Origin of the sequence: Cupriavidus yeoncheonensis, from assembly GCF_905397275.1 — a bacterium.
In the GTDB taxonomy this organism is placed as follows: domain Bacteria; phylum Pseudomonadota; class Gammaproteobacteria; order Burkholderiales; family Burkholderiaceae; genus Cupriavidus; species Cupriavidus yeoncheonensis.
On record NZ_CAJPUY010000017.1, the window covers coordinates 113,384 to 165,248 of the forward strand.

Below are 51,865 nucleotides of genomic sequence, written 5' to 3' on the forward strand. Positions count from 1 at the left end.
CCATGCACGCGCTGATGATGTACGCCTTCCAGGCGGCGGGCATTCGTCCGCCGATTGCCCAGGAAGCGGTGCAGGTGCCCACCATCCTCGCGCTGGTGGAAAGCGGCCTGGGCGTCGCGCTCGTGCCGGCCGCCACCGCCCGGCTGGGCGGCGAAGGCATCCGCCACATCGCGCTGACCGGATTGCCCGAGCGGATGGACTTCGGCATCGCCCTGGCAACGCTGCCCGATCCGAACAACGCCACCACGCGGAACTTCATCGCGCTGGCGCAGGAGGCGACACGGGAGGTAGCGCAATAGCGCCATAGCGCGATAGCTCGGCAGGGGCGGAAGGAAGAGGCGCATCGCCGCTTGCCGGGGAAGCCGCCGAGGGGTCCGAGTCCGACTGATGGCGGCCACTCGATACCCCTCCCCACGCCATCAGGCCATCAGATCGGCTTCTCCAACTGCCTGGCCTGCTTCTCCTTGAAGCGCAGGCCATACCATTGGCCAATCTGCTTCTTCGTCACGTAGCCCTTCTTCTTGCGATCGATTTCATCGAAGTGGGAGTAGACGTCGGGCATGCCCGCTTGCGCCTCGTCGCGCGTCAGCTTGCCGTCGTGATTGGCATCGGCTGCCGCGAACTTCTCCGCATACATCTGCTTGGCCTCTTTCGCGGTCATCGGAGCCGGCGGCGCGCCGGCTGCCGATGCCGGCGCCTGGGCACCGGCCAGGCTGGCGGACAGCAAGCCGAGCAGGGCCACGGCTACAGCGAGCGGATGCTGCATCTTGTTCGTCTTCAAGGTTGTCCTCCTCGTCTTGTTGGAAAGTCCATTCTCGGCTGGCGATCCCGCTGAAGGCAACCGGCGTCACGGGGGGGCGGGGAAAACCATGGCGGGACTTAAGGTTCATCGCCGGTTGAATCCACAGCCATGAAGCGTCGTTGGTCCGCACGATCACTCGGTTGTTCGAACGTCGGCTCCAGCCAAGCTTACGGACTTTCCCTGGCCTCCGATTCGAGTCCACCTCCGAACGAACATGGTGGAGTTCGAACCCCGCTTGCCCCACCAACTTTCCCGTTTTCTCCCCAGTCAGACCGCGCGCATCGCCAGCGCGTAATACGACGCGCCGTCCTCGCTGCGCTCCAGCATCGCGCGGACCGTCACCGCCAGCCCGCTTCCGTCCTCCCGTCGGAGTTCGGCGCCGAACTCCGCCAGCGGCCGGGCGCGCGTCATCCTGCGCAGGCGCGCCCCGGCATCGGCAAAACGTCCGGCAAACCCGCCGCCCAGCAGAGCTCCGACATCGCAGCCGACCATCTCCACCAGTGCCGCGTTGACCGACTCGCAGCGCAAGTCCCCGTCCAGCAATGCCATGCCTTCCGACGTCAACTCGAACACCGCCCGGAACCGCGCCTGCTGGTCGCGCAGCGACTGCTCGGCGAGCTTGCGCGCGGTGTTGTCCATGCTGATGCCGACAATCTTGACGAAGCGCCCGTCCAGTTCACGCACCGGCGTTGCGCGGGACGAAATCCAGCGGATGCTGCCGTCGGGCTGGTACAGGCGGAAGTCGAACTCGTGCGCCTTGCCTGTGCGCAGCGATTCCTCATAGGCGGCGTTCATCATGGGAACGTCATCGGCATGCACATGCTTCCAGAAGCTCTCGTTGCTGACGATGCGCCAGCCGTACACGGCTTCGACGTTGGACGAGTAGGTAACGCCGTCCGTGATCAGGTTCCATTCCCACGTGACGATGCGCGCGCCCTCCTGCGCCAGCTTCATGCGCGCCTCGCTCTCCATGATCTCGGCCGTGTAGCGGCGGCGCATGTCGGTCATGGGGATTGCCACCGCGTTCGATGTTTCCGCCTCTTGCCGCGCTTGTTCGCCGTAGCGCAGCCAGATCCAGTTGACGCCAAGGAACGCCGCCAGCTTGCGGAGCTTCTCGTAGTCGATCTCACCGCCCTTCGTCCATTTGTGGACGGCCGGGCGCGACACGTCGAGCGCGTTCGCAACCGCCTGCAGCGTGAGTTTCTTGTGTTCGAGCAGTTCCTTGAGGCGGAATGCAAAGCTGTTTTCTGTCATGTCCTGGATTCCCCGGTGGCATCCCCGAGATGCCGTATGAAAAACTCGACGCAGGCGCGCAGCCGTGCGGAGCCGGAAAGGCGCGAAGGATACACCGCCCAGATATCCGCGTCCTGGCGGTAGTCTGGCAGTACCTGCACCAGGCGGCCGGCCTTGAGGTCAGCTTCGACGTCCCACATCGAGCGCAGCATGACGCCATGCCCGGCCAGCGCCCAGCCCGTGACAATCTCCCCGTGGTTGGACGACAGGCGCCCGCCGACCTTGACGTTGCGGTCGCCCTCCGGCCCGGTCATGCGCCAGATGCCGAAGGGATGGTCGCGCTCCTTGGTGACGAGGCAGTCGTGCTCCGTCAGCGCGTCGAGCGTCTGCGGCACGCCGCGCGCCGCGAGATACGATGGTGCCGCGCACAGCACCCGCCAGTTGCGCGCCAGCCGGCGGGCGATCAGGTGCGGAGCGATGTCGTTGCCGATGCGGATGTCGAGGTCGATCCCCTCAGCCACGAGGTCGACCAGCTTGTCGAACACGTCGAAGCGGACTTCCAGGCCGGGGTACTGCTCGCACAGCGTCGAGATCAGCGGCGCGACATGTCGCCTGCCGAAGCCCACGCTGCTGCCGATCCGCACCAGCCCGCGCGGCGCGCCGCCGCCAGCGGAGACGTCGTCCATCAACTGGCCGATCTCGTCGAGCATGTGGCGCGCCCAGCGGCACACGCGGTCGCCGTTTTCCGTCAGCGACACCTGGCGCGTGCTCCGGTGCAGCAGTTGCGCGCCCATCGCCTGCTCCAGCGCCTTGACGCGCTTGCTGACATAGGCCGGCGAGCTGCCCAGTTCCTCCGCAGCGGCGACGAAGCTGGCGCGCTGGGCGACCAGGCAGAACACCCGCAGGTCTTCCAGTGGGGGCAGATTGTTCACGATTCGTGTTTCCTGTATCCACGGTTGCGCGGATGATCCGCGCGGGGTTTCCCGGCATCCTCGATCGCGTCCTGACCACCAGATACGAGCGAGACACCGCCATGACCAAACCTTTTCGCATCGCTGCCATCGCCGGCGACGGCATCGGCAACGAAGTCCTCCCAGAAGGGCTGCGCGTCGTCGAAGCCGCCGCGCGCAAGTTCAACCTGCCCATCGAAGTGCGTCACTTCGAATGGGCCAACTGCGACTACTACCTCCGCCACGGCAAGATGATGCCGGACGACTGGAAGGAACAGCTCGACGGCTTCGACGCCATCTACTTCGGCGCCGTGGGCTGGCCCGACAAGGTGCCCGACCACGTCTCGCTGTGGGGCTCGCTGCTCAGGTTCCGCCGCGAGTTCGACCAGTACGTCAACTTGCGCCCGGTGCGCCTGCTGCCTGGCGTGCCCTGCCCGCTGGCCAACAGGAAGCCCGGCGACATCGACTTCTACGTGGTCCGCGAGAACACCGAGGGCGAGTACAGCTCGGTCGGCGGGCGCATGTACGAGGGCACCGAGCGCGAGATCGTGATGCAGCAATCGATCTTCAGCCGCCACGGCACCGACCGTATCCTGAAGTACGCCTTCGAACTGGCACAATCCCGCCCCCGAAAAAAGCTGACCTCGGCCACCAAGTCCAACGGCATTGCCATCAGCATGCCCTGGTGGGACGAGCGCACCGCCGCGGTGGGAGCACAGTATCCCGAGGTCAAATGGGACAGCCAGCACATCGACATCCTCTGCGCCCGCTTCGTGCTCCAGCCCGAGCGCTTCGACGTGGTGGTCGCGTCCAACCTGTTTGGCGACCTCCTCTCCGACCTCGGCCCGGCCTGCACCGGCACCATCGGCCTGGCGGGCTCGGCCAACCTGAATCCGGAACGCCAGTTCCCCTCGCTGTTCGAACCGGTGCACGGCTCGGCGCCGGACATCTTCGGCAAGCAGATCGCCAACCCCATCGGCATGATCTGGTCGGGCGCGATGATGCTGGATTTCCTCGGCGGTGCAGCAGGACGCCAGGCGCATGACGCCATCCTCGCCGCCGTCGAGACCGTGCTGCGGGAAGGCCCGCTGACGCCGGACGCCGGCGGCAAGGCCGGCACGAGCGACGTGGGCAAGGCCATCGCCGACGCCATCTGACGCCAGATGCGCGGGAGGACGTGACGCAGAATTCGCGCGACACGCCCGCCCCGCCTGGCGCGCGGAGGCCCATCCGGCACACACATAATTTTTTTCAGCGCGGAGCTTGTGCATCCCCGGGATTTTGCATAGAGTTTGTGTAAACCAATAGTTACTGTAAACCATGGGTTTACAAAAAGCAAAATAAAAACGCGGACCCAACCGCGCCGGTTAGACAAGTTCCACCACAAAGCACCAATGCGCCAAGACGCATCGGAGGAGATCCACTTGAAAACGTCCACGTCCCGCCGCGACGGATTCCTGACCGTCTGCACGCTCACCGCCGTGCTGGTCACCGTCATCGCCATGGTCCGCTGGCCCGCCGAAGCGGCCGCCACTGCCTCCCAACTCTTCGACTGGTCCACGCGCTCCTTCGGGTCGCTGGTCCAGATCTTCGTCTTCGGCTGTGTCATCGCCTGCCTGGCGCTGGCCTTCAGCAAGTACGGCAACGTGCGCCTGGGCGAAGGCAAGCCCGAGTACTCCACATTGTCGTGGGTCTTCATGTTCATCTGCGCAGGCATGGGGTCGTCGACCATGTACTGGGGTGTGATGGAGTGGGTCTACTACTACCAGTCGCCCGGCCTCAACGTGCCCACCGGCACGCGCGAGGCGCTGGAATACTCCATCAGCTACTCGTTCTTCCACTGGGGCCTGAGCGCCTGGGCGGTGTATGCCCTGCCCTCGCTGGCCATGGCGTACCACTTCCATGTGCGCAAGAACAAGGGGCTGAACCTGGCGTCCATCATCGAGGCCATCACGGGCTTCCGCGCCACCGGACCGGTCGGCCGGCTGGTGGACCTGATCTTCCTGCTGACGATGTTCGGGGCGCTGACCGTCTCGATCGCGCTGACCGCGTCGACCTTCACGCGCGGCCTGTCCGGCCTGTTCGGCGTGCCGGATTCGTTCGTCACGCAGTTGATCGTGATCGTCGGCGTGTCGGTGCTGTTCTCCGCGAGCGCCTATATCGGCATCGACGGCGGCATGCAGCGTCTGAGCCATATGGTCTGCTGGGGCGCGCTGCTGCTGGCCGCCGTCGTGTTCGCCATCGGGCCGACCCTGTTCTCCGGCAACAACATCGTCAATGGCCTGGGCCTGATGCTGCAGAACTACGTCCACATGAGCCTGTTCACCGACCCCACCGGCGACGGCGCCTTCAGCCGCGGCTGGACGGTGTTCTACTGGCTGTGGTGGGTGTCGTACTCGCCGGGCGTGGCGATGTTCGTGGCGCGCGTGTCGAAGGGACGCAAGATCAAGGAAGTCATCTACGCCTTGCTGCTGGGCGGCAGCTTCGGATGCTGGTTCTTCTTCGGCGCGCTGGAAAGCTACAGCATGCACCAGTTCATGTCGGGCGCCATCGACGTGCCGCGCATCCTGAAGGAGCACGGCGGCGAAACTGCGGTGGAAATGCTGCTGAGCGCGCTGCCGGCCGGCAAGGTGTTCCTGGCCGTGTACCTGGCGATCATGATCGTCTTCCTCGCCGCCCACGTCGACGCCGTGGCCTACGCGGTGGCGGCCACCACCACGCGCAACCTGGAAGAAGGACAGGACCCGTCGCCGACCAGCCGCGTGTTCTGGTGCGTGATGCTGACGCTGGTGCCGCTGGCGATGCTGTTCGTCAAGGCGTCGCTGGAGACCATGAAGACCGCAGTGGTGCTGACCGCCATCCCGTTCCTGGTCATTCTTGGCGTCAAGCTGTTCGGACTGTTCCGCTGGCTGCTGCAGGACCACGCCGACACGCCGGCGCACCTGATCGAGACGGCTCGGCCTGAAAGCGAGAACCGCGCCGTGACCACCGACCGCGAGGCCGTCGCCGCCAACGTCTGATGGATTGATGGGCAGGGTGGCGCCTCCGCCGCCCTTCCCTTCCCGACAACTGCCCACACCTTGCCCGCCCCCTCGGGCTTTTTCTTCCGCCTTGTTGTTAAACAATATTTAACGCTTAACTGCAAATTAACCAAAGGAAACCGAATCATGGAGAAGACCCTGGACAACGCCGCCGTCAAGCTGCCCGCCGACTTCTGCGCCGACGACGAGAACGCCTGGACCCTGCCCGCCTCGTATTACACGAAGGAAGCCGTCTTCGAGTACGAGAAGGAAAAGATCTTCGCCAATAGCTGGATCTGCGTGGCCCACCGCAGCGAACTGGCCGAGTCAAACGACTACGTGACCCGCGAAATCATCGGCGAAAGCATCGTCGTACTGCGCGACCGCGAAGGCGTGCTGCGCGCCTTCTACAACGTCTGCCCGCACCGCGGCCACCAACTGCTGCAAGGCAGCGGCCGCGCGAAGAACGTCATCACCTGCCCGTACCACGCCTGGACCTTCAAGCTCGATGGTGAACTGGCGCTTGCACGCAACTGCGACAACGTCCCCAACTTCGACAAGAGCAAGTCCAGCCTGGTCCCGGTCAAGGTCGAGGAATACGCCGGCTTCGTCTTCGTCAACATGAACCCGGACGCCGGCAGCGTCGAGGAACAACTCCCCGGCCTGGAAGCCCGCATGCGCGCGGCCTGCCCGGTGATCGACGAACTCCACCTCGGCGCCCGCTTCGTCACCGAGACGCCGGCCAACTGGAAGTCCATCGTCGACAACTACATGGAGTGCTACCACTGCGGCCCGGCGCACCCCGGCTTCTCGGACTCGGTGCAGGTCGACAAGTACACCCACACGCTGCACGGCAACTGGACGCTGCAGTTCGGCCACGCCAAGTCGTCGGAAAAATCTTTCAAGCTGGACGAGTCGGTAAAGGATCCGAGCTTCAGCGGCTTCTGGGCCTGGCCTTGCACGATGTTCAACGTGCCGCCGGGTGCCAACTTCATGACGGTGATCTACGAGTTCCCGGCCAGCGCCGAAGTCACGCTCCAGCACTACGAGATCTACTTCCTGAACAAGGAACTGACCGAGGACCAGAAGAAGCTGGTCGAGTGGTATCGCGACGTGTTCCGCCCGGAAGACCTGCGCCTCGTCGAAAGCGTGCAGAAGGGCCTGAAGTCACGCGGCTACCGCGGCCAGGGCCGGATCATGGTCGACCGCCAGCGCAGCGGCATCAGCGAGCACGGCATCGTGCATTTCCACCGCAAGGTGGCGAAGGAATACGAGGGCGCCTGAGCCCCGTCCCACCGAAACGGAGACCAGACAAATGCAACTGAAGGACAACGCCCTCTTCCGCCAGCAGGCCCTGATCGGCGCCGAATGGACCGACGCCCCCGACGCCGCCACCGTAGCCGTGTCCGACCCCGCCACGGGCGAGCAGGTCGGCACCGTGCCGCTGATGCGCGAGGCCGGCGCCGTGGCCGCCATCGAGGCCGCCAACGCCGCCCTGCCCGCCTGGAAAGCCCGCACCGCCAAGGAGCGTGCCGCGCTGCTGCGCAAGTGGTTCGACCTCATCATCGAGAACGAGGACGACCTCGCCGCCATCATGACCCGCGAGCAAGGCAAGCCCCTGGCCGAAGCGCGCGGCGAGGTGCGCTACGCCGCCTCGTTCATCGAGTGGTTCGGCGAGGAAGCCAAGCGCCTCTACGGCGACGTGATTCCCTCCCCGGCCGCCGACAAGCGGCTGGTCGTTGTGCGCGAGCCAATCGGCGTCTGCGCGGCCATCACGCCGTGGAACTTCCCGGCAGCGATGATCGCCCGCAAGGCCGCGCCCGCGCTGGCGGCAGGCTGCACGATGGTGGTCAAGCCCGCCAACGAGACGCCGTTCAGCGCGCTGGCGCTGGCCGAGCTGGCGCTGCGCGCCGGCATCCCGGCGGGTGTGCTGAACATCGTCACCGGCGACGCGGCGGCCATCGGCAGCCAGTTCACCGGCCATCCGCTGGTGCGCAAGCTGTCGTTCACCGGCTCCACGCCGGTCGGTCGCCTGCTGATGCAGCAGTGCGCCGGCACGGTCAAGAAGGTATCGCTGGAACTGGGCGGCAACGCGCCGTTCATCGTGTTCGAGGATGCCGATATCGACGCGGCGGTCGAGAGCGCCATCCAGGCCAAGTACCGCAACGCCGGCCAGACCTGCGTCTGCGTCAACCGCCTCTATATCCACGACGCCGTGTACGACCAGTTCGTCGAGCGCTACGTGAAGAAGGTGGCCGGACTGCGCGTGGGCAACGGCTTCACGGCCGGCAGCGAGATCGGCCCGCTGATCACGGAGAAGGCGGTCGCCAAGGTCGGTGAACTGGTGGCGGATGCCGTGAGCAAGGGCGCTCGCATCGCCATTGGCGGCGGCGTGCATGAGGCCGGTGCGCAGTTCTTCGCGCCGACGGTGCTGGCGGATGTCACCCCCGGCATGCGCGTGCTGGACGAGGAAATCTTCGGGCCGGTCTCGCCGATCGTCCGCTTCACCTCGGAAGCCGACGTCGTCCGCATGGCCAACGACACCATCTACGGCCTGGCCGCCTACTTCTTCAGCCGCGACATCGGCCGCGTCTGGCGCGTGGCGGAGCAGCTGGAGTACGGCATCGTCGGCATCAACACGGGCCTGTTCTCGAACGAGGTGGCGCCGTTCGGCGGCGTGAAGCAGTCGGGACTGGGTCGCGAAGGCTCGAAGTACGGCATCGAGGACTACCTCGAGATGAAATACCTCTGCATGGCGCTGTAACGCGCGGCAGCACACCCGGAAGACAGCAGCATGGGCAATACCTACCAGACCCTCCAGGTGCGGGTTTCGCGCATCGAGCACGTGACCCCGCTGATCAAGCGCTTCACCATGGAAGCGATGGACGGCAGCGATCTGCCGCCTTTCACCGGTGGCAGCCACGTCATCGTGCGGATGCGCGACGGCGAGCGCCAGTACAGCAACGCCTACTCGCTGATGAGCTCGCCCGACGCGCTCGGCAGCTACCAGATTGGCGTGCGGCGCGAAGAGAAGTCGAAAGGCGGCTCGGCGTTCCTGCACGACAAGGTGTCCGAGGGCGACGCACTCACCATCACCACGCCGAACAACCTGTTCGCGCTGGATGATGGCGCGCATCACCACGTACTGATCGCTGGCGGTATCGGCATCACGCCGTTCATGTCGCAAATGCACGAACTGCGCAAGCGTGGGGCCTCGCACGAGTTGCACTACGCATTCCGCGCGGACGAGCACGGCGCGTTCCGCGACGAGCTGGCGGCGCTCACGCAAGCGACTTCCGGGGGCCACGTCAGCTTCTATGTCGACAGCAAGGGCCAGAAGCTCGACCTGGCCGGCCTGCTGGGCGGCATGCAGGCCGGCGCGCATGTCTATGTCTGCGGCCCGGCCCCGCTGATCGATGCCGTGCGCACGGCCGCGCAGGCTGTTGGCCTCGATCCGTCGCGCGTGCACTGGGAACAGTTCGCCGCGCCGGAACAGGCGGGCGACGCCTTCACCGTGATGCTGGCGAAATCCGGCAAGACGGTGGAAGTGGCTGCCGGCGAGTCAATCCTGAAGGCCATCGAGCGCGACAGCACCGTCCCGGTCGAATGCCTGTGCCGCGAAGGCGTGTGCGGCACCTGCGAGACCCGCATCCTCGAAGGCGAAGCCGTCCACTTCGACCAGTACCTGAGCGACAAGGAGAAGGCGTCGCAGAAGACGATGATGATCTGCGTGTCGCGGGCGAAGGGCGGCAAGCTCGTGCTCGACCTGTAAGTCACAAGAAAGGCCGGCGCACGGAACGCCGGCCGTCATCCCTCCCGAGGAGACCACATGAGGAAACCGGCCAGCCTTTGGCTGCTGGCGGGCACGCTGCTGCCTGCCGCTTTACCTTCCACATCGCACGCACAGTCGAACGTGATGCTCTACGGCGTCGTCAGCACCGCTGTGCGCTACACGTCGAACATCGACGGCCGCCATAACGACCAGACCGAACTTGTTTCCAGCGGCATCGGCGGCAGCCGCTGGGGCCTGAAAGGCAACGAAGACCTCGGCGGCGGCAACAAGGCCGTTCTCCTGCTGGAAAACGGCTTCGGCACCGACGATGGCAAGACCGCCTACAACGCCCTGTTCGGCCGCCAGGCCTACGTCGGCCTCTCCGGCGACTGGGGCGCCCTGACCTTCGGACGCCAGTACAACGCCCTGAACAATATCGGCTGGGCCTTCGACCCGCTCGACCAGAGCTGGGGCAACTTCTGGTCGGACCCGCTCTACACCGGCGGCGACATCTTCTTCCAGGGCTACCGCATCAACAACAGCATGGTCTACAAGAAGACGGTAGGCCCGGTGAGCATCCAGCTCGACTACGGCTTCGGCGAACAGCCAGGCAGCACCGCGCGCGGGGCAACGTTCGGCGGCGGCGTGATGTTCCAGCAGGGACCGCTGGCCATCGGCGTGGCCTATGACCAGCAACGCCCGGGCACCGGCGACAACACGCTGCACAATTACTCGGTCGGCGCGTCCTATGTCATCGGCAACGCCACGGGCTACGTCGGCTACATGGGCCGCCGCGAGACCAACCCGGACGCGCGCTTCGGCATCGCTTTTGTCGGCCTCGGCTACCAGGTCACGCCGTCCCTCCACCTGTCGGGCGCGTACTACCGCTACAACCAGAGTGGCAACGTAACGACGCAGTTCCAGTCCACGCCCATTCCGCTCGGCAGCGGCAATGCCGACGCTGTATCGGCCGTCGCGGACTATGCCCTGTCGAAGCGCACCAGCCTGTTCCTGGAGGCCGACGCCACCTTCGCGCGCGGCGGCACGGTCGGGCGGGAGACGGAGTACTGGGGCGGGAGGCCGGTAACAGATGTCCATAGCACGACCCGAGTGGGCGTGATGGCCGGCATTCGCCACCTGTTCTGAGGCCCCCGCGCACACCGCATCATTCCCCGCGCAAGCGGGGCCTCGATACTCAAAGGACAAGAACACCAAAACGAATCGGGACCCGTCCCGACGAAGCGGCTCCCACTTCCAGCCGATCGCGCTCATCCAATCAGAGGCCGATGACCTTGGCTATTGCGAGAACGCCTGCGGCAAAAGGTCAGGTTGCATTACCCGCAAAAGGCAGTATCCTTGCGACTATCACCCCCGGAACCAATCACTCTTGCGTCACTTCGCCAGCCGGCAACCCTGGTTCGCCGGCCTGCTCCTTGTCCTTTTCCTGACAGCCCAACTGGCAGCGGCCGCGTACGCCTGTACCGGTAGCCGCTATCAGATGGAAGGCGGCGGCACGATGGCGGCGATGACCGAATCCTGTGCCGACATGGCGGACGGGGATAATGACCAGCGGGCTGACCAAGGCGCACTCTGCCTGGCGCACTGCCAGGCAGATTCCAAGAGCGCTGACCATCTTTCGCCACAGCTTCCGGCATTCCTGCCGGTGTTGATGAGCGTCGTGGAGCCCACGCGTGTGGTTCTTGCCGAGGTCCGCGTCGCACTGCGAGCCGAGGTGGAGGCGCGTGGCCCGCCACCGCTGAACATCCTTCACTGCAGTTTTCAAACATAGCCTCCGGATCGACGTCCATTCGGTGCTGCCCCGCTAGATTCGGGTAGCTGTCGTCGTTCATGGAGGTTTTATGCTTTCTCTATGTCGCCTGGCGCTGGCGCTGCTGAGCGCGCCTGCCTTCGGCCTGACGGTGTCGCCTGCCGCGGCTTCGCAACCCGCTCCTTCTCTTTCCCTCGAGGAAACCGTCGCGCTCGCAACGACCCACGCCGGCGATGCCGAATCGTCGCGTGGCGCCGTCGAGGCGGCCGTGCAAATGGCGGTTTCCGCCGGCCAGTTGCCGGACCCGGTGCTCAAGCTGGGTCTCAACAATGTCCCCGTGACCGGGCCAGACCAGTTCTCGCTCACCCGGGACTTCATGACCATGCGGTCGATCAGCGTGATGCAGGAATTCACGCGCTCGGACAAGCGCCGCGCCAAGGCGGCGCGCTTTGAAGCCGAGGCAACTGCCGCCGACGCGCAGCGCGCGGTCGGACTGGCCAACGTGCAGCGCAATGCGGTCGGCGCCTGGCTCGATCGGTGGTACGCCGAGCAGACCGGTACCCTGCTCGGCCATCATGGCCACCCTCTGGACCTGGCGCTTCAGGCGGCGACCGCCGCCTATCGCAGCGGGCGCGGCACGCGCGCGGATGTCCTGGCAATGGAACTGGAAATCCAGAAGCTGCATGACCGCCTCGACGAGAACCGGACCGCCGCGGCAACCGCCATGCTCGGTCTGGAGCGCTGGGTCGGACCTGCGGCCAAGCGCCCCCTGTCAGGGCGCCCGCCGCTGGAGGTACCCCAGGGCGTCCGGCAACTGGCGAATGGCGAAGTCGAGGCGGTGCCTGAGATCACGGCTGCGCAGCGCGAAGTGGCCCTGGCGGAGTCGGAGATCCAGGTGGCACGGGAAGCCGGAAGGCCGGATGTGACCGTCGAGCTGATGTACAGCCAGCGTGGTTCGGCATATTCCAACATGGGATCGCTGAACGTCAGTTTCCCGGTGCCCTGGGACCGCGGCAATCGCCAGGACCGCGACGTCGCATCCAGGCTGGCACAGGCCAGCGAGGCGCGTGCCAAGTCCGAAATCATCCGGCGCAATACCCAGGCCATGGTGGGCGCCAAGCTTGCCGAGCTGCAGCGCAACCTGGAGCGGCTCAAACGTTACGACGAGAAGACCTTGCCGCTCGCGAACGCGCAGGCGGATGCCGCGCTCACGGCCTATCGGGCCAATACCGGATCGTTGCTGGCCGTCGCCGAGGCAAACCATCGCGCCATCGACACCGCAGTGGAGCGACTAACGCTGGAGGCAAAGACGGCAAAGCTGTGGGCCGATTTGACCTTCCTGGTCCCGCTGCCTACCGCGCAGACCGAGCCGGCCACCAAGGAACTCAAATGAAGAAATCAGTCATTGCAGCGGCGGCAGGCCTCGTACTCGTCGGCGCCGCAATCTATGGAGCCTATCATCTTGGCGTCACGCGCGGCGCAAAATCGGTACAGTCGGTGCAGTCGGTGCAGTCGGTGCAGTCGGTGCAGTCGGTGCAGTCGGCGCAGTCGCCGCAATCATCGCCCTTGCCCGGCGCGGAGTCCGCGCTCAGAGCCGGTGACACCGATCCGAAGACCGGCAAGAAGATCCTGTACTGGCACGATCCCATGGTGCCCGGCCAGCGCTTCGACAAGCCGGGCAAGTCACCGTTCATGGATATGCAGCTCGTGCCGGTCTACGCGGACGGGGACGGCGCAGGCGGCGGCATTACGGTCGACAGTCATGTCGCACAGAATCTCGGCATCCGCACGGCCGAGGTCAAGGCGAGCCGGATGAGCGCAGTGCTCGAAGCCCCCGGCAATGTTGCCATCGACGAGCGCAGTGTCCAGGTGATTCAGGCGCGAACCAATGGCTTTGTCCAGCATGTCGCGGTCAAGGCGACCCTCGACCCGGTTCGGCGCGGCCAGGCACTGGTGACGCTGTACTCGCCCGACTGGGTGGCCGCGCAAGAGGAATATCTCGCCGTGTCCCGCATGGCCGCGGGTGGGCAATCCGACCTGCGCAGCGCGGCCAAGGCCCGCATGCTGCAGGTTGGCATGACCCCGGGCCAGGTCAGCGCCGTCGAGTCTTCCGGCAAGCTCCAGCCCAGTCTTGGCATCGTGAGTTCAGTCGATGGCCTCGTGACCGAGGTTGCGGTTCGGGAGGGCATGACTGTCTCCCCCGGCATGACCCTGTTCCGGCTGGCCGACCTGAGCCAGGTCTGGGTGATTGCCGAAGTACCGGAGGGACAGGCCCGTGCCATCGCTCCGGGCCTGGCTGTCAAAGTGTTGCCAACTGGCGCAAGCGAGACACTCGTTGGCAAGGTCGATACCGTGCTGCCCGATGTCAATCCAGCCACACGAACCATCAAGGTGCGCATTGTCCTGCCCAACCAGGGCAGACACCTGTTGCCGGGCATGTTCGCGACCGTCCGGTTTGACAGCGGTGATCAGAAGGAAGCGCTGGTGATCCCGTTGGAGTCCGTCATCCGCACTGGCCAGCGCAGCATTGTCATGGTGGACGCCGGCAAGGCAGGCTTTGTAGCGACGGAAGTCAAAACCGGGCGCGAGGCCGCGGGCATGGTCGAGGTGCTGGCCGGACTGCAGGCCGGCCAGAAGGTGGTCACTTCCGGACAGTTCCTCATCGATTCGGAAGCCAGTCTGCGCGGCACAGCAGAACGCATGAGTGCCCTCCCGGCGGCCTCCGCGCCGGCGGCGACCGCGCCCGAGCACGAGGGCGTCGGACGCATCGAGGCAGTGAATGGCACCGAGGGCCTGACCATCTCGCACGGACCGATCCCCTCTGCACAGTGGGGCGCGATGACCATGGATTTCGCCGCGCCGCCTGCCGGCCTGCCTAAAGGGCTCAAGGCCGGTGACCGCATCCGCTTCCGCTTCCACCTGAACAGTGACGGTATGGCGATCCTGTCCTCGGTCGAGCCGGCCGGCACCACGCAGGGGGCCAAGCCATGATCGCCCGGCTCATTCTCGCGTCCATCCGCAACCGCTTCCTGGTCCTGCTGGCCACCGTCATGCTGACCGCATGGGGACTGTGGGCAGTACGCAGTACACCGCTCGACGCGTTGCCGGACCTGTCGGATGTGCAGGTGATCATCCGCACGCCGTTTCCCGGGCAGGCGCCGCAGATTGTCGAGAACCAGGTCACCTATCCGCTGACCACCACCATGCTGTCGGTGCCCGGCGCCAGGACCGTGCGTGGCTATTCGTTCTTCGGCGACTCGTTCGTCTACGTGCTGTTCGAGGATGGTACTGACCTCTACTGGGCGCGATCCCGGGTGCTGGAATATCTGAACCAGGTGCAGTCCCGCCTGCCCGCCGCCGCCAGGCCCGCACTGGGTCCTGACGCCACCGGAGTTGGCTGGATCTACGAATACGCACTGGTGGACAAGACCGGCCAGCACGATCTCAGCCAACTGCGCACGCTGCAGGACTGGTTCCTGCGCTTCGAGCTGAAATCGCTGCCCAATGTTGCTGAGGTCGCCTCGCTCGGCGGGATGGTGAAGCAGTTCCAGGTCGTCCTGATGCCTGACCGGCTGCGGGCCTACAACCTCTCGCAGGCCAAGGTGCTCGCGGCACTCAAGGGCGCCAACCAGGAAACCGGCGGCTCCGTGCTGGAACTGGGCGAGGCGGAGTACATGGTCCGGGCCAGCGGCTACCTAAAGACGCTCGATGATTTCCGGCAGATTCCGCTGGTCACCAGCGAAGCGGGCATCCCGGTGCGGCTGGGCGATGTCGCCACGGTCCAGCTCGGTCCCGAGATGCGGCGCGGCATCGCCGAGCTCGACGGTCAGGGAGAGGTTGCCGGCGGTGTCATCGTGATGCGCTCGGGCAAGAACGCGCTGGAAACCATCGAGGCGGTCAAGGCCAGGCTCGCCACGCTGCAAAAGAGCCTGCCGGCAGGCGTCCAGATCGTCACCACCTACGACCGCTCCGCGCTGATCAACCGGGCGGTTGAGAACCTGACGCACAAGCTGATCGAGGAGTTCATCGTCGTCGCGCTGGTCTGCCTGGTCTTCCTGTTCCACCTGCGCTCCGCCCTGGTGGCCATTGTCTCGCTGCCGCTCGGTGTACTGGCCGCTTTCCTGGTCATGCGATACCAGGGCGTCAATGCCAACATCATGTCGCTGGGCGGCATCGCCATTGCCATCGGCGCTATGGTCGATGCCGCAGTCGTCATGATCGAGAACGCGCACAAGCATATCGAGCATTGGCATGCCGACAATCCTGGCCGGGATCTCAGCGGGCACGAGCGCTGGAGCGTGATCGGCGAGTCGGCGGCCGAGGTGGGACCCGCACTGTTCTTCTCGCTGCTGATCATCACGCTGTCGTTCATCCCGGTGTTCACGCTCGAGGCGCAGGAGGGCCGGCTGTTTTCGCCACTGGCCTTTACCAAGACCTATTCAATGGCCGCGGCCGCGGGGCTTTCCGTCACCCTGGTGCCAGTACTGATGGGCTACATGATCCGCGGCAGGATCCCGACGGAGCAGTCCAACCCGCTCAGCCGATGGCTGATTCGCGCCTATCAGCCGGTGTTGAGCAGGGTGCTCGCTTACCCGAAGACCACACTGGCGATTGCGGCGATTCTGCTGGTCGCGACCGCCTGGCCGGTCATGCGAACTGGCGGCGAGTTCATGCCGCCCCTCGATGAGGGAGATCTGCTGTACATGCCGTCGGCGCTGCCGGGGCTATCCGCCGGCAAAGCGGCGCAGTTGTTGCAGCAGACCGACCGTCTGATCAAGACCGTTCCCGAGGTAGCCACCGTATTCGGCAAGGCGGGCCGCGCCGATACGGCCACCGATCCGGCGCCCATCGAGATGTTCGAGACCACCATCCAGTTCAAGCCGCGCGAGCAGTGGCGAGCCGGCATGACCACCGACAAGCTGGTGGAGGAACTCGACCGGGTGGTGAAGGTGCCCGGCCTGTCCAATATCTGGGTGCCGCCCATTCGCAACCGGATCGACATGCTCGCCACGGGCATCAAGAGCCCGGTCGGCATCAAGGTGGCGGGCACGGACCTGAATGAGATCGACCGGCTGGCCACCCGCATCGAACAAGCCGTCAAGACGGTGCCGGGCGTCACCTCGGCACTGGCAGAACGCCTGACTGGCGGGCGCTACGTCGACGTCGACATCGACCGCATGGCGGCCGGTCGGTACGGGCTTAACATCGAGGACGTCCAGGGCATCGTATCGTCGGCGATTGGCGGCGAGAACGTCGGCGAAGTGGTCGACGGGTTGGCGCGCTTTCCTATCAACGTCCGCTACCCGCGAGACTACCGCGATTCGGTGGAGCAACTGCGCGGCCTCCCCATTGTCACGGACAGGGGCCAGCAGATCACGCTTTCCGATGTGGCGCGCATCAAGGTAGTACAGGGTCCGCCGATGCTGCGCAGCGAGAACGCTCGCTTGTCCGGTTGGGTCTACGTGGATATTCGCGGGCGCGACCTACGTTCGGCCGTCCGGGACATGCAGGCCGTGGTGGCCAAGGCCGTACCCATGCCGGCGGGCTATTCCCTCAGTTGGTCGGGGCAGTTCGAGTATCTGGAACGGGCCACCGCGAAACTGAAGGTGGTGGTGCCGTTCACCCTGCTGATCATCTTTGTGCTGCTCTACCTGGTATTCGGCCGACTGGATGAAGCGCTGCTCATCATGGGCACGCTGCCGCTGGCGCTCATTGGCGGATTCTGGCTGCTTTACTTGCTGGGCTACAACCTGTCGGTAGCCGGCATCGTTGGCTTTATCGCCCTTGCCGGCGTGGCGGCCGAGTTCGGCGTCATCATGCTGCTCTACCTGAAGCAAGCCTGGGGCGAGCGCGAGGACCGTGGTGAGACCAGCCTGTCCGCCCTGCTGGAAGCCATCCAGGAAGGTGCGGTGCTGCGTGTCCGTCCCAAGGCCATGACAGTCGCGGTGATTCTCGCCGGCCTGATTCCCATCATGTGGTCGCATGGCACGGGCTCGGAGGTCATGCAGCGCATTGCCGCTCCCATGGTCGGCGGCATGGTGACCGCGCCCTTGCTCTCCCTGTTTGTCGTGCCGGCGGCATATCTGCTGATACGTCGACGCCAGACAAGATCCATTCCGATTCCCCCCCAACCCTCACTTCAGGAGGAAGCACAATGAAAGCCCTCAAGACTCTCGCACTTATGCTTGCACTCGTCGCCGCGCCGGCCGCTTTCGCGGCCGGCGCGATGGAGGGCATGGACATGAAGCCCTCTGCCACCTCGCAAGCCTCGCAGCAGGCGCCGCATCCCGTAGCCGCCGAAATCAGGAAGATTGATCCGCAGGCCGGCAAGGTCACCCTCAAGCACGGCCCGATCGAGAATCTCGGCATGTCTGCCATGACCATGGCCTTTCCGGTCAAGGACCGCGATTCGCTGAAGAACTTCAAGGAAGGCGAATCGGTTTTCGTTACTTTCGACAAGGTCGATGGCAAGCCGACCGTCGTGGACATGCGCCGCAAATAAGTCCGATCAAACTCACCCTGGCCGCTTTGAGTCAGACTGTCGGCTTCGCCCAACAAAGCGGCCATTCGACCGACGAGGCGAACGTTCCCCCCCTCAGCGGCTGAAGCGGAAATTGGCTCGGCCGGGGCGCCAATCCGATCCTGGTGTTCATCACTCAACCGCCCGGCCGTGGCGAGCCCTGGTGAACGGTCATCCACGCCGCTGAACGACTGCAACTCCGCCCTGAACAGCCTTCTCGGGCGGCCGCACGCCATTGGTGATGTATTGCAGCATCGCCTTGAAGGACGCCCAACTCCAACGCCTTCGCGTCATCGGCCCCGAACTGGCCGAGCCACTGCTCCATTAGCCTGAAGCGCGCTCGGGGTCAGATCTGCCGCTTCCGGCAAGTTCCGGATCGGCCGGGCTCAGGCCGGCAGCAACTTCCATTGCGGCCAGTCGCAACACGGTCGGCGCACCATCCATAAGCGCGCCCATCTGGCGGCCGATGCGGCGATAGTGATCAGATCTGACGTGCGCCTGAGCAGCCGCCTCGTCGGCATAGCGCTCGACAAACACGTATTCACGTGCTCCCTCCGAACGCCACAGGTCATACGACACGCACCCGGCTTCCGTGCGCGACTCGACGACCAGGCTGGCCGCCAGCGTTTCGAACTCGGCCTCCTGGCCTTCCTTCACCTTGATCTTCGCTATGATTCCACGCATTTCCTTGTCCCCCTGATTATTCCCAAACGTCTAGCCACGCGACAACATGCCCTGAAGTCGCGTCGCGACAATCTCCTCCGCCTGGCGCATGATCCTGTCGATCAGGTCTCCTATCCGGGGAATATCCTGGATGAGCCCGGCGACCATGCCGCAGGACCAGGCGCCTGCGTCGAGGTTGCCGTCCTGCATCACGCGCGGATACACACCGCCGACCTCTTCGACGATGTCCGAGAAGGTGATGTCCGCCCCCAGGCGCCTTTCCTTCTCCAGCAGGCGCTCGACCCCCGCATTGTTCAGCACGCGCTCGGTATTGCGCAGCGGGCGCATGACGAGCCGCGTATCGAGTTCCGTTGCCGCAACGATGGCCTGCTTGACCTTTCGATGTACCGGCGCCTCTTCCGTCGCGACGAAGCGGGTTCCCATGTTGATGCCGGCCGCGCCCATCGCCAGCGCGGCGACCAGCGAGCGGCCGTCCGCCATCCCGCCCGACGCGACAAAGGGCACCCTGAGTTCGTCCGCGGCACGGGGTAGCAGGATGAAGTTTGGGACGTCGTCCTCGCCCGGATGTCCGCCGCATTCGAAGCCGTCGACGCTGACCGCATCGCAGCCGATGCTCTCGGCCTTCAGCGCATGCCGCACCGACGTGCATTTGTGGATGACCCGGATGCCCGCCTCGTGCAGCGCCGGCAGCCATTGCTGGGGATTGTTGCCGGCCGTCTCGACAATGCGCACCCCGCCATCGACGATCGCCCGCACATAGCCCGCGTAGTCCGGCGGATTGCGCGACGGCAGAAAGGTGAGATTGACGCCGAACGGCTTGTCGGTCATTTCCCGGCATCGCCCGATCTCACGGGCCAGGGCGTCCGGACTTGGCTGCGTCAGCGCCGTAATGATGCCCAGGCCGCCCGCATTCGACACCGCGGCGGCCAGTTCCGCGAACCCGACGTAGTGCATGCCACCCTGAATGATGGGATGCTCGATGCCGAACAACTCAGTGATCTGCGTCTTCATCGACGAAGCTCCTTGTGAAAAGATATTGATTGGTCAGAACTGGTCGGCCGGCAGCGCCATCAGGCAGGCTGCGCCCGTCTCCACACGCTGCCGCAAGGTCGGGACCAGCGGCAGTTCACGCGCGAACCAGAAGCGGGCGAGTTCCAGCTTGCGGCGCAGGAAAGTCCCGTTCTCCGCGCCGGGCAACAGGCCAAGCGCGACGTCCGACATCCGCAGCCACATCCAGGCGCAGGCGACGATACCCATCATGGCCAGGAAATCGTTGGAGGCGGCGCCGGCGTCGTAGGGGTTGCGCGACGGGTCAGCCAGCCACTTCGCGCAGGCACGGATATCCTGCGCGGCTTGCCGCAGCAAGTCAGCGTGCGCGCGCAACGGCTCGCGCCGTGCCGCCTCCCGTGCGGTGGCATCGACCATGTCGAGAAACCCGCCCAGCGCCCGGCCGCCGCCCGCAGGCAGCTTGCGCAGCACGAGATCCAGCGCCTGCACGCCGTTGGCTCCCTCATAGAGCTGGAAGATGCGACAGTCGCGCACGAGCTGCTCGACGCCGTTGTCGCGGATATAGCCGTGCCCGCCCATCAATTGCATGGCGTCGTTGGCCGACTCGAAGGAGCGGTCGCTGAAGAATGCCTTGACGACCGGCGTCAGCAGGCTGCCGATCGCGCTCCGGTCGGCGCGCAGCGCTTCGTCGGGTTCGCCGAGCAGCGCCGTCACGTGAAGCGCGAGGGCACGGGCGGCTTCGAGGAAGGACGCCTGCTTCAGCAGCAACCGGCGTACGTCCGGGTGAACCACGATCGGGTCAGCCGTGCCGCCTGTGCGATCCTCCACCTTGGCGGCCCGGCCGGCCAGCCGCTCGCGGGCGTAGTCGGCCGCATGACCGTAGGCGCGGCTTGCCGACGACAGTGCCTGCAACCCTGTGCCGAGGCGCGCCGAATTCATCATGTCGAACATGCCGCTCATGCCAGCCGACGACTTGCGATGCGTGCCGCCCGGCTGGCTCGATTCCCGCAGAGGGTAGGCCAGCGCATGCTCGAATGACAACGTGCAGGTCGCGCTACCCTTCAGGCCCATCTTGTGCTCGATCCCGGCCACGACGACGCCGTTCGATCCGCCCAGCTCGCCGCTGTCGGGGTCCACCAGCCGCTTCGGTACCAGGAAAAGCCGGACCGTCGACAGGTCGTCGCTGATGCGTCCATCCTCGCCCGGGACCTTCGCCAGGACGAGATGGATGACGTTCTCGGTCAGATCCTGGTCGCCACCGGAAATGAAAATCTTGGTGCCGCTGAGGCGCCAGCTACCGTCAGGCTGCGACACGGCACGCGTCTTCATCAGCCGCAGGTCGGTCCCGCAATGCGGTTCGGTCAGGCACATCGTGCCGGCCCAGCGCCCCGCCACCATCGCCGGGACGACGTGCTCCAGCATCCACGGCTCGCCGGTGCGGCGGACCGTCGCATGCGCGCCATTGGTCAGCGCCGCATAGAGGCCGAGCGAATTGCACGCCGACGCCGAGAACTCGCGCACGGCCTGGCCGATCCCCTCCGGCAGGCCGGCGCCGCCAGACGCCTCCGGGACCGAGACGCGGTTCCAGCCGGCCTCGCACAACGCGGCGTATCCAGCCGGGTACCCGGACGGCGTCCTGACCGCGCCGTTGTCGAAGTGGCAGCCTTCTTCGTCCCCGGGGCCGTCAAGGGGTGCCCAGACCTTCTCGAAAAAGCGCGCGGCCTGTTCGAGCACCTGCCGTGTGTCGTCCCGCGCCATGGCACCCAACGCGTGTGGCACGGTGGGCGCGATCACGTCGTGCAAGAGAAAGACGTAGTCGTCGACGGGCGCCTTGTAGTTTGTAGACACGGTAATTCCTTTTTGATGAATGCGATCGATGGCCGGACGTTGGCCGCTCAGGCGTCACCCCGGCGACAGCCGATGTCGCGGACGAACTTTGCCAGGGCAGCGCTGGCGAACAGCCGCTTGCGGGCTGTTCTGCGGTCGATGGGTCGGCTCATGTGTCAGGCCCCTTCGATCAGTCGAACCGCATAGGGAACAGTGAAGGAGCGCAGCGCGCCGTCCAGGGCCGCATCGTCGGCGCCAAGCGTCGGCACGCGGATCTCCACGAAGAAGCCGCTGCTGCCCCGGTCGGCGGCCTTCACCTCTGCGCTTCGGCCGATGCCGTCGAGCGCGGCGCGGAACATTCGCTCGATGGCATCGACGCGCAGCAGGTTCTTCTGGATCTTGCCGACCGACGTCTTCGGCATTTCCGGCAGCACGAAGCAGTGCCTTGGAATGGCCGCGCGTTCCGGCATGTGTTCGGCGGCGTACCGCAGGACGCTGTCCGCCGAGGCGCTCGCTCCCGGCTTCAGCACCACATAGGCGACCGGTACCTCGCCGGCATGCGCATCGGGCGCGCCGACCACGGCGGCATCCTGGACCGCCGGATGGCCGAACAGCACCTCCTCCACCATTTTCGGATCGATGTTGTGTCCGCCGCGGATGATCAGGTCCTTGGCGCGGCCAGTGATCCACAGCCAGCCGTCCGCGTCGAGGTAGCCGAGATCGCCGGTGTCCAGCCAATCGCCGTCGAACCGGCACGCAGCCTGCTCCTGGCCCAGGTAGCCGGGGAAGACCGAAGGCCCGCGCACGATCACGAGGCCCGGCTCGCCCGGCGCGCAGTCCCGGGCCACGCTCCCGGTGCCGTCCGGCTGCACCACGCGGACCCGCTGGTACGGCAGCCGCACGCCCGAACTGCCAACCTTGACCTGCTCGACCAGGGGCGTGATGCAGGTGACCGCCGTGGTTTCGGTCATGCCCCAGCTTTCACGGATACGGACGCCGGTCATACGATGGAAGGCGTCGGCGACGGTAGTCGACAGGGGCGCGGTCGACGAGGCGACGTAGGTCAGCGTCGAGATGTCAGCGCCATCCAGCGGAATCGACAGCACCTGGTTCACCAGCGTCGGCACGAGGATCAGCATGTTGGCCCGAAAAGCCTCGACGATGCGCCAGAGGTTCGGCAGCACGGACGGATGGCGGAACCCGGTCGACGTCATCAACACGACTGTCGCCCCCTTCACCAGCGGGCTGAAACAGCCGACCACCGCGCCGGCGACGTGGAAAACCGGGACACCGAGCACTTGCACCTCGGTCGAGTCGAGTCCCAACAGGTGCCTTGACGCCCACACCCAGAACACCTGGTTGCGGTGCAGGTTGCGTGCCAGCTTCGGGGCGCCGGTCGTGCCGCCAGTGTGGAAGAGCGAGGCGGTGTCGTCGGACGAGAAGATCCGCCCGGAGACCAGGCGGTCGGAGGGATAGCGTTCGACGGCTTCGGCGAAATCGATGACGGGCACGCCAGCGACCTCAGCCGGCCCCGCTCCGCCGACACGAATCACCGCCGCCAGCGATGGGAGGCCACGCGCCACGGCCTCGGCCTTGGCCCAGATCTCGGCGTGCTCGTCGCCACCAAACGCGACCAGTATTCTGGTGCCGGCCGAGCGGAACATCTGGACGAGGATGTCCGGCTCCAGCATCGGGTTGGCCGGATTGACGATCCCGGCGGCCTGAGCCCCCCACAGGACGAACTGCGATTCGGGAATCGCCGGCATCAGCACCGAGACGACATCGTCCTTGCCGACGCCGAGGTCGTCCAGCAGATTCGCGGTCTGGTGGACCTTGTCGCGCAACTCGGCATAGGTCACCTGCCGCGCGGTCTCGCGGGGACGGGCACCGTCGGTGAAGTAGTGGATGGCCACCTTCGACGGGTCGATGGCGCAGCCGTCCATCAGCATTTCGTAAGTGGAGGCAGGCAGTTTGCGCTCGGCAAGCGGGACGCGCTCGAAACGGGCAACGTCGGCTTCGCTCAACAGGAGGTCGGGGGTCCAGTAGCCTGGCATCGGGGCGTTCATTTATGTTGTCTCCGGATTTTGTATTTCTTTGGGCGGACTGCACCCCAGGGGCGCAGTACCGCCTCCGCGCGATGACGTTCGTCGCACGGCGCTGGTTGGTGTCGGCAATCGACGGGGAAGGCGACTAGAAGTACAGCTTGGCCAGCGACTCCGCGACGCATACCGGCCTGGCCGATCCTTCCGTCTCGAACGTGACGGTCCACGTCACCTTGACGCCGCCCTGCCCTTCGTCAGCCACGTGCTCCAGGACGGCGCGCACGCGTACCTTCGCGCCGACCGGCACGGGGCCGGTAAAGCGGACGCGGTTCAGGCCGTAATTGACGCGCGCACGCACGCCCTCGAAGCCAGTGATCTGCGCCATCAGCATCGGCAGCAGCGACAGCGTCAGGAATCCATGTGCGACCGGACCGCCGAACGGCGACTCCCGCCTCGCCCGCTCGGGATCGACATGAATCCACTGGCGGTCGCCAGTTGCCTCGGCAAACAGATTGACCTCCTGCTGCGTCACCAGATGCCAGTCGCTCGGACCCGCCTCCTTGCCCTGGAACGCCTTGAGTGCTTCGATCGACGTGAAGGTCTGCATAGTGGCTCCCGTATCGGCGGTCATGGAGGTCAGCCGGTCGCCTCAGCGCCCCTGGAACCGCGCCTCGCGGCGCTCGACGAAGGACTGGATGCCTTCCTTGAAGTCTTCCGTGGCGAAGACCTGCTCGCTCACCTGCGGGATGACGTCGATGGCCGCCTTCTCGCCGTGCTCGATGTAAGTCAGCGCCGCCGCCTTGGTCGCGCGCAGGCCGATGGGGGCGACCTTGCAGATCAGCCGGGCGAGCTCCATCGCGCGCTCGCGGTGCCTGCCATAGGGATGGACCTCCTGGACGAAGCCGCAGCGATACGCCTCCTCTGCCGAGAACTCGTCGCACAGAAACAGGTGGTACATCGCGTTGCCCCAACCGGTGCGCGTCAGGTAGCGGAAGTGAGCGCCGCCGAGCGGGGCGATGCCGCGCTTCGACTCAAGCTGGCAGAAGCGCGCGGTATCGGCCGCAATCACGATGTCGGAGGCGAGCATCTGCTCGATGCCGATGGTATAGGTGATGCCGTGGACGACCGAGATCAGCGGCTTGCGGCAGCGCTTCTTGAGGCCGAACGGGTCAACCTGGTCGTCCGGAATCGGCTTGGCCGTGGCATTCGGGCCGAAGAACTTCGGCATATCGAGGCCGGCCGTGGTGTGTTCGCCTGCCGGGTCCAGCACCGCCACCCACAGGTTGTCGTCGTTGTCGAACTCGGTCAGCCGCTGCGAGAGCTGCTGCATCAGTTCCGGCGTGATGGCGTTCTTCTTGGCGACGTTGTCCAGCGAAATAATCGCGATATGGTCCTCGATCGTCATGCGGACTTCGGGCGTGCCTGCTGCGTTGCTCATGGTGTGCTCCTCTTGCATCGGAATGGTTTGGATTCGGATCGAACGTCGTCAGACCGCGGTCAGGCCGCCGTCGACGGCGAGGATCTGGCCGGTGATGTGCTTGCCCGCGTCGCTCGCGAACAGCAGCGCCGCGCCCTTGAGGTCGTCGTCGTCACCAATGCGCTGCAGGGGCGCCCGCTCCGACAGCTTCTCGACGCCCACTTTCTCGATCGTCCCCCTGGTCATCTTTGACGGAAAGAATCCCGGCGCGATGGCATTGACGGTGACGCCATGCGGGCCCCATTCGCCGGCCAGCGCGCGCGTAAAGTTGACGATGGCGCCTTTGCTGGTGTTGTAGGCAATGGTCGGCTGGGCCTTGGGACCGTTGCCCTTGAGGCCGGCGATCGAGGCGAGGTTGATCACGCGTCCGAAGCGGTTGGGAAGCATCGACAGCCGCCCGATCTTCTGCGTCAGCAGGAAGATGGAGCGCACGTTCAGGTTCATGACCTTGTCCCAGGCGGTCAGCGGGTGATCGACGGTGGTCGCGCCCCACGTGGCGCCGGCGTTGTTGACGAGGATGTCGACCTTGCCAAGGCGTTCCATCGCTTCATTGGCGAGGCGTTCCACGTCGTCCTCCACGGCGTTGTCAGCCGCGATCCAGCTTGCGTCGACGCCCAGGCCGGCCAGATGCGCCTGCGCGGATTGAAGCGCGTCCGCCTTGCGCGCCGAAATCACCACGCGGGCGCCCTGCGTGCCGAGCGCCTCGGCGATCTGCAGGCCCAGCCCGCTGGACCCTCCGGTGATGAGGGCCGTGCGGCCCTTCAGGTCGAAAAGACTTGCCACAGCAGTCATTGCCGTCTCCTTGTTGATGGGTGGAACTCGTTACAGCACTTCGAACTGCGTGGCGGCACCTTGCCCGCCAGCGGTCCGGACCGGCGCCCGTTGCAGGAAGCGCCGGAAGATTTCCTGTGCCTCGGGCGACCGCCGCAGGGTGTCGAACACGACCGTCTCGCGCTGGAGACTGTCCCTGACCAGCGCCGCGGTCGCCTCGCGCACCAGTCCGCGCGTCGCCATCAGCGCCTGGCGCGGCTTGGTGGCGAGGCATCTGGCGACCGACAGCGCCTCCGCCGCGACCGTCTCCAGCGGCAGCACGCGATTGATGAGCCCCGCCCGATGGGCTTCGGCGGCGGGGATGGTGGCGGCCAGCAGCAGCCATTCGGTCGCCTTGTTGCGGCCCACCACCTGCTGCAGCAGCAGCGTGGAGGCGAATTCCGGGCACAGCCCTAGGTCGACGAACGGAAAGCGGATGCGGGCATCGTCGGAGGCGACGACGTAGTCGCAATGCAGCAGCACGGTCGCCCCGATGCCGACTGCATGCCCGCAGACGCAGGCCACCATCGGCTTGCGCAGTGCGATGACCGCGCGCAGGAACGTCGCGGCGGGCGCCTCCGGGTGTTCGGTGGCCTGCCCATTGACGAACAGGCCGAGGTCGTTGCCGCTGGTGAAGTTGCCGCCCTCGCCATGGAGCAGCACGACGCGGACGTCGTCGCGACGGTCCGCCTCGGCGAGCGCGTCGGCGAGCGCCGAATACATCTGCGCGGTGAGCGCGTTCTTCTTCGCCGGCCGGTTCATCGCCACGACCAGCACGCCGTTGTCCAGGTGCAGCAACACGTCTGCCGTCATCGTTCTCTCCTTCGTTCCGACTCGTGTGGAGTCGTGCCGTTGAAGAGAGTTTGGACGTCCGGCGCGAATCCGGCTGTCGGAACCGGCTCTGCGCCTTGTCAGCGTTTTCTGAAGCTGAGGGTCGCGCTCAGTCGATCAACCGATGTTCGACGGCATAGCGCGCCAGCTCGGCGTTGCTGGCGACGCCGATCTTTTTCAGCACGCGTGAGCGATAGGTGCTCACGGTCTTCACGCTCAGGAACATCTGCCGGCCGATCTCGGTCAGGCGGACCCCGCGCACGATCAGCAGCATGATCTCGTACTCGCGCGACGACAGTAGCCGGTGCGGCGCCGCGTCGCCGACCCGATCGAAGCCGTCGAGCAGGCAGCTGGCGACGGCGGGCGTCATGTAGCGCTTGCCCTTCGACACATTGCGGATCGAATCGACCAGTTCGATCGCGTCCATGTCCTTGGTGACATAGCCGGACGCGCCGGCCTGGAAGGCGCGCAGTGCGTACTGCTCGGCCGGGTACATGCGCAGCACGACCACCGGCATCGCGGGGCGCTCGGCGCGCAGCGAGGGCAGCATCTCCAGGCCGCCGCGGCCCGGCATGCTGACATCGAGCAGCGCCACGTCGAAGTGCTGCTCGCGCAGGCGGCCAAGGGCTTCGCTCGCATCGCCGGCTTCGGCCACGACATCGAAGCCGTCCTGCTCGGCAAGCAAGCGTTTGAGGCCCTGGCGAAAGATGGTGTGGTCGTCGATCAGCAGCAGGCGAATCATCTTTGTCCTCCGTCGATGGGAATGCCTGGGTTGGCGTACTTGTTGGTGTCCTGGTCGAGGACGGCGGACGTGACCGGCACGCCGAGCCGCAGGCACGCGCCGCAGCGGGGTCCGGTGTCGAGAACGAGCGTGCCGTCGAGCTCGCGTGCGCGTTCCCGCATGCCCAGCAGGCCGAGATGGCCGTCAGCCGCAACGTGATCGAGGTCGAAGCCGAGGCCATTGTCCGAGATTTCCAGCACCAGGCGATCGGCCGCCCAGTCAAGGCTCACGGTGACTTCGGTGGCTTTCGAATGCCTTGCGACGTTGGTGAGCGCTTCCTGGAAGATCCGGTAAATGCCGATCTCACGGTTGCGTTCCATGCTTCGCGCGGTGCCCGTGGTGCGATAGCGCGTGGCGATGCCGTAGCGCCGCTCAAAGCGGTCGAGGTCGAGGCACAGCGTGTCTTGCAGGCCCAGGTGGTCGAGCGCGCCCGGGCGAAGCCCTTCGGAAATGACGCGCACGGTTTCGATGGTCTCCTGCGTGAGCTGGAGGGTCTGGGCTGCGGTCAGCGCCAGCGTGGCGAGCGCCGGCGCCACCGCGCCACCTTGCCGCGCCCGTGGCGCACGACCGCGGTCCAGCGCCTCGATGCCCCGCGACAGCCGCGACAGGTCAAACTTGATCGCCGTCAGCATCCCGCCGATCACGTCGTGCAGCTCGCGCGCCACGCGGTGGCGCTCGTTCTCGCGGACGTTGTTGGCGCTTGCGATCAGTTCCTGCAGACGTTCGCTAGCCTCGACCAGCTCGGCGCGTTGCCGCTCGCGCTCGGTAGTGTCGATGCTGAGCCCGACGATCGCGGGGCGGCCGCGGAAGATCACGCGCGTGCCATGGATCTCGAAGGAGCCTGGGTTGCGGGATGAGGTCCGGCGAATGACGAACAGCTCGGAAGCGCCAACGCCGCTGATCTGGCGCTCGTACCGGGCCATCAGCGCCTCGCGCTGCGAAGGGTTGGCCACGTCGCGAAGCCGGGCGCCGAGCAACTTCTCGCGCCTGAGACCACACATGCGCGCGAAGGTCTCGTTGACATAGCGGAAGCGGCCGTCCTGCAGGATGTAGATGCCGGCGATGGACTGCTCGACGATTCCCTTGAAGGGAACCTCGTAGTCGTTCAGGTCAACGTTCATCTCGTCCAGCTCGGCCATGGCGGCTACTTGCCATTGTGAATGATGATTGTCATGCTGGAGAATGACGGGCACAATGCAGAAAGTCAAGAAAAACCACGGGATCTGACGATGGGCCACTCACAAGCGGACAAAGCGCAAAGCAGAGAGCGCATCCTGGAACAGGCCGCGGAGCAGATTCGGGATGGCGGGCTCGAGTCCGTCAGCGTCGGCAAGCTGATGCGCAGCGCCAACCTGACGCACGGCGGCTTCTATGGGCATTTCGCATCGCGCTCCGACCTGCTGCTGCACGCGCTCGAACGCGCGCTCGATGCCGGGAGTGCGGCGTTCGATGCGAGGAACGGGAAGGGATCGGTCGAGTACAGCGCGACGGTACGCAGCTACCTGAGCCGCAAGCACCGCGACGCGCGCACGACCGGATGCGCGATCGCCGCGCTGGCGGGCGACGTGGCGCGCGCCGACGAGGCGGCGCGCGAGGCGATGTCGGCCCACATCGAACGGTTCATCGGCCGGGTGGACACCGCGCTGGGCGGAGACGATCCGGACAAGGCCGTGTTCGCGGTCAGCGCCATGATCGGGGCTCTGGTGGTGTCTCGGGTGATGGCCGACGAAAAGCGCGCCGACGCAGTGCTGGCCGCTGCGAAGCGGGAGTTGCTCGCTATCCAGCAGAAGGAATGAGCCACGCCGCCGCGATCAAGACCGTCCACAGGTCACCGGGGTTGCTCATGGACAATGGTTAGCGTAGCGACCCTGGCTCCTGCCTCGCGTACTTCGAGGTCATGCTGGCACAAGGGGCCAAGCTGTCGATGCCGCACCGGCGAAACCGTCAGGGCTTCCCGCACCCCGGTACTCGGCCCAAAGTCCAGGAAATAGCGGATGGTGAGCCATGCCGGACCGAATGCCGCTTCTCGCCGAGAGTACTGGTCGCATAGCCGGGCCACCGCCAGGCACTGCGCGAAGGTGTCGTCTTGCCCTGTCGCAAACGGCAGCATTCCGTTACGCCATGGCATGTAGCTGTTTGACGGTAGCTCGCCATCCAGGACAATATGCGCGCTGCCAACGATAGCCCCCGCCTGCCTGAGCTCGGCCAGCCACCGCTGCTGCCGACCGTCCCCATGCTTCAGACATGCATCGACGTCGCATCCGCCCTTATGCAATGGCCTGCCAACGTGGGCCGTCAGCGAGACTGGGCTGAGTGCACCGCACGTCGAAGTCATTACAGACCCTAGCAGTAATTCCGCCACACCCGGCTGTCCGAGGGTCGCGCGTGGCGCCTGCCCTCGTTGTGCGATTCGCGAAGTTTCCCTAGACGCTCGTGGACCGGACGACGTGCAATCCATTTCTCCCTCCTGCACTGTTGCAGGCGCCGCCAAGGCGCCTGCTGGACTTCACTATAGCGAGGCGCTATCTGGAAGAGCGATGTCGGGAGAAATAGGGAAAAATCTGACACGGATTCGTCGTCAATGCGTATTCGACAACGACACGGGCATGAGGACGGGCAAGCAGCGCCGGGCGTTGCAAGCCTCGACAGCGTGGGATTGACAGCGCCCTGGGTATGATGCGCCCCGGGAACGACGGACGGTTTCGGGCGGAACACCTCACGAACAGCGCGAAGAAAGCGAAGACCGTTGTACCTTGAAAGCGGTCGTTAGCCGGATGAGAGGGCGAACGGCAGAGAGGGGTCGGCTACGGTCCTTCCTCCTCAGGGACCGAACGGCGGTTCAACGGTGCCGAAACTGGCACCGCAAATCCAGACGTTGGATCAGGTCGCCGAGATAGGATCACGGTTACGGCCACTGGCTGAACGCAATCAGTGCGGCCGCACCGCGGCCTCGGACACATACGTCATCACAGTAGTCGACCACCGCGTCCGGTGCGAAGTTGCCTTCGACCACGGCATCACGATCCGCAAGCGCGTCTGCATCACCTATTCCCAGGCCCACCGCCGCGCCAATCGCGATGCCGACGCCGACCACCGCCACCGCCCCTAACAGCCGACTACGCTTCATCGCCGTCTCCGTCCGCCTATCTTGAGGCTTGTGACGGGATAGTAGTCACTGAAGGAGGCGGCCACTTCGTCAATGCGGACTAAGTGGAATCCCGTACAGGATGTTCTTCAGGAGGGGCGCCCGGTATTCAAAAAATCCGCCACATCTCGCGGCAACCCTATGCTTTTGCTGGAATTTTCAGCACTTCGGCACCAGTTTTACGCAGAAGGCTCTTATCCGACCCGGAAAAACTCCACCGACTGCCCCGCATTGACCGCCCGCTTGAGCCACGACCGCATCTCGCCCTGCCCGTCCCAGGTCAGCCCTTCCGCGTTGCGGTAGCAGGAGACCGCGCCAAAGCGGGGGCTGACTAAGCGGCAAGGCGGCGCCCTTCTTCTCCGGCGATGGAGGGCTGGCCTCAGCGTCCAGATCCCAGCCCAGGCTTTCCAGTCGGCGCAACGCCGGATAGGGGTCATCGTACTTTCCGTGAAAAAAATGGCGGTAGCAGACCGCAATCCCGCCTGTAGTAACGCTTCTCAGAGCAATGAATCCCTTGGCGCCAGCGTATTTGCAAGCTCTTGATAGATAAGCCGTTTCCAGTGCATGCCGCCAGAAAATGGACGGAAAGTACGATGACCCCGAGAAGCCGGCGCGTTTCCGCCCCGTGCGCGCTTCAGTCCGCGCGCGGATGTGCGAGGAAAAACCGCAGCATTTCCGCACTGGCGTCGGGTCCCTTCGGATCGGTGTAGGTGCCGCTGCGGCTGCCGCCCGACCACGCATGTCCGGCACCGTGGATCACCCAGTACTGGGCATCGATGCCGGCAGGCGTCGTGATCCTGTGCCGCGTGTAGTCGCGGCCCGCGCGCACGGTCTCGCGTTGCTTGTCCGTGCGCGCTTCGCCTTGCTCGAAAGGTGCCACCAGCCGGCTGCCGTTGGATGGGTGCACGGTCTTGTCGGCATCGCCATGGAACACGATCATCGGTCGGCTCGGCGCCATCAGCGGCACGCCGGCCCTTGACCTGCCGACGCCCTTGCCGCCCCGCATCGCGCCCAGCGCGGACGGCAGGTCGTGCGCGCAGCCCGCGGGCAAGCCCGAATGGATACCCGCCGCCGCGAACAGTCCGGGATAGCGCTGGATCAGCACTGCCGCCATCGCTCCGCCGGCGGAGAGGCCGGCCACGTAGACGCGCCGGGTGTCGATGCCGTGGCTGGCGATGACCTCGCGCGTCATGCCGGCGATCAGCGAGGGCTCGCCCCGCTCGGCTTGCTGGTCACCCGGCCGGAACCAGTTCCAACACTTCGATGCGTTGGCGTCGGCGGGCTGGATCGGGTACAGCACGACAAAGCCGACCCTGTCGGCGAGTTCGTTCATGCGGGTGCCGGCGGCAAAGTCGTCGGCGTCCTGCGTGCATCCATGCAGCATCACGACCAGCGGCATCGGCTTGCTGTGCCTGCCGGCCGGCATGTAGAGCTTGTACGAGCGGCTGCCCGCGTGGTTTGCGAAGGTCCGCTGGCTGAAGTGCCCGGCCTGCGCGGTCGCACTCGCGAGCGGGGATTGTGGAGCAGGTGCGCGCGCCGCTGCGCTGTCCGGGCCTGCGGCATCGGTGCCGCGGGCATGCACCGCGGCGGCATCGGCGGGTTCACCGGCGACAGCGCCGGTCTGGGCCGCAGCCTTGTCGTGCGTCAGCAGGCGTTCAACCACCTGTGCAGGCATCGGCGCCGCCGTAGCGGCTCTCACTTCCACGGACGAATGCCGGCGCAGTGCCCGCTGGATGGCCTCGGTGGCCTCCATCGGGCCTGCGGTCTGCAGCAACTGCATGGCCTCATGCATCGAGGCGAGGAACGCGTCATTCATTTTCATGCTTGTATCCAGGCAACCTGGCGAACCAGGGGGCGGCGAAATTGCCGCGAACTACCGTATGCGCCCGGCCAGTGCAGCCTTGACTGCGGCTGGCGCGTGAAAGGCGCCCAGCACCACGATGGATTCGATGGTCGCCAGCGCAAGCTCCGGACTGACATCCGAGGCAATGCTGGCCAGTCCCAGCACATGGATATCGAGTCTTTCATTGGCCGCGCGCACAGCTTCCAGGTCCTTCTTCGTGAAGTGCTGCAGCCCGAGTACCAACGCCCGACGGCTCACCGTTTCCTGGATGACCACCGCATGCGCGGCGAGCTGGTTCCGGATGGCGGTCCGGATCAGGTCTGAGCGGTTCGAGTAAAAGCCCTCTTCGACCAGCAGGTCGATCTGCCCGAGGTCTACCGGTCCGAGGTTGATGGTGATTTTTTCCGTATCACCTGCCTTCGGTTTGTTCGTCTGCTGTGCCGCATCGGTTTTGTGAGAGGTCATTTCGTCATTAAGCGTTGGCAAGCGATGGAAGCACCGGTCAGATCACCTAATAGACCATCCCCCAACCATCCATACACCATCCATATACCATCCACATGGATGGTAAATTAATAGATGAACGTTGGAGCAGGCGCAAGGTGAAAGTCAGAATGTGTCCGAGAGCCATCATGCGGTGAGGTTCGACGGGCACAAACCGGTTGCTATCCGGCAACGCGGGACGGCGTGCCGTGGGATCGCATCATCTGATGGAAGAAGAGGCGGAGTGTCAGCCGATGCCGGCCTCAGACGTCGGCGGATGACGAATGTGCACCGTATCGCGGCGCAACCACGCATGCCCCGTCAGAGCCGCAATCCAATCAGCGTAGCCATCCGGTCGCGCAGCGTTTCGGTCAAGGGCGATTGGCCCACTGTGCGTACGTGACCGGGCGGGACAGCGTCATGTCAATTCTGCGAAAACCACCTACCGGGCCATTCCCGCCACAGCGCGTTGGCGCTGAGCGAGGAGTCGGACGACAACGCGCTCAAATTTCCTCTCAGTCACAGCGAGTCGACGGACCGCTAAGGGTCGACTTCTGCCTGCCGCGGCTAACTCGCCTGATCGCCTTGTCGATCAGGCGCTTGTCGGCCAGGACCGTTCGGTCGTCGAGTCCGTCAATTTTGGGCTCTGGCCCTCGCACCATTACTTCACTTCTCGTCGGGGCTCTTGTATGGCTGACGTTTCCCAAGCACTTGCGCGACCAACGGCACCGTGGTGATGACCCCTACAGCGAGCAGCGTCCAGCCGATGGCACGGCGTTGTTCCGGATTCATTCGGTCGCTGAGCAGCAGTGCGAGGCCCGCAGCGCCTGCCGCCCGCGTTCCGGCGATCAATCCAATTTCTGGAATGGTCAGTGATACCTGTTTCATCTGTGCCTCCTGGCGGGTTGGACAGATTCAAAACAATTTGCGGCGCGTGCGGCAGACGGTCTGTTCGCAAGCCGACACTGCTGACGGCTTCAACGAAGACATGCTGGTGGCTGCACACCTCGGAGGATACCGCTGCGGAACACTGTTCCCTCGCCGCATATGGTCGTAATCGACCTTTGCGCCCTGCCACTTTTTGAAGCGAGGAAGGCATGCCCTACCTGCAACTGGACGTCAACGGCCACTACCCGGTGGCCGACAAGAAGCAGCTTGCCGCAAGACTCATTCAGACATATTCCGGAATGATGTCGGTCGATATTCGCCGCATCACCGTGGCGATCCGCGAACTCGGCGAAGGCGGCGTGTGGCGGATCACTAAGCCCGGCGACGAGCCGGAGCCTGTCTCCATCATGATGCTGGACATCCGCAAAGGCCGTTCGCCAGAGTTGCGAATGGCGGTAGCCAAGGCGCTGTGCGCCGATTGTATCGAAATACTCGGGTTGAGAGAGGATCGCCTCAACGTCGAGTTCACCCAGCATTCAGGCGACGAGATGTACCATCCCAGCCTGGGTGGATACAGCCCGGAATGGTCCCCGGAGGAGCATCGTCAGGATCATGGCGACCATTGAAGGCAGGGCGCGCCGGCTGGTTATGGCCGCTGCGGATTGTTGACCGAAAGCGTTAGCAGGCTATGACTGCATCTCAGCAGTTTTGGTGCTTTCGACACGGTCTGGTACCGCCTTGTATTGCGGACATTGGGCAAGTTGGCCTGACAGTCAGGGGGTCGGTCAGAGACGGTCGCTGCTTCGAACAACGCAGCCCGGCGGTGCACCGTACGATATGCCGTGAGATGTAGGGACTCTCGGCTGATTCCGTGACTACGGGACGAGGTCAGACCGGAGCCGGCCGATGCCTGCGCGGCGCTGAGGCGCAACAAATCGGACCGGGCCGCTCCAAACGTCCCGAGCAACCAATACGACTGTCAGATCAGCCCATACCAGCCTAGCACCGCGCCGCCCGCCAGCAGCCAGAGCATGTGAATGCGGACGCGCCAGACGATCAACGCGGTCAGCACCGTCATCACCCACAGCGGCCAATCGCGAGCTGCGTCGTCATTGACGGTCGTCAGCGTCCACGAAGTTGCGATCAGTAGCGCGATGACAATCGGAGCCATGCCCTGACGGAACGCCAGCACGCCACGCAGTTCGCGGTTGCGGTGGCCCCAACGCGCGGCGAGGTAGGTCAGCGTCGTGCTGGGCAGCAGGATGCCGGACATGGTCAGCGCAACCCCAAGAAGCGCGCTCGGGATCCCGCCGGCGTTCATGCCAACGTTCCAGCCCAGCAGCGCGATGAACAGCACGTTGGGCCCGGGCGCGGCTTGGGCGAGGGCCACCGACGCACTGAACTGCCCTTCGCTGAGCCAGTGCTGCTGCTCCACGAGGTAGCGGTGCATGTCGGGCGCGGTGGTAATGGCCCCGCCGATCGACAGCAGGGAAAGCGACACGTAATGCAGGAAGAGATCAAGCCATTCTGCCCATCCCAGGGAAAGCGACAGCGCACCGGTCATGGCTTCAACCTGCGGAAGGTGAGCACGCAGGCTGTACCGCCCAGCCCGAGCAGCACATAGACCAGCGGCCAGCGCAGCAGCGCCACTGCCGCGAAGCAACTGCATCCGAGCACAATGGCAAGCGGCACGCCCAACGGATTGGTGCGGATCGCGCTCATCAACCGCAGCCCCGTGGCAGCGAACAGGCCCGCCGCCACCGCACCCGTGCCTCGCAGGGCGCCGGCGACTCCGGGGTGCTCGGCGAAGCGTGCGTGCAGCATCTCCAGCAGCAGCACAAGCCCCAGCGGCAGCGTGAGGATGCCCGCCAGCGCTGCCAGCGCGCCGGCCAGCCCGAAGGATCGGCCGCCGATCATCAGCGCCATGTTGACCACGTTCGGACCTGGCATGACCTGGGCGACGGCCCAGTCCTCGATGAACTCCTCGCGCGTCAGCCAGCGCTTGCGCTCTACCAGTTCCTGCTGAACCACGGCCAGCACACCCCCGAACCCCTGCAGTCCCAGCAGCGTGAAGGTGACAAACAGGTCGGCCGGGGACCTGGGGTGGCGGCGTTCCTCAACGGCTTCCGATGGCGTGGCGACGGGTGCGACGGTGACTGGCTTTGCTGGCATTGCTGATGTGTTGTTGGCTGTTGCAACGGCTATGACCGCTACGGCTGTTTGATGCCGAGCTGCGCGATGGTCTTGCTCCACCGCGCCATGTCGGCGTCGACGATGCCGACGAACCGCTCGCGTGACATCGCTTCCACCTCTATGCCCTCGTGGGCAAGCCTTGCCACGACTTCATTGTCCTGAAGGGCCTTCTCCACGGCGTCATACAGCTTGCGCACCACCTCGGGCGGCGTGCCCGCGGGTGCGAAGAAGCCATACCAGGGCGCGTACTCGAAGCCCTTGATGCCCGCCTCTTCCAGCGTCGGCAGGTTCGGCAGGGCCGGCGAACGCTTGTTCCCCGAGGTGGCAATCGGACGGACCATGCCAGAGTTGATGAACGGCATGACGGCAGGAATGGTCAGGAGCATCGACTGGATCTGGCCCGACACCAGTTCGGTCAGCGCCGGGCCGGAACCTTTGTAGGGTACGTGCTGGAGCGTCGTGCCTGTCATCATGCCGAGTACGGCCATGGGCAGGTGGCCCGCGCTGCCGACGCCGCCCGATCCGTAGTTGATCGCCCCGGGCTTCGACTTCGCCAACGTGAGGAAGTCACTCATGGTCCTGACGGGCAGGCTCTTTGTCACGACCAGCACGTTGGGCGTGGCGCCAACATAAGCCACCGGCATGATGTCGCGCTTTGTGTTGTACGGCAGATGGCTGTACAGCGAATCGCTGAAGACCAGCCCCATGTGGTGAACCATCAGCGTGTAGCCATCGGGGGCGGCGCGCGCGAGCATCGCCGTGGCGATGGTGCCGCCCGCCCCGCCGCGGTTGTCGACCACGAAGGGCTGGCCCAGTTCACGTTGCAGCTTCACCGCCAGCACGCGCGCAACCAGGTCGACCGTGCCACCGGCGGCGAATGGCGCCAGGATGGTGACCGGCTTTGCGGGCCAGTCAGTCCCCTGCATCGCCCGGGCCGCGGGGGCAGCAAAGGCGGAAATCAGTGCGAGGCCTGCGCAGATCGTGGGAAGCTTCCGAATGAACATACCCGTCTCCTGATGCGGCCTTGTCCGGCCTGTCTGGTTGTGTTCGATGCCGCCATTGCTGCGGCACGGGCCTCGGCGCGGGGGGGCGTGCGCCGAGGCCCGTATCGGTCGGACTAAAAGGCGAAGCGATAGCGATCCAGCTTCGCCTCGTCGAGTTCCACGCCGAGCCCGGGTCCGTCTGGCACCGGAATCGAGCCGCTGCGAAGGTCGAGCTTGTGGGTCACGATATCGTCCGAGGTCTTGAGCGGGCCGACGCACTCCAGCCCATCGAGCACGGCTGGACTGGTGCACGCCAGCATGATTTCAGCCGCCGTGTTCACGCCGAGCCCGAAGCCGTGGCCGATGACGACCCGCATTCCGGCCGCGCTTGCCGTTTCCAGCATGCGGCGGCAGGTCAGAAAGCCGCCCTGCTTCATGACCTTGAGCTTGACGATGTCGGCGCAGTTGGCGCGGATCACCGCGATCAGGCTCGCATGGTCGGTGATCGACTCATCTGCCATCACCGGCACGCCAATGGCTTGCCGCACCTTCGCCATCCCGGCGAGGTCCTCTGCGGCCACCGGCTGCTCCAGCAACTGCAGGCCCACCGGCTCAAGCAGGCGGCCCAGCGCGATGGCGTCCTCCACGCTGTAGCCGGCGTTTGCGTCCGCGCGCAAGGCCATGTCCGGCCCCACCGCCTCGCGCACGGCCATCAGCCGGTCGCGGTCCGCCTCGATGCCGCCGCCGACCTTGACCTTCGCCGAGCGGAAGCCCAGGTCGAACCACTTGCGTGCCTCGGCGGCGGCCTCATCCGGCGGCACGATGCCGACCCAGGCGTTGAAGCGCACCGTGTCTACCACGGCACCGCCGAGGTACTGGTGCACCGGGATGCGAAGCCGGCGCGCCAACATGTCAACGCAGGCCATTTCGATCGCCGCTTTCGCGTCGAGGTAACCGGCGCGTCCCCGGTCCATGCGGCGCATCACCTCGTGCGGGTTGCCGGCATCGCAGCCGCGCACCAGCGGCGCGAAGTCGTCGCGGATCGCGAGCAGCGACTCCTCGATGGTCTCCGCCGAATAGCCGGGCGACGGGTCGATGTTGCCGAGGCCGACGCAGCCGTCCTCGGCGGTCAGCCGCACCACCGCGCTCTTCTGCACGGTCTTGGTCACGTAGGCATTGCGAAAGCCGGGGCCGACCAACGGCACGGCCACGCCGAACACCTCGGCGTTGCGGATGGGAAGGTGCAGGCCATCCATGGTCAAGACTCCAGTGCCAGGCCGGCGGTAGTGGCATCGAATGCCTGGAGCGCCGTGCCCTTGATCTGCGTGCGGTGCATGATGCGCGTGGCGGCCGGATCGAAGGCGTCGCGGCGGTGCAGCGTGCAGCGGTTGTCCCAGAGTATCAGGTCATGCTGGCGCCATTCCTGGCGGAACGTGAATTCGGATTTGGTGGCGTGCTCCCACAGCGCGTCGAGCAGGGTGTTGCTTTCGTCGATGTCCATGCCAAGCACGTAGCTGTTGCGGCGTCGGCCCAGGAACAGCGCAGGGCGTCCGGTATCAGGATGCACGATCACCAGCGGATGATGCGCGCCGGGCGCCTCGCGCGGGTCCGTCACTTCCTTCATGCCTTTGCGCATCATGCCGGCGCTGTTGTAGGTCGCGTCGTGGATCGCCTTGCGGCCGTCGATCAACGCCTTCACGCGGTCGGGCAGGGTCTCGTAGACGAGGTACATGTTCGACCAGTATGTGTCGCCACCTCCGGGCGGCACCTCCAGCGCGTGCAGCAGCGCGGCGCGCGGGGGGCGCTCGACATAAGTCATGTCGCAATGCCAGACCGCCTCGCCATCGCCAAGGTTGCCGATCGGTACGCCGTCGACCTTGACGTTGGAGATTACGTTGATCTCGGGAAATTCGCTGAGGAAGGGCTTGCCGTATGGGTTAGGCCCCGGCGGATCGAGATCGCCGAACACGCGGCTGAACGCCAGAAGCTCGGGGTCCGTCAACGCCTGTCCGCGGAAGCGCAGCACCAGGTGCCTGCCCCACGCTTCCTGGAGTTCCGCCAGGATATCGTGGTCGAGCGACTGGCGCAGGTCGATACCACTGACCTCGGCACCGAGGCTGGACGCGAGCGGCGTTACGGTAATGCCTGTCATTGGCTGTCCTCCCATCATCGTCTTGGATTGGTGGAAGCCAATATAGACGCCGGAGGTGATACCGTAAATGATATAGATTCTGGATAACGTTATACTTATCCGGTATCACCATTTCCATACCCCGCCATGCCATCCGCCCCCAGCAAGCCGCTCCAGCGGCGCCATATCGAGGCCCTTGTCGCTGTGGGGGATCACCACTCCGTGCACCGCGCCGCACGGGAAATGGGTGTGCCGCAGCCGGTCCTCTCACGCCTGCTTGCGGAAGCGGAAGGGTTGCTGGGGGCGCGGCTGTTCGAGCGGTCGAGCCACGGGAGTACGCCCACGTCGAAGGGGATTGTGGTGTTGTCGCAGGCGCGTTTCGTGTTGCGCGCGATGGAGCGACTGCACGACACCGCCTTGGAGGCTCCCCGCCAGCCAATCCGACTAGGCTGCATCCCGCGTGTGATGCACACGCTGTTACCTGGCCTGTTCGCACGGCTTTACCCAGCCGCGCCCACAGAGACCTCGCCCCACCAGTTTCAGGTCATCGAAGGCAGTTCACGGGCGCTGTTCGAGCAGCTTGCTGCCGGCAGGCTGGACTTCGCCATCGTCCGCAGCGCCGCGCAAACAGTGGGCGACCATGACGATCTCGTGCTGGAGCGCCTGTACCAGGAACGGACGGTGATCATCTGCGCCGCCGGGCACCCGGGCATTCCCGACCAGACCATCGCCCTGTCGAGCATCGGGGACCAGAACTGGGCGCTACCCGATGGGGAAACCAGCTCGCGCATCGCCTTTGACAAGTTCTGGCACGAACTCGGCCTGCCGCGTATCCGCCCGGTCATCGAGACGCGTTCCTTCGAATCGAACCTGGCACTGGTGGCCGGCACCAGCCTGCTCTCGATCGCCCCGGAAGCGGTGGCGCGGCGGCATGTCGAATTCGGGCTGCTGCGTATCGTCAAGGCGCGCCAGCCCATTCCGGGTGACCCGGTGGTGCTGGCGTTTTCCCGCCTCGCACAGGAGGATCCCGTGCTGGACGGCTTCCGGCGGTTGATCCATGAGACCGTGCAGACGGTTCGGGAACTGTCTCATTAGGATTCGGATAATCGTCAGTGCTCGGCAGCGTCGGACGTTAACCTGCTGGCGAGGGGACGCATGACGCTGCGCCTGCACCTCGACATCTTCCGCGAAGGCGGCAGCCTCAACGACCATCGATGGCTGGTAACTGCAGGCACCCAGACGCCTCAGAGGCATCTTCGGCGCGACAGGCTTCATTCTGTGCTCTCCCGACAGCCTTGCGACTCCGGGTAGGGCCCAGCCGCAAGCCCAAGCCAGCCGATTCCTTGCCGCTCGTTCAACTACCAGGGCGGGATGATGGACACGAGTCGCGGGCGCAAAATCTCCCGCTCTTCCGAGACTGATCATAGGGCCGCTAAGGGTCGGTCATGGACGGCCGCAGCGCGGCGGTGGGCGACTTCACGACTCTTGCCGTTACGTGATGCGGCTTGGCGCCGCTGTCCGTTTGAGTGCGCAGGACACCAGCCCGGAAGCCGAAAAAGGAGCGCGACGATCGGCTCAAAAACTGTGGCGAAGGCCAATGCCGTAGGTGAGCCCGGTGGACTGGCTAGCGAAGTGGTCATACTTGAATGCCGCATACGCGTCAGTGCGCTTCGAGAGCGGATAGTCGTATCCGACTGCCCATGTGGTGCGGTGGACGTTGCCGCTGCTTGCTCCCGTCGACTTTGAATAGGCGATATCACCCAATATCGAACCAGCACCTATCGGCACAGAAACGCCAAGGTGCTCCGAGTTCGTGGTCGTGGTACCGGATGTCGCCTGGTCTCGGACATTCATGTAACCGACGAATACCTTGGCGATATTGAAGTTGTACGACCCGTCAATCTGGGTCGTCTCCTGACTCTTGAGGCCGGGCACGAAAGGCAATGTGCTCGCGATATCGCCAGCCACGTTGTTGTAGTTGATGTACTGGTAATTGGCTGCCAGCACAATCGGGCCACTCGTATAGTTGAGCGTTGCACCCCACTTATGCAGGCCTGCATTGCCTGCGGCTTCGCCAAAGGAATAGATGAGCGTGCCGCTCAGGCCCCCGATCGTCGGCGACGAATATGCCACGGCATTGTTCCACCCGGAATCGCCCACTACGCCCTGTGGTCCCAACCCCTTGTAGGTATGAAATATCCACGGAGAAAACGTGTAGGAATTAAAGAATGGGTTCAGGTTGATCGTGGAGAGATATAAGGGTGTTGTCAGCCTCCCCGCGCGGATAGCGCCATACCGCGAGTCAATGCCGAGGTACGCGTTGCGGGAAAAGAAACTGTCGTTTGCAAAACGACCGAAGGTACCGTTCTGCGGCTGGAAGTAGCCTTCCAGTACGAAGAATGCTGAATTGCCAGCCCCTAGGTCCTCGGTTCCTCTAAGCCCCCAAAATGACGTGGACATCCCACCACCCCGCGTAACAAACGCTGTCTGTGCGCCGGGGTTCCTGACGGCGCCGACAAACGCGTCGACCAAGCCATAAAGTTGTACCGACGATTGGCCGACCGCAGGGGCGCTAAGCGCCATTGTGCCCATCAGGCAGAGTCTTCGCAGGCGAATGAATGTTGCACCGGACATGGAAAGCAGGCTCGTTCGTGTCTGTTGAGCAGCCGAGGAGTCACAGAAGCGCTCCATCAATGGCGCGCCGCAACCCTGGCATCCTTCGGCGCCCGAGAACGGGTACCGCATGTCCAATCTTCCTCTCATCCAAAAATATAGACAAGTGCAAAATAAAAGAAAAATGTGGTGATTGGTGCTGAGTAATCTAAGTGTTTTCCCTGACGTGCCGGTACCATAAGGAGGATTGAGGCACAATTCGTTTGAATTTTTGTACGAGGATATTGTCGTGGCCGAAACTCCATTGCCGCGGAAAACTGCATCCAGTTTCGACTTCCGAGCGATTGGCGAGCGCCTGCGCGCCTACCGCACGGCTTGCGGCCTTCGCTCGGACGATATTGCCGAACGGCTCGAGATTTCCCGAGCAGCGGTCTATAGCCTGGAGCGCGGCGAAATCGTCAAAATCGAAACGCTAGAGCGTCTGGCAACGCTACTGGGCGTGACACTGTCCAACCTTCTCGGGGTCGAGTCCGAGTACCACGATAGCGCGCTCAGTTATTTTGAGCGCATGCGCCAGCTAGAGTCCCGCTCGACACGCATCCTTGCCAATTTCGACCCGGTTTCATTCCTGCTGACATCGAAAGCCTACCCAGAGCATCTTCGCTCCATGCTTGATGAAAGCGTTCCTGACGAGCTTGCCGGAGAAGGCGCGAAGCGGCATAACGCCGAAGTCCTGAAAATCCTGGCCGCGCGACGCAAGCTCTTCGAGCAGCAGCGTCCCAGCATCCTGAGCCTGATTGGTTTTCGGCAGGTTGAGCAATTCCTGCATCATGGACTGGTCGGGCGGCTTGACCTTCCTTTAGGCGTGCAGCTTGAACGAAAACTTGCTGCCCGCAAGGAAGTTGCACACATGATTGACGTGTTGAATGCCGAGCCTATTGGGGTGCAGATCGGCATCGTGGCCGACAATTTGCCCAGCGAGACTTTCCAGATCTTTGAGGAGCCAGGCAGCCAGCATGTGGCCGTGTCTCCGTTCCGTCTCGGAGAGCTTCCGAATGTACGATCAGGCGTCGCAACAATTACGAAGTCGCCAGATGCGATTGCAATGTATCGCGGCCTGATAGAACGTCTGTGGGCGGGGTCCGCCAAGGGGCGCGACGGCGCGAAACTCCTGCAACGGCTACTCGACCGCGGTTAAGCCGGTCGGCTCCCAGTCTCTTGCAGCCAACCACTCCAGAAACCTCCGGTAACTGCGTGACGCTTCGCTCGCTGCAGGGTTGGGCGGCGCCGCCTTTTCACTCGCAGCGGCTCAGAAGAGTTGCCTGCGCCCGTCATAGTCCAGCACGATGCGATTCATGGCCTCCAGAAGCACCCCACCCTTGCCAAGCACTTGCGCGATAGCCTGCATATAGCCCAGCAACTGCGTTTGCGCGGCAGTGGCTACGTCGGTCGTAATGCCTTCATCGTCGTGGAGAATGACATACGAGCGCGCGAAGCCATAGATCAGAAAGTAGGCCGCGGCATTGTCCGGATCGGTGCTCATCAGCGCGAGGGATTTCCGCTTCACCTCCAGGAAGGCGTCGGTTCCGGGAACGCTGTGCGCAAACTCAGTGGTAACGGCTTTGAAGTCCATGTCCGTATTTCTCTCAAACAGTGAATCAAACTTGTTGCAACATACGGCGCAAAAGATTGGCGCCGTCCAGGCCTCGCGAGGAACGTTGCCATAGTGCCTCAACCATGCCCGTGTACAGCTTGATTGCCTCCGGCGCAGCGGTCACCGATGCGATGCCCCCGGAGATATTGGGGAACTCGCCAAAGCGGAACGGGCTGATTGCCAGGTAGGAGCCAGTGGGACGCTCGAAGATCTGGAACGTGGCGTTTGGCATGCTCTCGTTGACGATCCCGATCTGCATGCCAGGCGCTTGCTGCTCCAACAGATTGGCAATACGCTCCACCTCGGCGCGGGCAGCCAGCGATCGTTCCATCCGCGTCGCCGGAGGCAAATCCATGCGTCCGATCAGGCCGAAATGCACGAAGCGTTCGAGCTCGCGCAGGCCAATCAGGCTCACGATGGGCGAGGGCTGCGAAACATAAGACGCCTTGCGCTCGCGCAGCAGATCCATCACCGCCTGAATTCTTCCTTCGTCGTTGTCCCCGCCCTCGCGCAGCATTTGTTCGAGATAGCTGTCATAGCCGGGAGACGTGAGCAGAAACGAAATCGGTTCAAAGTGCGCCAGAATGCGCGTTGCGCCTTGCTCGAGTTGCCGCATCCTCTCGATGTAGGCGATTGCCGACGGATAGTATTCCGTGCCGGCGCCAAGCAGCGACTCGAGCGACGTTCCCAGGATGCCAGCAAGCCGTTCAAGCGTTTCCACCTTGACGATCTCTCCCTTTTCCATCCGGTAGACCGCCGCGCGCGAAATGCCAAGGACGTCGGCAATCTGCTCCGCGCGAAGTTGCGCGCCAAGGCGGTATGCGCGAAGCCGCGCCCCGATGGCCTCGAAATCGATCCCGCCCGGCGCAATGGCGCGATATTCCATGACTGTCTCATTTACTAGATTGAATTCACTATAGCATGAGACGTCTCGATTCGAAGTGCCGGCCACGAACCACTGAGTGTTAACCCCTATGAACCCCCCAATCTTCTTGCAATCACGGGATCCGCAAGCTAGTCTAAAAAATAAGATTGATCGCTGCATCCGATTTCGACCGCCCCAAGGCAGGCAGGTCATTACCATTGCAGTGTTTTTTCAGGCACATACAGTCTAAAAATGGAGACAGCATGACTAGCCAACCACTCACTCAGCCGGTATCCGACGCCGAGGCCCCCACGTCTCCCTACGCATGGAAGGCTCTGGCAGGGTCTGCCATCGGCTACGCCATGGACGGATTCGACCTCCTGATCCTCGGCTTTATGCTGCCGACCATCAGCGCCGCGCTAGCGCTCGGCACCAGCCAGTCCGGCGCGCTCGTGACATGGACGCTGATCGGGGCGGTTGCGGGAGGCATCATCTTTGGCGCATTGAGCGATCGGTACGGGCGAGTTCGCGTGCTCACGTGGACCATCGTTCTGTTCGCTGTTTTCACGGGCATGTGTGCGTTTGCACAGGGATTCTGGGATCTGCTGGCCTACCGCACGATCGCCGGCGTCGGCCTCGGCGGCGAATTCGGCATCGGCATGGCGTTGGCCGCCGAAGCGTGGCCGGCAAGCAAGCGGGCGCGCGTGTCTTCCTACGTCGCACTGGGATGGCAATCGGGCGTGCTGATGGCGGCGTTGCTGACGCCCTTGCTACTTCCCGTAGTCGGCTGGCGCGGCATGTTTCTTATCGGCGTGATTCCTGCGCTGGTCGCGTGGTTCATCCGAAACCGCCTGCATGAGCCCGAAGTCTTCGTGCGCAGCAGCCGTACGAAAAAAATGCCCAACGCCTTCAGGCTATTGGTCGCCGACGGCAAGACTACCCGCACCAGCCTTGGCATCGTCATCCTCTGCTCGGTCCAGAACTTCGGCTACTACGGCATCATGATCTGGCTGCCGACCTACCTGTCCAAGACCCTGGGCTTCTCGCTGACCAAGTCTGCCATGTGGACCTCGGTGACGATTGTCGGAATGATGCTCGGCGTCATCGCCTTTGGTCACCTTGCCGACCGCATCGGCCGTAAGCCGACGTTCCTCATTTTCCAGGCCGGCGCGGTAGCAATGGTGCTCTACTACGCCAGGCTGTCGGACCCGATGACGATGCTTTGGGCCGGTGCGGTTATGGGCATGTTCGTCAATGGCATGATCGGCGGCTACGGTGCGCTGATTTCCGAAGCCTATCCCACGGCCGCCCGTGCCACGGCACAGAACGTCCTTTTCAATATCGGACGCGCAGTCGGCGGACTGGGGCCCATCGTCGTGGGCGCCATCGCGGCGACCTACTCCTTCCAACTGGCGATCGCCCTGCTCGCCAGCATCTATGTCCTTGACATGATCGCCACGATCTTCCTGATCCCGGAGCTGAAGGGCGTCGAACTGGAATAGCGCCTGGGTCATCCAGGCGAACCACGACTGCGCCCGACGGCGCAGCGCATTTCTCAGGAGTCACCACCATGTGTGCCAACCTGTGTAGCGCGGAACCCGCAGCTACCGTAGCCTCCTATCGCTGTCAAATTGTCGAACACTACTGGGTCAACCAGCGATACAAGTACATCCGGCTCGAGTCCGATGCCCCTATCGCGCCTCTCACCCTTCCAGGCCAGTTCTATCAGCTCAACTGCCCCACCACCGCTGAAGAGCAGCCGTTCCTGCTGCGTCCCATGAGCGTGTACGGCGCGGGACCGGAGCCAGGGCGGATCGAGTTCCTTTACAACGTCACTGGTGTCGGGACACGTGCGCTGGCAATGCTGCCAGTCGACGCCCATATGGATATCGTTGGTCCCCTTGGCAATACCTTCACCTTCGCCCCGTCGTTCCGGCGCATCCTTGTTGTGGCCCGTGGCGTGGGGCTAGCCACCATGGCGCCCTTGGTCCGCCAGGCGGCCAATGCCGGCGTGGAGATCACGGCCGTCATGTCTGCGCGCACCTCGGGCGACCTGATGGACAAGCAGTTCCTGCGCGGGGCCGCCGCGGAAGTGCATGGCGTGTTCGACGCGGATGGCACGTCCTCCGTGGAAGCCGTTGAATCCCTGATCCGACGCCTGATCAATACGCAGCGGCCCGACGCCATCTATACCTGCGGATCGCATCGGCTGCTGATGCTCCTGCAACGCATATTGCAGGACCACCCGGACATCCATGGCGAAGTGGCAATGGAACAGCGCATGGCCTGTGGCATGGGCGTCTGCCTGTCCTGCGTCCGCCTGTTCGAGTGCGATGGCGACAAGCAATTCCTGCGGGTCTGCCGCGAGGGCCCCGTGTTCAAGATTCGTGAAGTCGTTGGGGAGGTGGAGTTTGGCTAATCTAAACGTCCGGGTTGGCGACCTGACGCTGCGCAACCCTGTCATGCCCGCATCGGGCTGTTTCGCGATCGAGTATCGCGAGGCCATGGACCTCAACCAGCTTGGGGCCCTCGTCATCAAAAGCGTGTCGCCGAAATCGCGGGCGGGGAATCCGACGCCACGCGTGGCGGAGACCTACAGTGGCATGCTCAACTCAATCGGCATTCCAAGCAAGGGATTTGACTACTACCGCAGGGAAGTACTGCCTCCCTACACGCGGTATGACACGCCAGTCATCGTTTCCATCTCCGCCGATACCGCCGAAGAGTTCGGCGCGGCCTGCGCAGAGATGTCCTTGCCGGAAGTCGCCGCGATCGAGGCCAACATCTCGTGCCCGAACCTCGAGGCCGACGGCATGGCGTTTGCCATGCTGCCCGAGACCACCTACAAGGCAGTGGCCGCGATCCGCCGAAGCACGAAACACCCATTCTGGGTCAAGCTGACGCCCAACGCCGGCGACATCGCTGCGGTGGCGCGGGCCGCGGAAGAGGCTGGTGCCGATGCGATCGTGATGGGAAACACCGTACTCGGTATGGCGATCGACATCCGCACGCGCAAGCCCAAGCTTGGCAATGTGATGGGCGGCCTGTCGGGCCCGGCCATCAAGCCGATCTCGCTGCGTATGGTCCACCAGTGCTATCGCGCCGTACGCATTCCCATCATCGGCTGCGGCGGCATACAGAGCGCCGAAGACGCGGTGGAGTTCATGCTGGCAGGCGCCTCGGCCGTTCAGGTGGGCACCGCATCGTTTCGCGATCCGGCCGCGATGCAGAAGATCATCGATGGCCTTCAGGCTTACTGCGACGAGACGGGCATTGCATCCATCTGTGACCTCACGGGCCGGGTCATCCTGGATCGCCAACTCAGCGATCGATGGCTGCGTTTCGCCCAACAATCAGGTTGAGCCATGGACATCCTGCATCTCAAGCCGCTGGCGGAACAGCTCTTTGCCGACATCGGCGCATTGTCCTTCGACGGCGTAGGCATCACGCGGGACAGCTACGGCGCCGGTGAATCGGCAGCCGCCGACTATCTTTGCGGATTCGCCGAACAGCATGGCCTGCGCGTCCATCGCGACAAGGCCGCGAACCTCGTGTTCACGCTGCCGGATGAAAACGACAGTACACCGGCGGCGTGGGTCGGTTCACACATGGATTCCGTCCCCCAGGGCGGCAATTTCGACGGTCTCGCGGGCATCGTGGCAGGGCTGCTGTGCCAGATCGCGCGCAGGAGCCAGGGCGCTGGCGAGGCCGTACCGCTCCGGGTGATCGCGTTTCGCGGCGAGGAAAGTGCGTGGTTCGGGAAGGCGTACATGGGATCGAGTGCCGCACTGGGCAAGCTGACCACCGACGATCTGACGCTCAAGCATCGCCACTCCGGCCAGACGCTTGCGGCGTGCATGGCGGCATCCGGCGCCGATATCGACGCCATTGCGGCTCAGCAGTCATGGTTCGATCGCGACCGCGCCGTGGCCTATCTGGAACTGCATATCGAACAGGGGCCGGTGATGGTAGCGCGCAAGCTTCCCCTTGCGGTGGTGCCTGGTATTCGCGGCAACGTGCGCCACAACCACATCACCTGTATCGGAGAGCCCGGCCATTCCGGAGCCGTGCCCCGGTGGTTGCGCAAGGACGCCATGTTCGCGGTGGCCGACCTGATCGCTCGCCTTGACGAGCACTGGAAGGTCTTGCTGGAACGCGGCAGCGATCTTGTTGTGACTACGGGCATGGTCTCCACAGACGCCGTCGAACACTCCATCTCGCGGATTCCCGGCAAGGTCGACTTCAGCTTCGAAGCGCGCAGCAAGAGCATGGACACGCTGGAAGGCTTCTATCAACTGCTCCGCACGGAATGCAAGGCCATCAGCCGCGATCGCGGCGTCCGCTTCGAGTTCGACCGCCGCATCGAATCCGCGCCGGCGACGATGGATGCCGGTCTGTCTCGCCTGCTACGTGACGCATGCGCCAACGCGGACCTGCCGGTGGAGATGGTTCCCAGCGGGGCCGGGCACGATGCGTCGCTGTTCGCCAATGCCGGCGTTCCCACGGCGATGCTGTTCGTCCGGAACGAGCACGGCTCCCACAACCCGGACGAGGCCATGGACCTGGACGATTTCATGCTCGGCACCAAGGTCCTGTACCAGGCACTTCAGGACATCGGGCGAGGAAAAATTCATGACCGTTAGCACCTTGACCATCCGCCGCCCCGACGACTGGCACCTGCACCTGCGCGATGGCGACATGTTGCGTGCCGTGCTGCCGGCGTCCGCCAGCCAGTACGGCCGCGCAATCGTGATGCCCAACCTCCGGACGCCGGTTACAACTGCCGAGGCTGCCGTGGCCTATCGTGAACGTATCGAAAGCGCTTTGCCACGGAATGCCGCGTTCAGACCGATGATGACCTGCTATCTCTGCGACACCACGGATCCCGCCGAAGTTCGCGCCGGCTTCGATGGCGGTGCGTTCGCCGCGGCCAAGCTGTATCCGGCGGGCGCCACGACGCACGCGGAGTATGGCGTAACCTCGGTCGACCGCATTGCCGGCGTGCTCGCCGTCATGCAGGAGATTGGCATGCCGCTGCTGGTGCATGGCGAGAGCACGGACCCGACTGTGGACGTTTTCGACCGCGAAGCAAACTTCTTGCGAACAACATTGACGCAAATCCTCGCCAGCTATCCGCGTCTCAAGGTCGTGCTGGAGCACATCACGACCGAGGAAGCGGCCGACTTCGTCATGCGCGATGCAAGCGGCCGCTTGGCCGCCACCATTACGCCGCAGCACCTGATGTTCAACCGCAATGCCATGTTCTCGGGCGGCATCCGCCCGCACTACTACTGCCTGCCGGTGCTCAAGCGCGAGCATCACCGGCAGGCGCTGCGCCGCGCGGCAACTTCCGGCTCCCCGGCCTTCTTCCTCGGCACCGACTCGGCACCGCATGACACGGGCGCCAAGGAGTCCGCCTGCGGTTGCGCCGGCATCTTCAGTGCACCCGTCGCCTTGCAGGCTTACCTGACGGTGTTCGAGGAAGAGCGGGCACTGCATCGCTTCGAAGCCTTTGCGAGCGAGAACGGCGCGAACTTCTATGGCGTTCCGCCGAACCGGCAAACAATGACCTTCCACCGTACCCCAATGCAGGTAACCGGTCACATCGACCTGCCTGACGGCCGCCGTCTCCAGCCGTTCCTCGCCGGGGAAACGCTGCCCTGGTCGCTCGCCAGCTTCTCACAGGAGATCGCATCATGACCACCACCTATCGCACCGAATCCGACCTGCTGGGCGAACGCCAGGTGCCCGCCGACGCCTATTACGGCGTGCATACCCTACGGGCCTGGGAAAATTTCCAGATCACCGGCACGCCCATTTCGACGTGGCCGGAACTCATCATGGCGCTGGCGTCCGTCAAGCAGGCCGCCGCTGAGGCCAACGCCGAACTGGGGCTGCTGCCCGCCACATTGCGCGACGCCATCACTGCCGCCTGTCATGACGTGCGGGATGGGCGCCTGCACGATCAGTTCATCGTCGATACGATCCAGGGCGGCGCCGGCACCTCCACCAACATGAATGCCAACGAGGTGATCTGCAACCGCGCGCTCGAGCACATGGGGCATCAGAAGGGCGAGTACACCTACCTGCACCCGAACGAACACGTGAACATGGCGCAGAGCACCAACGACGTCTATCCCACGGCATTGCGGATTGCCACGTGCTTTGCGATAGAACACCTGCTCGAAGCGATGGAAGTGCTGCGCACCTCCTTCGACCGGAAGGCCACCGAGTTCGCGGGCCTGATGAAGCTGGGCCGTACCCAGCTCCAGGATGCGGTCCCCATGACGCTCGGACAGGAATTCTCCACCTATGCGGTAATGCTGGAAGAAGACATGGCGCGGCTGCGCGAGACAGCCTCGCTAATTCGCGAGATCAACCTCGGCGCCACGGCCATCGGCACCGGCATCACGGCCCATCCCGACTATGCAGCGAAGGCGCTCGCCGCGTTGCGGCGCATCACAGGGCTTGACCTGGCGCTAGCTCCCAATTTGGTGGAAGCCACGCAGGACTGCGGCGCTTTCGTTCAGATTTCCGGCGTGCTCAAGCGCATTGCAGTCAAGCTCTCGAAAACCTGCAACGACCTGCGCTTGCTGTCGAGTGGTCCGCGCGCGGGGTTCGGCGAGATCAACCTGCCGCCGATGCAGGCCGGCTCGTCAATCATGCCCGGCAAGGTCAATCCCGTCATTCCGGAGGTCGTCAACCAGATCGCCTTCGAAGTATTCGGCAACGACACCACGATCACGTTTGCCGCCGAGGCCGGCCAGTTGCAACTCAACGCATTCGAACCCGTGATTGCCACCAGCCTGTTCCGCAGCTTCCTGCATCTGACCAATGGCTGCCACACGTTGGCGCACAAGTGTGTGAACGGCATCACCGCCAACCCGGAGCGGCTTCGCGAGACCATCGAACGGTCCATCGCGCTGGTAACGGCGCTTAATCCGGTGATCGGCTACAAAAACGCGACCTCCGTCGCCTCCCAGGCGTTTGCGGAAGGCAAGACCATTCGCGAAGTGGTCCTGGCACGCGGCCTGATGACCGCCGAGGCGCTGGAAGAGGCGCTGCGGCCCGAAGCCCTGATCCGGCCCCGTGCCGACATGGGCAGCAAACACTGATCGAGGACCTCATGTCAAGGAACCGCACCGAACTCACCCTTCAAACATCCGTCGGCCAGGCGCTGCTCGATGCAGGCTGCATTCGCTTCCGAAGCGACGAACCGTTTCGCTTGCCATCAGGTTGGGCCAGTCCGGTGTATATCGTTATTGGTCAACAGCCTCCAGACGTACGCCGAAAGTAAGCTCCTGAATGGAAACCGCCAACTTATGGGCGCTGCATGATGGGGCCCACATGCAGCGACGACAACTCTTCTGACAGCCGTCTACATTGGAGGGAGCGCGGAGTCCTTCGGCTCCTTGGGAGACGCACCTTCATCTACTAAGAAGCGTTAGACAGCATGAGCGATGGGATCGACGTGGCACCCAAGGTCGGCGAGACGTTTGAGCAGGCGTCGAATTGTTTTCTCGGCATGATGGCGGTCGAAGT

At 64.4% G+C, this 51,865-nt stretch carries 48 protein-coding genes (1 of these 48 only partly in view); 22 read left to right on the forward strand and 26 right to left on the reverse strand.

The features are described 5' to 3' along the window. Positions 1-299: the 3' end of a LysR family transcriptional regulator gene (locus KHO22_RS22350; RefSeq protein ID WP_211949356.1), read on the forward strand. The gene continues 604 nt to the left of window position 1, outside the view; only the last 299 of its 903 coding nucleotides appear in the window; the start codon falls outside the window, past its left edge; the stop codon is at positions 297-299. A 128-nt stretch (positions 300-427) separates the two neighbouring features. On the opposite strand, the gene KHO22_RS22355 is transcribed toward KHO22_RS22350, so the two are convergent. From KHO22_RS22355 to KHO22_RS22365, 3 genes are all read right to left on the reverse strand, one after another. Beyond that, the gene (locus KHO22_RS22355) at positions 428-766 is read right to left on the reverse strand and encodes an EF-hand domain-containing protein (protein ID WP_211949403.1); all 339 of its coding nucleotides are present in this window, start codon (positions 764-766) and stop codon (positions 428-430) included. Positions 767-1,069: 303 nt separating this feature from the next. Continuing rightward, positions 1,070-2,056 carry a PAS domain-containing protein gene (locus tag KHO22_RS22360; RefSeq protein WP_211949357.1) on the reverse strand — a complete coding sequence of 329 codons (987 nt, stop codon included), beginning with the start codon at positions 2,054-2,056 and terminating at the stop codon, positions 1,070-1,072. Continuing rightward, positions 2,053-2,967: a LysR substrate-binding domain-containing protein gene (locus tag KHO22_RS22365; RefSeq protein ID WP_211949358.1), complete on the reverse strand. Its 915-nt coding sequence runs from the start codon at positions 2,965-2,967 to the stop codon at positions 2,053-2,055. The genes KHO22_RS22360 and KHO22_RS22365 overlap by 4 nt, the downstream gene beginning before the upstream one ends. Before the next feature lie 101 nt (positions 2,968-3,068). Between KHO22_RS22365 and KHO22_RS22370 the strand changes: the two genes are divergently transcribed. The 11 genes from KHO22_RS22370 (at position 3,069) to KHO22_RS22420 (ending at position 18,047) form a co-directional block, all read left to right on the forward strand. Next, positions 3,069-4,142 (forward strand): tartrate dehydrogenase, encoded by a 1,074-nt coding sequence (locus KHO22_RS22370; protein WP_211949359.1) that lies wholly within the window; start codon positions 3,069-3,071, stop codon positions 4,140-4,142. A gap of 267 nt (positions 4,143-4,409) precedes the next feature. Further along, positions 4,410-6,005, forward strand: a complete 1,596-nt coding sequence (locus KHO22_RS22375) for a BCCT family transporter (RefSeq protein ID WP_211949360.1) — start codon at positions 4,410-4,412, stop codon at positions 6,003-6,005. Between the two features lie 147 nt (positions 6,006-6,152). Next, positions 6,153-7,289, forward strand: coding sequence for an aromatic ring-hydroxylating oxygenase subunit alpha (locus KHO22_RS22380; protein WP_211949361.1), 1,137 nt, complete (start codon positions 6,153-6,155; stop codon positions 7,287-7,289). A 31-nt stretch (positions 7,290-7,320) separates the two neighbouring features. Next, positions 7,321-8,769 carry an NAD-dependent succinate-semialdehyde dehydrogenase gene (locus KHO22_RS22385; protein ID WP_211949362.1) on the forward strand — a complete coding sequence of 483 codons (1,449 nt, stop codon included), beginning with the start codon at positions 7,321-7,323 and terminating at the stop codon, positions 8,767-8,769. A 30-nt stretch (positions 8,770-8,799) separates the two neighbouring features. After that, on the forward strand, positions 8,800-9,777 hold the full coding sequence (locus KHO22_RS22390; protein WP_211949363.1) for a PDR/VanB family oxidoreductase: 978 nt from the start codon (positions 8,800-8,802) through the stop codon (positions 9,775-9,777). A 57-nt stretch (positions 9,778-9,834) separates the two neighbouring features. Continuing rightward, positions 9,835-10,923, forward strand: coding sequence for a porin (locus tag KHO22_RS22395; protein ID WP_211949364.1), 1,089 nt, complete (start codon positions 9,835-9,837; stop codon positions 10,921-10,923). Between the two features lie 241 nt (positions 10,924-11,164). After that, the gene (locus KHO22_RS22400) at positions 11,165-11,566 is read left to right on the forward strand and encodes a hypothetical protein (RefSeq protein ID WP_211949365.1); all 402 of its coding nucleotides are present in this window, start codon (positions 11,165-11,167) and stop codon (positions 11,564-11,566) included. 70 nt (positions 11,567-11,636) lie between these two features. After that, the gene (locus KHO22_RS22405) at positions 11,637-12,938 is read left to right on the forward strand and encodes a TolC family protein (protein WP_211949366.1); all 1,302 of its coding nucleotides are present in this window, start codon (positions 11,637-11,639) and stop codon (positions 12,936-12,938) included. Continuing rightward, the gene (locus KHO22_RS22410; RefSeq protein WP_211949367.1) at positions 12,935-14,536 is read left to right on the forward strand and encodes an efflux RND transporter periplasmic adaptor subunit; all 1,602 of its coding nucleotides are present in this window, start codon (positions 12,935-12,937) and stop codon (positions 14,534-14,536) included. The genes KHO22_RS22405 and KHO22_RS22410 overlap by 4 nt, the downstream gene beginning before the upstream one ends. Next, positions 14,533-17,703 (forward strand): efflux RND transporter permease subunit, encoded by a 3,171-nt coding sequence (locus KHO22_RS22415; RefSeq protein ID WP_211949368.1) that lies wholly within the window; start codon positions 14,533-14,535, stop codon positions 17,701-17,703. Before KHO22_RS22410 ends, KHO22_RS22415 begins: the two co-directional genes overlap by 4 nt. After that, the gene (locus tag KHO22_RS22420; RefSeq protein ID WP_211949369.1) at positions 17,700-18,047 is read left to right on the forward strand and encodes a copper-binding protein; all 348 of its coding nucleotides are present in this window, start codon (positions 17,700-17,702) and stop codon (positions 18,045-18,047) included. Before KHO22_RS22415 ends, KHO22_RS22420 begins: the two co-directional genes overlap by 4 nt. Positions 18,048-18,389: 342 nt before the next feature. Here KHO22_RS22420 and KHO22_RS22425 read toward each other — a convergent pair whose 3' ends face one another. The 10 genes from KHO22_RS22425 to KHO22_RS22470 form a co-directional block, all read right to left on the reverse strand. Beyond that, positions 18,390-18,749, reverse strand: a complete 360-nt coding sequence (locus tag KHO22_RS22425) for a putative quinol monooxygenase (RefSeq protein ID WP_211949370.1) — start codon at positions 18,747-18,749, stop codon at positions 18,390-18,392. 30 nt (positions 18,750-18,779) lie between these two features. After that, positions 18,780-19,760, reverse strand: coding sequence for an NAD(P)H-dependent flavin oxidoreductase (locus KHO22_RS22430; protein ID WP_211949371.1), 981 nt, complete (start codon positions 19,758-19,760; stop codon positions 18,780-18,782). Positions 19,761-19,793: 33 nt separating this feature from the next. Next, entirely contained in the window at positions 19,794-21,605 is a 1,812-nt protein-coding gene (locus KHO22_RS22435; protein ID WP_211949372.1) for an acyl-CoA dehydrogenase C-terminal domain-containing protein, read from the reverse strand. A 155-nt stretch (positions 21,606-21,760) separates the two neighbouring features. Next, positions 21,761-23,650, reverse strand: coding sequence for an acyl-CoA synthetase (locus KHO22_RS22440; protein ID WP_211949373.1), 1,890 nt, complete (start codon positions 23,648-23,650; stop codon positions 21,761-21,763). A gap of 124 nt (positions 23,651-23,774) precedes the next feature. Next, on the reverse strand, positions 23,775-24,233 hold the full coding sequence (locus tag KHO22_RS22445) for a MaoC family dehydratase (protein ID WP_211949374.1): 459 nt from the start codon (positions 24,231-24,233) through the stop codon (positions 23,775-23,777). 42 nt (positions 24,234-24,275) lie between these two features. After that, positions 24,276-25,064 (reverse strand): crotonase/enoyl-CoA hydratase family protein, encoded by a 789-nt coding sequence (locus KHO22_RS22450; protein WP_211949375.1) that lies wholly within the window; start codon positions 25,062-25,064, stop codon positions 24,276-24,278. Positions 25,065-25,112: 48 nt separating this feature from the next. Further along, complete coding sequence (locus KHO22_RS22455) at positions 25,113-25,895, reverse strand: SDR family oxidoreductase (RefSeq protein WP_211949376.1); 783 nt, start codon at positions 25,893-25,895, stop codon at positions 25,113-25,115. Positions 25,896-25,925: 30 nt separating this feature from the next. After that, positions 25,926-26,726 (reverse strand): enoyl-CoA hydratase-related protein, encoded by an 801-nt coding sequence (locus KHO22_RS22460; RefSeq protein ID WP_211949377.1) that lies wholly within the window; start codon positions 26,724-26,726, stop codon positions 25,926-25,928. A 127-nt stretch (positions 26,727-26,853) separates the two neighbouring features. Then, positions 26,854-27,486 carry a response regulator gene (locus KHO22_RS22465; protein ID WP_211949378.1) on the reverse strand — a complete coding sequence of 211 codons (633 nt, stop codon included), beginning with the start codon at positions 27,484-27,486 and terminating at the stop codon, positions 26,854-26,856. Beyond that, on the reverse strand, positions 27,483-28,664 hold the full coding sequence (locus tag KHO22_RS22470) for a PAS domain-containing sensor histidine kinase (RefSeq protein WP_211949379.1): 1,182 nt from the start codon (positions 28,662-28,664) through the stop codon (positions 27,483-27,485). Before KHO22_RS22470 ends, KHO22_RS22465 begins: the two co-directional genes overlap by 4 nt. A 21-nt stretch (positions 28,665-28,685) precedes the next feature. Here KHO22_RS22470 and KHO22_RS22475 point away from each other — a divergent pair, with 21 nt between their 5' ends. Continuing rightward, positions 28,686-29,321, forward strand: coding sequence for a TetR/AcrR family transcriptional regulator (locus tag KHO22_RS22475; protein WP_230426966.1), 636 nt, complete (start codon positions 28,686-28,688; stop codon positions 29,319-29,321). Positions 29,322-30,430: 1,109 nt separating this feature from the next. Here KHO22_RS22475 and KHO22_RS22480 read toward each other — a convergent pair. From KHO22_RS22480 to KHO22_RS22495, 5 genes are all read right to left on the reverse strand, one after another. Next, the gene (locus tag KHO22_RS22480; protein WP_211949380.1) at positions 30,431-30,652 is read right to left on the reverse strand and encodes a hypothetical protein; all 222 of its coding nucleotides are present in this window, start codon (positions 30,650-30,652) and stop codon (positions 30,431-30,433) included. A 212-nt stretch (positions 30,653-30,864) separates the two neighbouring features. Next, positions 30,865-31,107 (reverse strand): H-NS family nucleoid-associated regulatory protein, encoded by a 243-nt coding sequence (locus KHO22_RS32875; protein WP_420839641.1) that lies wholly within the window; start codon positions 31,105-31,107, stop codon positions 30,865-30,867. A 197-nt stretch (positions 31,108-31,304) separates the two neighbouring features. Continuing rightward, positions 31,305-32,492: an extracellular catalytic domain type 1 short-chain-length polyhydroxyalkanoate depolymerase gene (locus tag KHO22_RS22485; RefSeq protein WP_211949381.1), complete on the reverse strand. Its 1,188-nt coding sequence runs from the start codon at positions 32,490-32,492 to the stop codon at positions 31,305-31,307. 51 nt (positions 32,493-32,543) lie between these two features. Beyond that, a complete protein-coding gene (locus tag KHO22_RS22490; RefSeq protein WP_211949382.1) occupies positions 32,544-32,978 on the reverse strand; it encodes a CopG family transcriptional regulator in 435 nt (144 codons plus the stop codon). Between the two features lie 684 nt (positions 32,979-33,662). Beyond that, the gene (locus KHO22_RS22495) at positions 33,663-33,884 is read right to left on the reverse strand and encodes a hypothetical protein (RefSeq protein WP_211949383.1); all 222 of its coding nucleotides are present in this window, start codon (positions 33,882-33,884) and stop codon (positions 33,663-33,665) included. 209 nt (positions 33,885-34,093) lie between these two features. Between KHO22_RS22495 and KHO22_RS22500 the strand changes: the two genes are divergently transcribed. Next, positions 34,094-34,510: a tautomerase gene (locus tag KHO22_RS22500; RefSeq protein WP_211949384.1), complete on the forward strand. Its 417-nt coding sequence runs from the start codon at positions 34,094-34,096 to the stop codon at positions 34,508-34,510. A 353-nt stretch (positions 34,511-34,863) separates the two neighbouring features. Here KHO22_RS22500 and KHO22_RS22505 read toward each other — a convergent pair whose 3' ends face one another. From KHO22_RS22505 to KHO22_RS22525, 5 genes are all read right to left on the reverse strand, one after another. Further along, on the reverse strand, positions 34,864-35,448 hold the full coding sequence (locus KHO22_RS22505) for a chromate transporter (protein WP_211949385.1): 585 nt from the start codon (positions 35,446-35,448) through the stop codon (positions 34,864-34,866). Further along, positions 35,445-36,056, reverse strand: a complete 612-nt coding sequence (locus tag KHO22_RS22510) for a chromate transporter (protein WP_211949386.1) — start codon at positions 36,054-36,056, stop codon at positions 35,445-35,447. Before KHO22_RS22510 ends, KHO22_RS22505 begins: the two co-directional genes overlap by 4 nt. 38 nt (positions 36,057-36,094) lie before the next feature. Continuing rightward, positions 36,095-37,081: a Bug family tripartite tricarboxylate transporter substrate binding protein gene (locus tag KHO22_RS22515; protein WP_211949387.1), complete on the reverse strand. Its 987-nt coding sequence runs from the start codon at positions 37,079-37,081 to the stop codon at positions 36,095-36,097. A gap of 113 nt (positions 37,082-37,194) precedes the next feature. After that, complete coding sequence (locus tag KHO22_RS22520) at positions 37,195-38,316, reverse strand: mandelate racemase/muconate lactonizing enzyme family protein (protein WP_211949388.1); 1,122 nt, start codon at positions 38,314-38,316, stop codon at positions 37,195-37,197. Positions 38,317-38,318: 2 nt separating this feature from the next. After that, positions 38,319-39,212 (reverse strand): TauD/TfdA dioxygenase family protein, encoded by an 894-nt coding sequence (locus KHO22_RS22525; protein ID WP_211949389.1) that lies wholly within the window; start codon positions 39,210-39,212, stop codon positions 38,319-38,321. Between the two features lie 126 nt (positions 39,213-39,338). Here KHO22_RS22525 and KHO22_RS22530 point away from each other — a divergent pair, with 126 nt between their 5' ends. Further along, positions 39,339-40,286: a LysR family transcriptional regulator gene (locus KHO22_RS22530; RefSeq protein ID WP_211949390.1), complete on the forward strand. Its 948-nt coding sequence runs from the start codon at positions 39,339-39,341 to the stop codon at positions 40,284-40,286. A 480-nt stretch (positions 40,287-40,766) separates the two neighbouring features. Here KHO22_RS22530 and KHO22_RS22535 read toward each other — a convergent pair whose 3' ends face one another. Next, on the reverse strand, positions 40,767-41,825 hold the full coding sequence (locus tag KHO22_RS22535; protein WP_338031356.1) for a porin: 1,059 nt from the start codon (positions 41,823-41,825) through the stop codon (positions 40,767-40,769). Between the two features lie 268 nt (positions 41,826-42,093). Here KHO22_RS22535 and KHO22_RS22540 point away from each other — a divergent pair, with 268 nt between their 5' ends. After that, positions 42,094-43,002 (forward strand): helix-turn-helix domain-containing protein, encoded by a 909-nt coding sequence (locus KHO22_RS22540; protein WP_230426968.1) that lies wholly within the window; start codon positions 42,094-42,096, stop codon positions 43,000-43,002. A gap of 111 nt (positions 43,003-43,113) precedes the next feature. Here KHO22_RS22540 and KHO22_RS22545 read toward each other — a convergent pair whose 3' ends face one another. Together KHO22_RS22545 and KHO22_RS22550 are read right to left on the reverse strand one after the other, a co-directional pair. Further along, positions 43,114-43,437, reverse strand: a complete 324-nt coding sequence (locus KHO22_RS22545) for a hypothetical protein (protein ID WP_211949391.1) — start codon at positions 43,435-43,437, stop codon at positions 43,114-43,116. A gap of 25 nt (positions 43,438-43,462) precedes the next feature. Further along, positions 43,463-44,344 (reverse strand): helix-turn-helix domain-containing protein, encoded by an 882-nt coding sequence (locus tag KHO22_RS22550; protein ID WP_211949392.1) that lies wholly within the window; start codon positions 44,342-44,344, stop codon positions 43,463-43,465. Positions 44,345-44,586: 242 nt separating this feature from the next. Here KHO22_RS22550 and KHO22_RS22555 point away from each other — a divergent pair, with 242 nt between their 5' ends. The 6 genes from KHO22_RS22555 to aspA all read left to right on the forward strand — a co-directional run bounded on the left by KHO22_RS22555 (position 44,587) and on the right by aspA (position 51,438). Then, positions 44,587-45,825, forward strand: a complete 1,239-nt coding sequence (locus KHO22_RS22555) for an MFS transporter (protein WP_211949407.1) — start codon at positions 44,587-44,589, stop codon at positions 45,823-45,825. Positions 45,826-45,893: 68 nt separating this feature from the next. Beyond that, on the forward strand, positions 45,894-46,742 hold the full coding sequence (locus KHO22_RS22560) for a dihydroorotate dehydrogenase electron transfer subunit (protein WP_211949393.1): 849 nt from the start codon (positions 45,894-45,896) through the stop codon (positions 46,740-46,742). Beyond that, positions 46,735-47,685, forward strand: a complete 951-nt coding sequence (locus KHO22_RS22565) for a dihydroorotate dehydrogenase (protein ID WP_211949408.1) — start codon at positions 46,735-46,737, stop codon at positions 47,683-47,685. The genes KHO22_RS22560 and KHO22_RS22565 overlap by 8 nt, the downstream gene beginning before the upstream one ends. Before the next feature lie 3 nt (positions 47,686-47,688). Then, a complete protein-coding gene (locus tag KHO22_RS22570) occupies positions 47,689-48,966 on the forward strand; it encodes a hydantoinase/carbamoylase family amidase (RefSeq protein WP_211949394.1) in 1,278 nt (425 codons plus the stop codon). Further along, positions 48,956-50,023: a dihydroorotase gene (pyrC, locus tag KHO22_RS22575; RefSeq protein WP_211949395.1), complete on the forward strand. Its 1,068-nt coding sequence runs from the start codon at positions 48,956-48,958 to the stop codon at positions 50,021-50,023. Before KHO22_RS22570 ends, pyrC begins: the two co-directional genes overlap by 11 nt. Then, positions 50,020-51,438, forward strand: a complete 1,419-nt coding sequence (aspA, locus tag KHO22_RS22580) for an aspartate ammonia-lyase (protein WP_211949396.1) — start codon at positions 50,020-50,022, stop codon at positions 51,436-51,438. The genes pyrC and aspA overlap by 4 nt, the downstream gene beginning before the upstream one ends. Positions 51,439-51,865 lie beyond the last annotated feature (427 nt).

What these genes read in the sequence shown, in the direction of transcription:
- KHO22_RS22355 (WP_211949403.1), bottom strand. Translation starts at nt 766, where the DNA reads ATGCAGCATCCGCTCGCTGTAGCCGTGGCCCTGCTCGGCTTGCTGTCC.
- KHO22_RS22360 (WP_211949357.1), bottom strand. Translation starts at nt 2,056, where the DNA reads ATGACAGAAAACAGCTTTGCATTCCGCCTCAAGGAACTGCTCGAACAC.
- KHO22_RS22370 (WP_211949359.1), top strand. Translation starts at nt 3,069, where the DNA reads ATGACCAAACCTTTTCGCATCGCTGCCATCGCCGGCGACGGCATCGGC.
- KHO22_RS22380 (WP_211949361.1), top strand. Translation starts at nt 6,153, where the DNA reads ATGGAGAAGACCCTGGACAACGCCGCCGTCAAGCTGCCCGCCGACTTC.
- KHO22_RS22385 (WP_211949362.1), top strand. Translation starts at nt 7,321, where the DNA reads ATGCAACTGAAGGACAACGCCCTCTTCCGCCAGCAGGCCCTGATCGGC.
- KHO22_RS22390 (WP_211949363.1), top strand. Translation starts at nt 8,800, where the DNA reads ATGGGCAATACCTACCAGACCCTCCAGGTGCGGGTTTCGCGCATCGAG.
- KHO22_RS22395 (WP_211949364.1), top strand. Translation starts at nt 9,835, where the DNA reads ATGAGGAAACCGGCCAGCCTTTGGCTGCTGGCGGGCACGCTGCTGCCT.
- KHO22_RS22405 (WP_211949366.1), top strand. Translation starts at nt 11,637, where the DNA reads ATGCTTTCTCTATGTCGCCTGGCGCTGGCGCTGCTGAGCGCGCCTGCC.
- KHO22_RS22410 (WP_211949367.1), top strand. Translation starts at nt 12,935, where the DNA reads ATGAAGAAATCAGTCATTGCAGCGGCGGCAGGCCTCGTACTCGTCGGC.
- KHO22_RS22415 (WP_211949368.1), top strand. Translation starts at nt 14,533, where the DNA reads ATGATCGCCCGGCTCATTCTCGCGTCCATCCGCAACCGCTTCCTGGTC.
- KHO22_RS22420 (WP_211949369.1), top strand. Translation starts at nt 17,700, where the DNA reads ATGAAAGCCCTCAAGACTCTCGCACTTATGCTTGCACTCGTCGCCGCG.
- KHO22_RS22425 (WP_211949370.1), bottom strand. Translation starts at nt 18,749, where the DNA reads ATGCGTGGAATCATAGCGAAGATCAAGGTGAAGGAAGGCCAGGAGGCC.
- KHO22_RS22430 (WP_211949371.1), bottom strand. Translation starts at nt 19,760, where the DNA reads ATGAAGACGCAGATCACTGAGTTGTTCGGCATCGAGCATCCCATCATT.
- KHO22_RS22440 (WP_211949373.1), bottom strand. Translation starts at nt 23,650, where the DNA reads ATGAACGCCCCGATGCCAGGCTACTGGACCCCCGACCTCCTGTTGAGC.
- KHO22_RS22445 (WP_211949374.1), bottom strand. Translation starts at nt 24,233, where the DNA reads ATGCAGACCTTCACGTCGATCGAAGCACTCAAGGCGTTCCAGGGCAAG.
- KHO22_RS22450 (WP_211949375.1), bottom strand. Translation starts at nt 25,064, where the DNA reads ATGAGCAACGCAGCAGGCACGCCCGAAGTCCGCATGACGATCGAGGAC.
- KHO22_RS22455 (WP_211949376.1), bottom strand. Translation starts at nt 25,895, where the DNA reads ATGACTGCTGTGGCAAGTCTTTTCGACCTGAAGGGCCGCACGGCCCTC.
- KHO22_RS22460 (WP_211949377.1), bottom strand. Translation starts at nt 26,726, where the DNA reads ATGACGGCAGACGTGTTGCTGCACCTGGACAACGGCGTGCTGGTCGTG.
- KHO22_RS22465 (WP_211949378.1), bottom strand. Translation starts at nt 27,486, where the DNA reads ATGATTCGCCTGCTGCTGATCGACGACCACACCATCTTTCGCCAGGGC.
- KHO22_RS22470 (WP_211949379.1), bottom strand. Translation starts at nt 28,664, where the DNA reads ATGGCCGAGCTGGACGAGATGAACGTTGACCTGAACGACTACGAGGTT.
- KHO22_RS22475 (WP_230426966.1), top strand. Translation starts at nt 28,686, where the DNA reads ATGATGATTGTCATGCTGGAGAATGACGGGCACAATGCAGAAAGTCAA.
- KHO22_RS22480 (WP_211949380.1), bottom strand. Translation starts at nt 30,652, where the DNA reads ATGAAGCGTAGTCGGCTGTTAGGGGCGGTGGCGGTGGTCGGCGTCGGC.
- KHO22_RS32875 (WP_420839641.1), bottom strand. Translation starts at nt 31,107, where the DNA reads ATGACCCCTATCCGGCGTTGCGCCGACTGGAAAGCCTGGGCTGGGATC.
- KHO22_RS22485 (WP_211949381.1), bottom strand. Translation starts at nt 32,492, where the DNA reads ATGAAAATGAATGACGCGTTCCTCGCCTCGATGCATGAGGCCATGCAG.
- KHO22_RS22490 (WP_211949382.1), bottom strand. Translation starts at nt 32,978, where the DNA reads ATGACCTCTCACAAAACCGATGCGGCACAGCAGACGAACAAACCGAAG.
- KHO22_RS22495 (WP_211949383.1), bottom strand. Translation starts at nt 33,884, where the DNA reads ATGAAACAGGTATCACTGACCATTCCAGAAATTGGATTGATCGCCGGA.
- KHO22_RS22500 (WP_211949384.1), top strand. Translation starts at nt 34,094, where the DNA reads ATGCCCTACCTGCAACTGGACGTCAACGGCCACTACCCGGTGGCCGAC.
- KHO22_RS22505 (WP_211949385.1), bottom strand. Translation starts at nt 35,448, where the DNA reads ATGACCGGTGCGCTGTCGCTTTCCCTGGGATGGGCAGAATGGCTTGAT.
- KHO22_RS22510 (WP_211949386.1), bottom strand. Translation starts at nt 36,056, where the DNA reads ATGCCAGCAAAGCCAGTCACCGTCGCACCCGTCGCCACGCCATCGGAA.
- KHO22_RS22515 (WP_211949387.1), bottom strand. Translation starts at nt 37,081, where the DNA reads ATGTTCATTCGGAAGCTTCCCACGATCTGCGCAGGCCTCGCACTGATT.
- KHO22_RS22520 (WP_211949388.1), bottom strand. Translation starts at nt 38,316, where the DNA reads ATGGATGGCCTGCACCTTCCCATCCGCAACGCCGAGGTGTTCGGCGTG.
- KHO22_RS22525 (WP_211949389.1), bottom strand. Translation starts at nt 39,212, where the DNA reads ATGACAGGCATTACCGTAACGCCGCTCGCGTCCAGCCTCGGTGCCGAG.
- KHO22_RS22530 (WP_211949390.1), top strand. Translation starts at nt 39,339, where the DNA reads ATGCCATCCGCCCCCAGCAAGCCGCTCCAGCGGCGCCATATCGAGGCC.
- KHO22_RS22535 (WP_338031356.1), bottom strand. Translation starts at nt 41,825, where the DNA reads ATGTCCGGTGCAACATTCATTCGCCTGCGAAGACTCTGCCTGATGGGC.
- KHO22_RS22545 (WP_211949391.1), bottom strand. Translation starts at nt 43,437, where the DNA reads ATGGACTTCAAAGCCGTTACCACTGAGTTTGCGCACAGCGTTCCCGGA.
- KHO22_RS22550 (WP_211949392.1), bottom strand. Translation starts at nt 44,344, where the DNA reads ATGGAATATCGCGCCATTGCGCCGGGCGGGATCGATTTCGAGGCCATC.
- KHO22_RS22555 (WP_211949407.1), top strand. Translation starts at nt 44,587, where the DNA reads ATGACTAGCCAACCACTCACTCAGCCGGTATCCGACGCCGAGGCCCCC.
- KHO22_RS22560 (WP_211949393.1), top strand. Translation starts at nt 45,894, where the DNA reads ATGTGTGCCAACCTGTGTAGCGCGGAACCCGCAGCTACCGTAGCCTCC.
- KHO22_RS22570 (WP_211949394.1), top strand. Translation starts at nt 47,689, where the DNA reads ATGGACATCCTGCATCTCAAGCCGCTGGCGGAACAGCTCTTTGCCGAC.
- pyrC (WP_211949395.1), top strand. Translation starts at nt 48,956, where the DNA reads ATGACCGTTAGCACCTTGACCATCCGCCGCCCCGACGACTGGCACCTG.
- aspA (WP_211949396.1), top strand. Translation starts at nt 50,020, where the DNA reads ATGACCACCACCTATCGCACCGAATCCGACCTGCTGGGCGAACGCCAG.